Below are 56,625 nucleotides of genomic sequence, written 5' to 3' on the forward strand. Positions count from 1 at the left end.
GCCATATTCGTTTCCTCCTTGTTTTTTGTTTTATGAGAGTGGGGTTTTCCCACTTTTGAATTAAATGCCTGTCGGGCCTGGACAGCCGCCCTCCGCACTTACTTACAACATTTCGAATACGCCGGCGGCTCCCATGCCTCCGCCGATGCACATTGTGACGACGCCGAACTGTTCGTTGCGGCGCTTGAGCTCGTTCATGAGCTTGAGCGTCAGGATGGCTCCTGTCGCGCCGAGCGGGTGGCCGAGAGCGATGGCCCCGCCGTTGACGTTGACGATCTCTTCATTCAGGCCAAGGTGGCGCATGACCTGAAGCGACTGCGAAGCAAATGCCTCGTTGAGCTCCCAAAGGTTGATGTCTTCAATGGACAGTCCCGCGAGTTTCAGCGCTTTCGGCACAGCTTCGATCGGTCCGATGCCCATCACTTCAGGCGGAACGCCGCCGACCGCAAACGACCGGAACTTGGCGATCGGTTTCAGCCCTTCCGCTTCCGCCTTTTCGCGGTCCATGATCAGAACCATTCCCGCTCCGTCCGATGTCTGGGAAGCATTGCCCGCAGTGACCGATCCCTTCACATTGAACGCCGGGCGCAACTTGCCGAGGGTTTCCATGTTCGTGCCTTCCCTTACGCCTTCGTCCATATCGAAGATGAAGGTCTCTTCCTTCAGTTTGCCATCCGGCCCGACTGTGCGCCGGATCACTTCGACCGGCACGATTTCGTCCTTGAACTTGCCATCGCGGATTGCCGCGGCGGCGCGTTCGTGCGAACGGACCGCAAATGCATCCTGATCTTCCCGGCTCACACCGTATTTCATCGCGACCTGCTCGGCAGTATGGCCCATGCCCATATAGTACTCAGGCGCCGTTTCCGCCAGTGTCGCGTTCGGACGGATCGTATTGCCCATCATCGGAACCATGCTCATCGACTCTGTGCCTCCCGCGAGGATCGTATCCGCATGGCCGAGCATGATCTGGTGCGCCCCGTTGGCGATTGTTTGCAGGCCCGATGAACAGAAACGGTTCACGGTCACTGCAGGCACAGTGTCCGGAAGGCCAGCCAGCCCTCCAATCAGCCGGGCGACGTTCATGCCCTGTTCCGCTTCCGGCATCGCGCATCCGACGATAAAATCATCGATCGGCCCGTCATAGCCTCCTGCGCGCCTGAGGGTTTCCTTTACCGCAACCGCCCCGAAGTCATCCGGGCGGACCGTAGCGAGGGATCCTTTCTTTGCTTTTCCGACCGGCGTCCTGGCACCGGCCACAATCACTGCTTCACGCATGGTTCATCCTCCTCTGTCTGTCCTCCGCTCAGTTGCGGAGCGGCTTGCCTTTTACGAGCATGTGCTGCATCCGCTGCTGGGATTTTGGTTCCGCGACCAGCTGCAGGAACGCCTCCCTCTCCAGGTTGAGCATGTATTGTTCATCGACTTCCGTACCATACGGCACTTTTCCGCCTGACAGGACGAAAGCGAGTTTCTTTGCAATCTTGAGATCATGGTCGCTGATATAGCCGGACAGATGCATCCCTTCAGCACCGACCATCATCGCGGCATAGCCCGGCTCCCCGGCTACCGGAATCGTGCGCTTTGCAGGAGGCGTGTAGCCCGCTTCATGAAGTGCAAGCGCTGCCTGTTTCGCGTCATAAATCTGATGGTCGCGGTTGGCGCTGACGCCATCCGACTTGCCGAGGAAATTGTTCTCCCGCGCCTCCTGTCCGGATGTCGAAACTTTCGCCATCGCAATCGTCTCGAAAACTTTCGCCGCGATATCGACGTAGTCTGCCTTGACTCCGTTCGGCATTCCTTCGAGATGTTTTCGGTAGAGGCTGATGTTTCCTCCCCCGCCCGGGATCAGGCCGACTCCAGTTTCCACCAGCCCGATATACGTTTCCATAGTTGCCTGGATGTGCGCAGCAGGAAGCGTGATTTCCGCACCGCCGCCAAGTGACATGCCATGTGGTGCGACAACAACCGGCTTTTTCGAATAGCGGACCTTCATCATGGCGTCCTGGAAGGACTTGATCATGAAGTCCAGCTCGAAGATGTTGTCGTCCTGTGCTTCCATGAGGATCATGCCGAGATTCGCCCCGACCGAGAAGTTTTTGCCCTGGTTGGCGATGACAAGCCCCTTGTATTGATCGCTGCTTTCCACTTCATTCAAGGAATCGAGAAGCATCTTGATGACGTCCGGACCGAGTGAGTTCGCCTGGGAGGTAAACTCCAGCAGAGCGATGCCATCACCGAGGTCGATCAGGCTTGCGCCAGTGTTCTTCTTGATAACCCCGTGCTTCGCTTTCCACTTTTTCAGATCAATCTCTTTTTCGTTCATCTGGACCGGTGTATAGCCTTCACCGTCAAAGTACTTGATCGTGTCATCTTCCGTTTTATAGAAGGAACTGTTGCCGGAATCCAACAGCTTCTGTACAAACGCCGGAATGTTCCGGCCTTCTTCCTTCATTTGTTTGACGGATTTTTCTACTCCGATCGCATCCCACAGTTCAAACGGGCCCTGCCTCCAGCCGAAGCCCCACTTCATGGCATTATCGATCGATGTGATATCATCCGCGATCTCCCCGACTTTCTCCGCCGAATAGATGAGTGTCGGAGCCAGGATGTTCCAGAGCAGTTCCCCTGCCCGGTCATTCGCGTAGACCAGTGTCTTCAGCCTGCCATCGCCCTTCTGCTGCTTCGCCGCTTCGATGGAAGGCGCTTTCAATTTCTTCTGCGGCGAGTACTCAAGTGTAGCAGGGTCGATTTCACTGATTTCTTTGCCTTCCTTCAAATAGAAGCCCTGTTTTGATTTTGCGCCGAGCCAGCCGTTTTCCACCATCTTCACGAGGAAATCCGGCGTGCGGAACACTTCCTGCTCCTCGCCTTCCGTCTGGTCGAACACGTTTTTCGCGACATGGACAAATGTATCCAGCCCGACCACGTCGAGCGTACGGAACGTTGCAGATTTCGGACGGCCGATCAGTGTGCCCGTGACAGAGTCCACTTCCCCGACCGAGTATCCACGCTCCGTCATTTCACGGAGAGTCACGAGAAGTCCGTAAGTCCCGATCCTGTTGCCGATGAAGTTTGGTGTATCCTTCGCAATGACGACGCCCTTGCCTAGCCGGTTTTCTCCGAAGCGGACCATGAAGTCCAGTACTTCCTGCGAGGTCCCCTTCGTCGGGATGACTTCCAGCAGCTTCAGATATCGTGGCGGGTTAAAGAAGTGAGTACCGAGGAAATGCTTGCGGAATCCTTCCGAGCGCCCTTCGGCCATTGCCTCGATGCTGATGCCGGAAGTGTTCGAAGAGACGATGGCATGCTCAGATCGAACCCCTTCGATCTTTTCGTAAAGCGCTTTCTTTATCTCCAGATTTTCAACGACAACTTCGATGATCCAGTCTGCATCCTTCAGCTTTTCCAGATCGTCCTCAAGGTTCCCTGTTGAAATGAGCGAAAGACTTTCTTTGGATGCGAGCGGCGCCGGTTTCTGCTTTTTCATGTTTTTGATGGCCTGGTCCGTCAGCCGGTTGCGGACTCTTTTGTCTTCAAGCGTAAGGCCTTTTGCTTCTTCCTCGGCTGTCAGTTTGTTTGGCACGATATCCAGCAGCAGGACGGGAATGCCAATGTTTGCAAGATGGGCCGCTATGCCGGAGCCCATCACTCCTGAGCCGATGACGGCTGCTTTGTTGATTTGGTGAGCCACGTGATTGCCTCCTCCTAGTTTGAATGAATGCTCATTCATTTCATTGCCAAAAAAATAGGCAAGTGCTTTATCCATAGTTTAGAATATTTCATCACAATGCGCAACATACCAATTGAAAAAAATGAATTTCTGCTCATTATTTGCTTGTTGGAGGGCATCCTATGTTTAAATCATGTAAAGAGGAGGATCAGCCATGGGCATCTTCTCCAAACCCGCAATCAAAAACGCGAATGAATCGGCTCCCGGCCCCGAGCTGTTCAAATCGGATACTGTAACAGCCAGAAATATTGAAGACCTTTCAAAAATTATGGAAGTCAACAAATTATGCGCCAAAATGTACGGGGCAGCCGCCGCATCAACCAAGCTTCCTGACCTGAAAAAAGAATTCGGCAGTATCCAGAAGGACCATGTCAAACAGGCCAGTGACATTCTTGAATTTCTGAAGAAAGAGAGGGAGCAGGCAGAATGACGGACAACCCAGGCGAGGGAAAAGACAAAACTGAAGAGACATCAAAACCCCAAGACGAAAGCCAGCAGGACAAAAAACAGCAAGACAAAAATGATGGATCCCTAAACGACCGTGAAATGGCGATTCTTTTGCTTAGTATGGAAGAATCGCTGTGCCGATCTTATCAGGACGCGGATAATCATGCGTTCAGCACCAAGCTGGCATCCCTGCTCGCCAGTTTTAACCAGAGTTCAGACAAGAATCGCCGCAACCTCCGGGATCTGGTCACCAGGCATGGCTGGCTCTCTCCCCAACCAGCAAAACGGGAGGACTTTGATAAAGCAATCCAGAAATCCGGGGAGGCGCCGCCTCCTGTTGTCTGAAACATGATGCTATCCCTGACCAGCCGGAAAAGTGTACACTAGCCGTATGGGAGGGATAGAGATGAAAAAAATCACGACAGCAGAACAGTTCAACGAAGTCATCACAAACCCGGAACAGTCTCTGATCAAATTTGATGCAAGCTGGTGCCCGGACTGCCGGCGGATGGACATGTTTATCGGGCCGATCGAAGAAAAGTACAGCCAGTTCACCTGGTACGAGGTAGACCGCGACGCGCTTCCGGAAATCGCGGACAAATATGAAGTGATGGGTATCCCAAGCCTTCTCGTATTCAAGGATGGAGAGAAAAAGGCCCATCTTCACAGCGCAAGCGCCAAAACACCCGACCAGGTGACCACGTTCCTCGACAGCTACCATGCATGACCCCTAAGGAAGGCAATGAGCCTTCCTTTTTTGTATGCACGCTGTTGAGGTATAATCGGTGCAAATCATTTCCGGCGGAGGGATGGACATGGCACTGATCGAATCGTTCAGGGGAAAGTCGCAATACGATCCGGATATAGATCCGGCGCAACGGAACTCTGCATGCGGACCGGTGACGGCGTACACGATGATCGGCCATCTGCTGGGAGCCTGCCCAATCTCTGTTTCTGAACTGTACCGCTCCTTCGGCGGTACCCGCCTTGGCCTGTCCGCAGGACGATTTATCAAGGGTGCCTCAAAAATGCTTGGAGGCGGCTGGATCGTCAGCCGGTGTTCGCTTGAGGAACTCAAAGAAGAAATCAAGGCCGGACGTCCGGTTGCGGCGAAATTCGATAAATGGTTTTCTTTCCGGTGGTTCGGCAACTATGAATTCGCCTACCATTGGGTTCCTATCGTCGGGTATACCGAGGAAGGCGGAGACACGGTCCTGATTGTCCATGATAACGGAGGCCGCGGGCGCCCCAGCCGAATCCGCCGTGTATCTTATGCCCGGAACCGGCCGATCCTGACGTTTGTCCGGATGACACCCGTCCAATAAGTTCAGAAAGGCCGCCGCAGAAACCTGCGGCGGCCTTTTCAACGTGTTCGCTGTCACCTTCGTTAATCGAACGGCCACTCTTCCTGTACTCCGGATTCCGGAAACAGGTTCAGAAGCCGCTTGGCTGCGGTTGTATAGCCTTCTTTTTCAAGTGCATGAACCGTTTCCGGACCGTAATTCCGTACATTCAGCTCATCGAGATCGGCATCAAACACTACATGGCAGTCGATTTCTGCAAGCCCTCGCGAAAGATGCAGCATATCCTGCTGTTCGGTTATTTTCTTCCGGACTGCCGGTTTCAGGTCGTCCAGGTGCTGCAGGACGCCTTCCACCGATCCATGTTCAAGTATCAGCGCTGTCGCGGTTTTTGGCCCGATGCCCTTCACCCCGGGGTATCCGTCACTGGAATCTCCCATGAACGCCTTCAGATCCACGAACTGCCCGGGCTCGAATCCATACTCCTCACGGAAGCGCCCGTCTGAATAGATATCGAACACCGTGTGCCCTTTTTTCATAAAGGCGATCTGCACGCCCGGTGCGAGCAGCTGCAGCAGATCCCGGTCGCCGGTGATGACCATGATATCCGCCTCATCCTTCCAGCGCGTGATCAGTGAGCCGATCAGGTCATCCGCCTCCACGCCGTTCATGCCGAAACTTTTCCAGCCAAGCAGATAGGCGGACTCCCTTCCCATGTTAAATTGCGGCTTCATCTCTTCGGGAGGTTCCGGGCGGTTCGCCTTATAACCCTCGTACAAATCATTCCGGAACGTATAGGCCCCCATGTCCCAACATACGGCGATGTGGGTCGGGTTGAACATCGACTGCGCAGCCAGTGCATGGCCGAGAAACCCCTGAACCGCATTGGTCGGGATCCCTTCCGCATTCCTCATGAATCTCCCGTGCACCGATGTCGCAAAAAACGCCCTGAACAGCACGGCCATCCCGTCAATAAGCAATAGCCGCGGCCGCCCAGTCTCCTTGCCGCTTCCCGTACCGATTTTCTCCATCGTATTCATCCGATCACCTTTTCCTCATTGCGTTCCTTACATCATACCGCAAGAACCGGTCCCTGTGTCGGAAGTCGGGACCCGGCCCCCGGCTTCCTCCATCAGCCATTGCTCCAACTTGGCAATGTCCCTGCTGAAAACCCGGTCTTCCGTAAGTGGAGGGATGATTTCGGACAGGGCGTCCCACTTCCGGCGCAGCGCAGGGGCCATCTCCTCCGCCCCACGGATGCCGCATGCCTGGAAAGCGCAAAAGGCTTCTACGGCAAGCACCCGCCGCACGTTACCGACAATGCGCGCTGCATGCCTGGCAGCAATCGTGCCCATACTCACATGGTCTTCCTGATTGGCTGAGGACGGGATGGAATCTACGGAAGCCGGATGGGCCAGCGTCTTATTTTCGGATACGATACTGGCCGCCGCATACTGAAGGATCATTGCACCCGACTGGAGCCCCGGCTCCGGACTGAGGAACGGCGGCAGTCCTCCATTAAGCTGAGGATTGACGAGGCGCTCAGTCCGTCGCTCAGAGATATTCGCAAGCTCCGACATGCCGATCTTCAGAAAATCCATTGCAAATGCAATCGGCTGACCGTGAAAATTCCCTCCTGAGACAACAGTGTCCCCGCCGTCAAAAATCAGCGGATTGTCCGTTGCCGCATTGAGTTCGACCTCGAGCTTTTCCCTTACATAACCCAGAACCTGCCAGGTTGCACCGTGCACCTGGGGGATGCAGCGGATTGAATACGCATCCTGTACCCGCAGTTCTCCCTGCCGCGTCGTGAGCCGGCTGCCTTTCAGCCAGTATCTCATCCGTTCCGCGACCGCTGCCTGTTCCGGATATCCCCTTGCCTCATGGATTGCCGGATGGAATGCATCCGTAATTCCCCTGAGCGCTTCGATGGTCATCCCCGCAATCCATTCCGACTGAAGCGCAAGCTGTTCGGCTTCAAGAAAAGCAAGTGCGCCGCAGGCCGTCATTGCCTGTGTCCCGTTGATCAAAGCAAGGCCCTCTTTTGCCTGCAGCCGGACAGGACGGATGCCTTTGCTTTCCCACACCCGGGCAGCCGGTACGGGTTTCCCGTCCTGAAAGACTTCCCCCTCTCCTATGAGCACAAGCGCCAGATGCGCGAGCGGTGCCAGGTCGCCTGATGCACCGAGCGAGCCCTGGCTCGGAATGACGGCGTCTACCCCGTGATTTACCATGTCCCGCAGCCGCTCGAGCACAACCGGACGGATGCCCGAGTGTCCTTTCAGGAGCGCATTCAGCCGTAGAACAGCCATCGCCCGGGATACCTCCTCAGAAAACGGCTTACCCAGACCGCATGCATGGGAACGAATGAGATGAAGCTGAAGTGTTTCCGTGTCATCGGCGTAAATCTTTACATCGCTGAATTTGCCGAATCCCGTGTTGATGCCGTAGACCGTCCGCCCTTCTGATATGATCCGTTCCACCGCCTGACGGCTTTTCTTTACGTTCTGAAGCGCCTCCGGACAGAGAGTCACCTGTTCACTGCCGGTAACAATCCGTTTCAGTTCACCGAGGGTCAGCCCGCTTCCGGTCAGTGTAATCATCGCTTCCACCCCTTCTACCTTTATCTTAGCGAAAAAAGAAAGCGTTTTCACAAAACAGCAGGCTTTTCCTGCCCAATTAATAAGACATCCATTTACCTGACAAAAGGAAACAATCGTTTTAACACACTGATTTAGGGTATTGGAAAACGATGCACTAACAAGAAAAAGGGCACACTCCCATAAACGTTTTTTATTCTTTTGGTTTCCGTCTCTTAACCATGGTGCAAGCTAATGGGACAGGAGCGACATGCAGCCATTTCCTTGACAGGCCCCGGAAAAATGCGGTAAGGTCTGTCACTGTGTGTCCTTTTCGTAAAACGATTCATATAGGAGGGATAAGATGAAAAAAGTATCCAGCGTCTTTTGGATTGCAGTAACACTTGTAATCCTCGCAGTCGGATATGGATCCCTTGCTCCGGAGAGTTTCGAGCGGGTCACCAGCTCCATGACTGCTTTCATTACATCATCATTCGGATGGTACTATCTGCTGATCGTCACCATCATCGTACTTTTCTGTCTTGCCATGATTGTCAGCCCGCTTGGCAAGATGCGGCTGGGCAAGCCGGAAGACCGCCCGGAATTTTCCACTATCAGCTGGTTTGCCATGCTGTTTTCCGCCGGCATGGGAATCGGACTTGTTTTCTGGGGAGCCGCAGAGCCGCTGTCCCACTACGCCATTGATCCCGCAACAGAAGAACCGGGAACCCGTGAAGCGTTTATTGAATCGATGCGCTACACTTTCTTCCATTGGGGAATCCATGCATGGGCGGTCTATGGTGTGGTCGCATTGGCCCTGGCCTACTTCCAGTTCCGTCGAGGTTATCCCGGACTGATTTCTTCCACATTGCGTCCAATTTTCGGTGAAGAACGTATGAACGGGCCGCTTGGCAAGCTGATTGATGTTCTGGCTGTATTCGCGACTGTTTTCGGTGTGGCCACGACACTCGGCTTTGGGGCTATCCAGATCAACGGCGGGCTGTCCTATCTGTGGGACATTCCGATCAGCCTTGGTGTCCAGACGATCATCATCATCATCGTCACGATCCTGTTCTCCATTTCTGCCTGGTCGGGACTCAGCAAAGGCATCAAAATCCTGTCCAATACAAACTTGGTTTTGGCAGTGATTCTCCTGGGCCTGGTTCTTGCTGTGGGTCCGACACTGCTCATTCTGAATATGTTTACCGATTCGATCGGTTCGTATCTCCAGAACCTGCCTCGAATGAGCTTCCGTTCCGCACCGCTTAATTCGGATGCGCGGGAATGGATTGATGGATGGACCATTTTCTATTGGGCATGGTGGATATCCTGGTCGCCGTTTGTCGGCATCTTTATCGCCCGGGTTTCACGGGGCCGGACAATCAGGGAATTCCTTACAGGCGTCTTGCTCCTTCCTACAATCGTAAGCTTCTTCTGGTTCTCAGTGTTTGGCGTAACGGCAGCTGATGTCCAGAATTCCGGTACGGACCTTACAGGCCTTCTGACGGAAGAAACCCTCTTCGGGGTCTTTGAACAGTTGCCGATGTTCTGGATTCTGTCCATTGTCGCCATTTTGTTGGTTTCCATCTTCTTTATCACATCTGCCGACTCGGCCACATTCGTGCTGGGGATGCAGACGACCTATGGTTCACTGACCCCTTCCAATGCGGTCAAGCTGACATGGGGGGTTCTGCAGGCAACCATCGCGGTCATCCTGCTTTATGCCAACGGGCTGACGGCTCTCCAGAACTCACTGATAATCGCTGCCTTGCCGTTCTCCGTCATCATGATGCTGATGATGGTGTCACTGATTAAGGCGATGTCGAGCGATCACCAAAAGTTAACCAAATCAGACGAATGGAAAAAACGACGACCTTAACATAGAAAACAGGGCCATCCCGTAATGAGGGGTGGCCCTGTTTCTGTATGAAGAGCCCGGTTTCCGATGCGGGCATGTGCATAGGATACGAAAGATTGCCGGAAGGAGTGGAATCATGGTTAACAGACCCGGAGGAGGAGACATGTGGGAGTCTCCGATGGATTGGCTGCCGTGGGATGATGGAGGACGCGGCGGACCGGGATTCCCGGGAATTCCTGGGTTCCCGGGGATACCTGGGTTCCCGGGACAGCCTGGAAGACCGGGAAGACCTGGACAACCAGGCAGGCCGGGGCGACCCGGACCGCCCGGACAGCCTCCTATCGCGCCGTACGCAGTTGACCCCGGTGCGATCCGCAGATGTCTAAACCGCGTGACGGATGTACGGCTCACCAACGGACAGCGTTTCTGGTTCTTTCCGACCTTTGTCGGACGACGATCGGTTGCCGGTTACCGATGGAGATCGAGACAGCGGAGATGGGAATATTTCGGAATTGACCTGAACGAAATCCGTTCATTCTCCTGCAGCCGCTGACCGTCTCTATGCATGACAAAGCCCCCTCAGAAATGAGGGGGCTTTGATCGTTCGTATGGGTAGCCACCATTGATATGTATGGTGGAGACGGCGGGATTTGAACCCGCGTCCAGAGACTCCAACACTCCGGCTTCTACGCGTGTAGCTGATCAATTAAGTTTCGCGCGGCATTCTGCCGGTCAGCAGGCGTCCTGCGCGCTATCCTGTAAATCTCTTACGTCGTCCTCAGGCGGCGGACAGACGTCGTAGCCCACTGATAAGTGAGTCCCGCGATGCCACATGGGCGATGGAACCGAAGGACCGTTTCAGCAGCTTACGCTGCGAAAGCGAGGTTGTTGTTAGTTTTGCCAGTTGTTGTTAAATGTCGTTGATACGGAGCCGACCCTCCGACGCGCAACCGGAGCTCAGACCATCCCTGTCGAATCCAAAACGTCCCCGTATGGGAAGAATGGAGATCCTGATCAGGATCACTGAAGCTCATTACACTGGCAATCTGTGACCTCATTATAGGATATATCGCGCCGTCTTGCAAGCGAAGGGCATTCAGTACTGCTTCTCCGCTCGCAGGCGATGCGCATTCAATATTGCTGCTTTGCCTTGAATGCCCGCTCCATCTCGCGCTTGTGTTCTTTTTTCTTCAGGTCTTCCCGCTTATCATACTTTTTCTTACCTTTCGCGACCCCGATCAGGACTTTGGCATAGCCATTCTTGACGTACATTTTAAGCGGGATGATCGAGAACCCCTCTTCCTTTGTCTTACCCAGCAGCTGATTGATCTGCTTTTTATGAAGCAGCAGTTTCCGTGCTCGCAGCGGATCGTGGTTGAATCGGTTTCCCTGTTCATAGGGGCTTACGTGCATGTTGGAAATCCACGCCTCATTATTCCTGATGCGGATAAAGGCATCGCGCAGCTGGACCTTGCCGTTCCGGATGGACTTGATTTCCGTACCCTGCAGGACAATTCCCGCTTCAATCGTTTCTTCAATAAAGTAATCGTGCCCGGCTTTCTTGTTTTGTGCGAGGACACGCTGGTCGTTTCCCTTCGCCATGGTGTTTCCCCCTCTATAACGGACAACGGGACGGCAAGATGCCGTCCGGTGTCATGGTTTATTGATTCGGTTCAAGTTATTTCTTCGGGTTGCCGCCTCGCGGAGAATTTCCGCGTCCGCCGCCACGGGAACGGTTGCCGCCGGAACTTCCTTGTCCGGAAGGTCTGCCGGAACCGCCGCCACGGTTACCGCCACCGCCGCTGCGTCCGCCGCCGCTCCTTCCGCCTCCGCGGTTGCCCCCGGAGCTTCGCCCGCCGCTGCCGCCGCGGTTGCCTTCTCCACGGCCTTTGTCGCCGCCTCTTGTATCACCCTTTGTCCGGATGACCTTCGGGCTGTCTTTGCGTGTCCGGCGAACCGGCGCATTGGTGCTGTCCATATCCGCCAGCTCAAAGTCGATCGCCGACTCTTCGGGCTTGACGGAAATGACACGGACTTTCACTTTGTCGCCGATCCGGAACTGCTTGGCCGTATGCTCCCCGACCATCATCAGATTGCGATCATCGAACCAGTAATAGTCATCGGTCATGTAAGAGACATGGACAAGCCCCTCAATAGTGTTTTCCAGTTCCACAAACAGGCCAAAGTTCGTGACCGACGAAATGATGCCTTCAAACTCTTCGCCGACTTTGTCTACCATGAACTGTGCCTTCTTGAGCGCTTCCGTATCCCGCTCCGCATCGACAGCACGGCGCTCCATGTCGGACGAGTGCTCCGCGATTTCAGGAACTTCGCCTTTCCACTTCGCGACCGTAGCCGGCGAAGTGTCCGCCTCGATGAGATATGTGCGGATCAGCCGGTGGACGAGAAGGTCAGGATACCGCCGAATTGGCGATGTGAAGTGCGTGTAGAACTCGCTGGAGAGGCCGAAGTGGCCGAGGCTCAGCTCGGAATACCTCGCCTGCTGCATTGAACGGAGGAGCATTGTCGAGACGACCGGCTCTTCCGGCTCTCCTGAGATAGATTCGAGAATTTCCTGGAGTGCCCTCGGGTGCACTTTGTTGGCTGTCCCGCGCACAAGCAGGCCGAAGTTCGTGATGAACTCGAAGAACCGCTCCAGTTTCTCGGATTTCGGATCTTCGTGAATCCTATAGATGAACGGAACCCGGAGCCAGTGGAAATGCTCGGCGACCGTTTCGTTCGCGACAAGCATGAACTCTTCGATCAGTTTTTCCGCTACCGTACGCTCGCGTACGACAACGTCCGTCGGCCAGCCTTCTTCATCAACAATGATCTTGGATTCCTTGAAGTCGAAGTCAATCGCCCCGCGGTCGAAACGGCGCTGTCGGAGGATGGCTGCAAGTTCCGCCATATGCTCGAACATCGGAACAAGCGGCTCATAGCGTGAACGGAGCTCCTCGTCTTTTTCTTCGACGATTTTATACACATCGGTATATGTCATCCGCTCAACAGTACGGATGACGCTCTGGAAAATCTCATGTGAAACGACTTTCCCTTTGCTGTCGATGATCATCTCGCAGCTGAGTGTGAGCCGGTCAACATGGGGGTTCAGTGAGCAGATACCGTTAGATAGTCGGTGAGGAATCATCGGGATAACCCGGTCCGTCAGGTAGACACTCGTCCCCCGCTCACGGGCTTCGTCATCGATAGCGGAACCTTCTGTCACATAATAGCTGACATCCGCAATATGCACGCCAAGCTTATAAGTGCCGTCGTCGTTCTTTGTAACCGTGACGGCATCGTCAAGGTCCTTGGCTTCTGCGCCATCGATCGTGACAATCTGTTCGCCCCGGAGATCCCGGCGCTTAAACAGGTCCTGCTCACGGATTTCGTCAGGAACCCGGTTTGCGTGCTCGATGACTTCATCAGGGAACTCGATCTCGATACCATACTTATAGATGATCGAGAGGATATCGACACCCGGGTCGTTTTTGTGTCCGAGCACCTGAACGATGATTCCCTCGGCCGACTTGCGCTCACTCGGCCATTCGGTGATTTCGACAACGACTTTGTGCCCGTCGACCGCGCCAAGCGTGTTTTCCTTGGATACGAATACGTCCATCGGCAGTTTCTTGTCGTCTGCAATGACAAAACCGAAGCCTTTGTGCGCCTGGAATGTCCCGACGACTTTCGTGTTTTTGCGCTCTGCAATACGGATGACGGAACCTTCCTGACGGTCGCCTCCTGTTTCTTTCAGGATTTTGATCAGGACCGTGTCGCCGTTCATCGCTGTATTTGTCTCATTCGGCGGGATGAAAATATCATCCATTCCCTCTTCTTCAGGCACGACGAACCCGAATCCTTTGGCATGGCCGATGAAGCGGCCGCGGATGATGTCCATACGCTCAGGCACACCGTAGCGGTCAGAACGGGAACGGATCACGTCACCCTTTTCCTCAAGTTCGACAAGTACTTTAACCAGTTCCTTGAATTCCCCTGCATCCGTCAGTTCCAGTTCCTCCTGGATCTCCTGTACGGTCAGCGGTTTGTAGCTGTCTTCGCGCATGAACGAGAGAAGCCGGTCACGCAGTTCTTTTAAATAATCTTCCACAATATCCCTCCTGCAATAGCCTGTCTTTCTCCGGCGGTTATTCGCTCCAATCCAGTGATTCCAGGAATGTGAGGATATCCCGGTGGAGCTGTTCCTTTTCCGGTCCGAGCGTGATGACGTGCCCTGATTCCGGGTACTTCTTCAAGTCTTTCACCGGGGATCCGACGGACTCATAGATGATGTCAGCAGACGCCGGATCAATGACCCTGTCCTGTTCCGCCTGGACGACGAAGACAGGTGCATACACCTCTTCGACATGATCCCGGACGTCGTGGACAAAATCCCTCAGTGCGGGCAGCGATGCCATTCCCTGTTCACGGATCTGTTCCACTTCCTCTTCGATCCGGTCCGGCTCTTTCCCTTCATACTTCTTGAATTCCGCCGCATATTGGAGTACGCCCTCGAACATAATATCTGTTGTTTTCATAATCATGGGCGCGCACATGGTCACAAGCCCTTTTACGGGATAGTTATACCCTAATTTGAGCGTGAACACACCTCCGAGCGATAATCCGACCACCGCGATTTCGTCGTAGCCTTCTTCTTTCAGGCGCGCATACGCGGCTTCGACATCGGCCCACCAGTCGGACGGCCCGGTTTTCAGCAACTCTTCCGGCTCAACGCCGTGCCCCGAGTAATGCGGCGCCATGCAGGTGTAGTCGTGCTTTTCGAGGAAACGCCCGAGCATGCGGACATCCGCCGAGCTTCCCCGGAAACCATGGAGGAGCAGCACCGCCCGCGGTCCGTGCCTGAAGAAGAACGGCTTCGGAGGGGTCAGTTTCACTTTTTTCATGAGCATTTCGCCTCCTATGTAAAAACGCCCAACCGCGCATGCGGCCGGGCGGGTGGTTTAGATTCAGAACTTCGTGACAGCAATGGCAAGCACGAAGAAAAGTACCGACAGAACGATTGTCACGCGATGAAAGACGAGATCGAGACCTCGTGCCTTCTGCTTACCGAACAATTGCTCCGCTCCACCGGAGATGGCTCCGGAAAGACCTGCACTTTTCCCGGATTGCAACAGGACGACGACAATCAGCGCGATCGACACGATCAGCAGCAGCGTCATGAGCAGTGTATGCATTTTTCCACCTCCTGAAACGTTCTCAACAATATCCATTCTATCAAAGCGGGACTGCCGCCACAACTATCTCGGAAAAACTTTCTGATAGATTGCTGATTGCGCACCAGAATCCGGACCGCCATGTGGCAAGTTCGCGGGCCATGTGGCAAGTCCGTGCGCCATGTGGCAAGTTCGCGCGCCATGTGGCAAGTTCGCAGCCCATGCGGCAAGTTCGCAGCCCATGCGGCAAGTCCGTGCGCCATGTGGCAAGTTCGCAGGCCATGTGGCAAGTCGGCGTCCCATGCGGCATGTGGCAAGTTCGCAGGCCATGTGGCAAGTCTGCGTCCCATGCGGCAAGTTCGCGCGCCATGTGGCAAGTTCGCAGGCCATGCGACAAGTTCGCAGGCCATGTGGCAAGTTCATGCGCCATGTGGCAAGTTCGCAGGCCATGTGGCAAGTTCATGCGCCATGTGGCAAGTTCGCAGCCCATGCGGCAAGTTCGCAGGCCATGTGGCAAGTTCGCAGGCCATGTGGCAAGTTCGCAGGCCATGTGGCAAGTCTGCGTCCCATGCGGCAAGTTCGCGCGCCATGTGGCAAGTTCGTGCACCTTGTTGCATGTCGTCAGTCTTTATTGCAACCAGCCACTCCGATTTCCAACATCGTCAAAAAGGACCGGCACTTGTGCCGGTCCTCACTATTACTTCTTCAGGTTATAGAATGTCTTGATGCCCGGGTACTGGGCAGTTGCTGCCAGCTGGTCCTCGATACGGAGAAGCTGGTTGTACTTCGCGACGCGGTCCGTGCGGGACGGTGCACCGGTCTTGATCTGACCGGCATTGACCGCGACGGCGATGTCCGCAATGGTGACATCTTCCGACTCGCCGGAGCGGTGGGAGATAACGGCCGTGTAGCCTGCGCGCTTCGCCATTTCAATCGCATCGAATGTCTCGGTGAGCGTACCGATCTGGTTCACCTTGACGAGGATTGAGTTGCCGACGCCTTCTTCAATGCCGCGTGCAAGTTTTTTCGTGTTCGTCACGAACAGGTCGTCGCCGACAAGCTGGACGTTGCCGCCGATTCGCTCGGTCAGCAAACGGTGGCCTTCCCAGTCGTTTTCATCCAGGCCGTCCTCAATCGAGATGATCGGGTACTTGTTGCACAGTTCCTCATACCATGAAACCATCTCTTCAGATGTGCGGGTGATTCCTTCGCCGGACAGGTTGTACTTTCCGGATTCCTTGTCGTAGAACTCTGAAGAAGCCACGTCCATCGCGAGGACGAGATCCTCACCCGGCTTGTAGCCCGCCTTCTCGATCGCTTCCATGATTGTCGAGAGAGCTTCTTCGTTGGAGCCGAGGTTCGGCGCAAAGCCGCCTTCGTCGCCGACCGCCGTGTTAAGGCCCTTTTCCTTTAGGACCGCCTTCAGGGAGTGGAAGACTTCCGTACCCATGCGGAGTGCCTGGCGGAACGATTCCGCGCCGACCGGCATGACCATGAACTCCTGAATATCGACGTTATTGTCGGCATGCTCGCCGCCGTTGAGGATGTTCATCATCGGAACCGGCAGCTGCTTTGCATTGACGCCACCGAGGTACTGGTAAAGCGGAAGGTCGAGGTAGTCTGCAGCTGCGTGTGCGACTGCAATGGATACACCCAGAATCGCATTGGCGCCGAGCTTGCCCTTGTTTTCCGTTCCGTCCAGTTCGATGAGTGCCTGGTCGATCGATACCTGGTCAAGTACGGAATACATTCCCGACAGTTCATCTGCAATCACACCGTTGACGTTGTCTACGGCCTTCAGGACGCCCTTGCCGAGGTAACGGGACTTGTCGCCGTCCCGGAGTTCAACCGCTTCGTATTCACCGGTCGATGCGCCGGATGGAACGATGGCGCGCCCGTATGCACCGCTGTCTGTGAAGACTTCTACTTCAACTGTCGGATTCCCGCGGGAATCAAGTACTTCACGTGCTTGGATCTGGCTGATGATTGGCATTGCTGGACACTCCCTCTGTTTAGAATAATGGTTTGCCTGTCATATCTGCCGGCTGTTCAATGCCAAGCAGTTTCAGCATCGTCGGTGCAAGGTCGGCAAGAATGCCTTCCTGCAAAACGAGCCCTTCCTTTGTCACGATGACCGGAACCGGATTTGTTGTGTGCGCGGTCATCGGCCTGCCATCGGTCGTGACCACTTCATCCGCATTCCCATGGTCTGCGGTGATGATGGCCGCCCCGCCTTTGGCGAGCAGAGCATCGACGACCCGTCCCAGACATTCATCAACGGCTTCAACCGCCTTGATCGTCGGCTCCAGCATACCGCTGTGCCCGACCATGTCCGGGTTCGCGAAGTTCAGGATGATGGCATCCGTCTCGTCATTTTCGATCACACCCACCAGTGCATCCGCAACTTCATAGGCGCTCATCTCCGGTTTCAGGTCGTATGTCGCGACTTTCGGTGAATTGATGAGGATTCTTTCCTCACCGGGAAAGACCTCTTCCCTGCCGCCGCTCATGAAGAATGTAACGTGCGGATATTTTTCAGTCTCAGCGATGCGCAGCTGGCGGAGTCCGGCGTCCGAAATCACTTCTCCGACCGTCTTCCGCAGGTTGACGTTCGGATAGACGACACGGGCGTGACCCGTAAAGTCTTCGCTGTACTGTGTAAACGTGACATAAGTCAGATCAGACGGACGGCGATAGGTTGTGCCGAAGCCGCTGAAATCATCCGATACAAACGCAGAAGTCAGCTGAATGGCCCGGTCCGGGCGGAAGTTGAAGAAGACGATCGAGTCATTGTCATTGATCGTGGCGACCGGCTCTCCTTCTTCTCCACAGACGACGAACGGGATGACAAATTCATCAGTTTCACCGCGCGCGTAGGCAGCTTCGATGCCTTCCTCGGCCGATCGGACAGTTGCGCCCGTCCCATCTGTAATCGCGTCGTAAGCCAGCTTGACCCGGTCCCATCTCCGGTCACGGTCCATCGCATAGTAGCGGCCGCTGACCGTTGCGATACGCCCGACACCCGCCTCATCAAGATGCCGCTCCGTCTCCCTGATATAGCCTAGGGCCGTTGTCGGGCCGACATCACGGCCGTCAAGGAAGAGATGCAGATAAACACGCTCCAATTCCTGCGCTTTCGCAAGGTCGATCAGCGCGTGCAGGTGTCCGATATGGCTGTGAACACCCCCGTCGGACAAGAGGCCCATAATATGAAGCGACCGTCCTGGTTCCTTGGCGTTTCGAAAAGCGGAAAGAAGGGCTTCGTTTTCAAAAAAGTCCCCTTCCCGGATTGACTTGTTGATCCGTGTCAGGCTCTGATAGACGATCCGTCCTGCACCGATGTTCAGATGGCCGACTTCAGAGTTGCCCATCTGGCCTTCCGGCAGCCCGACCGCCTCTCCACTCGCCGTGAGGCTCGTAGTCGGGTACTGCGAACGGTATCGGTCAAAGTTCGGCTTGTCCGCCTGGGCCACCGCATTGCCGGCCATTTCTTCCCGCTGGCCGAAGCCATCCAGGATGATCAGTGCGACAGGCCGATTACTCATGACCAGCCGCCTCCGCAAGCGCAATGAACGATTCCGGCTCCAGACTCGCGCCACCGACAAGCGCCCCGTCAATATCCGGCTGAGTGAGAAGCTCAGCAATGTTATCCGGCTTCACACTGCCGCCATATTGAATCCGGACCTGATCTGCAGTTTCTTGTCCGTAGAGTTCCGCAATCGTACTGCGGATTTCCGCACATGCCTCATTTGCCATTTCGGATGTTGCAGTCTTTCCGGTTCCGATCGCCCAGATCGGTTCATAGGCAATAACTGCACCGGCCGCGTTTTCCGCTTCGATGCCTTCAAACGCCATCTTGACCTGTCCGGATACCTTTTGCGCGGTCTTCCCGCTTTCCCGTTCTTCGAGAGACTCGCCGACACAGATGATCGGGATTAGTCCATGGATGAAGGCAGCTTTTGTTTTCCGGTTAACCGTCTCATCAGTCTCGTTAAAGTACTCTCGGCGCTCGGAGTGGCCGATGATGACGTACCTGACGCCCAGGTCTGTCAGCATCACCGGACTGATTTCTCCGGTGTAGGCCCCTTTTTCCTCTTCATGCATCGTCTGTGCACCGACTGCGGGCGTCCCTTCGCCGGCCAGTGCGGCTAGGCTTGCCAGGAATGGCGCCGGTGCGCAGACCACGGTGTCCGCCTTTCCCGACTCCGGGATCCTGCCCTTGACCGAGTCAAAGAACGATTCCGCTTCACCGAGTGTCTTGTGCATTTTCCAGTTACCTGCAATGATCGGTTTTCGCATTTGCGTTCCCTCCAATTTTTTCGCCGATTACTTGTCGTCGAGAGCTGATACTCCCGGCAGCTCTTTTCCTTCCATGAACTCAAGGGAAGCGCCGCCGCCTGTCGAGATATGATCCATCCGGTCTGCCAATTCGAATTTCTCGACGGCGGCCGCTGAATCACCGCCGCCGATGATCGTGTAGCCTTCTGTCTCGGCAACCGCCTGAGCCACTTTCTTGGTCCCTTCCGCAAAGGCATCCATCTCGAACACGCCCATCGGTCCGTTCCAGAGGATGGTCTTCGACTGGCCGATTACGTCCGCGTAGGCGGCCGCTGTCTCAGGGCCGATATCCAGCCCCATCCAGCCTTCAGGAATCGAATCTGTCTTGACGATCCTGGTCTCCGCATCGGCCTTGAATTCGGAAGCAGCCACAGCGTCCGTCGGGATGTGGAGCTTCACGCCCTTTTCTTCTGCCTTCCGTATAAATGACTTTGCCAGATCGATCTTGTCTTCCTCGACAAGCGAGTTTCCGACATCATGGCCCTGGGCCTTAGTAAAGGTGTAGGAAAGACCGCCGCCCAGAAGCAGGTGATCAACTTTATCAAGGAGGTGATCGATGACACCGATTTTATCCTTGACCTTCGCTCCGCCGATGATGGCGGTGAACGGCCGCTCCGGGTCAGCCAACGCCTTGCCGAGCACGTCCAATTCCTTCTCCATCAGAAGGCCTGAGGCCGCAGGAAGATGTTCCGCGATGCCGGCAGTGGATGCATGCGCACGGTGAGCGGCTCCAAAAGCGTCATTCACGTAAAGGTCCGCAAGCTGGGCAAATTGCTTGGCCAGCTCCGGGTCATTCTTTTCTTCCCCCGCATGGAAGCGGACGTTCTCGAGCAGGATGACATCGCCTTCCTGCATGGACGCCACTGCGTCCTTCACGGCGTCTCCCGTTGATTCCGGAAGAGACCGGACGTCCTTGCCGAGCAGCTCGGACAGGCGCTTGCCTACCGGTGCTAAGCGCATGTCTTCATTGACCTGGCCTTTAGGACGGCCGAGGTGGCTCGCAAGAATGACTTTCGCGCCTGCATCAGCCAGTTTCTCTATTGTTGGCAGCGCCGCGCGGATGCGTGTGTCGTCTGTGATATGACCGCCGTCAAGCGGCACGTTGAAGTCGACGCGGACAAACACACGCTTGCCGGCGACATCGAGATCATTAATGGATTTTTTTCGGATCATGAAAACCCCTCCATATTCTCCGTATGTAAAAAGGAACGGGGCGTCCGTTCCTGGCCCCATTCCATTATAGTGGTTTCTTTATGGGAAGGCTATCAGATTCCTGCCTTCGACATGTGGACCATCAGGTCGATACAACGGGCGGAATAGCCGCTTTCGTTATCGTACCAGCTGATGACTTTAACCATATCGTCGCCGATTGCCATCGTCGACAGTGCATCGACAGTGGACGAAGCCGGCACACCGTTGTAGTCCTTGGAAACAAGCGGCAGGTCTGATACGAACAGGAGGCCCTTCAGGTCGCCTTCCGCCGCTTCCTTCATCGCCGCGTTGACTTCTTCCGGAGTCGCCGGCTTTTCCAGCTGCGCCGTGAAGTCGACGAGGGAGACGTTCGGTGTCGGCACGCGCACAGCCATGCCGTCCAGCTTGCCTTTCAGTTCAGGAAGCACTTTTGTAACCGCAGTCGCAGCTCCTGTAGTCGTCGGGATCATCGACTCCGCAGCAGCACGCGCACGGCGGTAGTCGCTGTGAGGAAGGTCAAGGATACGCTGGTCGTTCGTGTAGGAGTGGACAGTTGTCATGAGTCCTTTTTTTACGCCGAACTTTTCATTGAGGACTTTGACGACCGGTGCCAGACAGTTTGTCGTGCATGATGCATTCGAAACAATATCGTCCTTTTCCGGATCAAAGTCGCTTTCGTTGATGCCCATGACAAGCGTCTTGATGTCACCCTTGCCCGGTGCCGAAAGAAGTACGCGCTTGGCCCCCGCCTCAAGGTGCTTGCCGGCCGATTCGCGGTCGCGGAAGACACCGGTCGATTCGAGGACTACGTCGATTCCGAGGTCGCCCCAAGGAAGAGCCGCAGGATCTTTTTCCGCAAAGACGCGAATTTTCTTGCCTGCTACGATCAGGTGCTCATCGTCACTGCTGACTTCCCCTTCAAAAATGCCATGCACGGAATCATACTTCAGAAGATGTGCGAGCATCGCCGCATCTGTCAGGTCGTTGATCGCCACGATGTCGAGTTCCGGGTTGTCCCAAGCCTGGCGGAAGACCACTCGTCCGATCCGCCCAAATCCGTTGATTGCCACTTTCAATGCCATATCTGAATCCCTCCGGTTTTTATCAGTAATTTTCCAAACGTTACTTTGTTTCTCCGCCCGAAAGGCGGAGCATTTCCATGGCAGCCGTTTCGTCTGTCACGAGGACTGTCCTGCCGGGTGCCTGCTTCATATAGGCGAGAATCGGCCCCGCCTTTTCCATCCCGCCCGCCACGGCAAGCGGATGTGGAATACGGTCGATCTGGCTTCGGCTGAGCCCGATTGTGCGGAGGCGATGGATCACCGAGCCGTCACGGTCCAGGTAGTATCCGAACGCTTCCGCAGCCGCTCCCTCTTTCTCCAGCTTTTTAAGGATTTCTTCATCAGCCCCACGGCGGTGTGCCAGTTCAAGGGCGTCACCGATGCCGTGGACGATACAGTCCGTCTGATCATACAGAGCCATCGCTTCCACCACCGACGGCTCTTCCATAAGCGGGCCGATCGATGATTCAGCGAGCGTCTCCGGGAGATGGAGCGGTGTCCAGCTTCCCCCCGTGGCAGCCGCAAGCATAGCCGCGATCATATTGGCCTGCGACTTCACGTCACCGCTTGTGCCGCCGCGGGCTGCGATAAATCTGATTCCTCCCGGGAGTCCCGCGATTGCCGCTTCATCGGCAATTGCCGCGACGGTGCTTCCTCCGGTTACTGCCACGACCGATCCTTCATTGAGTACTCCGGCCATATGGGCACATGCCGCTCTCGCCATCCGCCGCTTGACCAAGTCATCGTCATCCCCGCCGGGGACAACCACCACTTTCTGTATACCCAATTCCAGGCCTAATTCAGTCCCTAATTCTTCAAGTCCTGTCCACTGGCTGACAACCGGCTGCAATGTGTCAAGAACGGATTCCCCTTCAGCTGTGACTTTCATGCCCGAAGTTTCCGCCGTAATCAGCCCTTGCTGCCGCAAAAGGTCGCAAACTGCACGGACTTCACGCTCACTGAGGTTTTTCCGGCCAACGAGCGAACGCCTGCCGACAGGGCCTTCTTGCCGTATAGCATTCAGGATGCTGTACCGCACAGACAGCAAGTCAGGAAGTTCAGGGAGAATACTGAGCAAAGACTGTGTCCCCGCATCCATGGACATCCTCCTCACTTCGGGACTTTATATGTCCCGGTGATTTAAATTATGTCCCACTACGTACTTATTGTATTCCACGAAATGCAGAGTTGCAAACTTTTTAACCAAAAAAAGAAGCGCTACAGGAGCGCTTCCATTACATCACCGTAGCCGATGTTTCCATAGAGCAGCACTTGGCCGTCCTTCTCCAGTACCGGAATCATCAGCATGTATTTTTCGTGCAGCTGGTCATCCTGCTTGATATCGACCACTTCGACATCAAGCGGGAAATCCTCCGCCGCAAGTTTCAGATTAAGCAAAGCTTCGTCGCATAGCGGGCAATCGTTGCCGACATACAATGTAACGTTCATGTGTATTCCTACTTCCTTTCAGATTACCAGCCCCGGCCGGCTCCTCCGCCGCCACCGGAGCCTCCACCACCTCCGGTGAAGCCGCCGCCACCGCCGAAGCCGCCTCCTCCGAAGCCACCTCCGCCGCCAAAGGAGCCCGGACCAAAGATGATTGTTCCGCCCCTGCGGCGCCTGCCGCCAGGTCCCCGGCCTCCGCCACCTCCGCGTCCTCCGCCGCCGAAGAACATGTTGACTAGCACGAAGATAATGATGATCGCGACAATCGGGTTGATTCCGCCGCCTCCATTGCTGTTGCCGGAGCCGGCATAAGGCTGAGGCTGCTCGACAGTGCCTTCCCAGTTGAATTCAGCAGCCACCTCGTTGTGAAGAACACGGTACACGTTCATGATGGCCGTAGCAGGTTGCTCGTTTGCAAGATAAGGGACACCATATTCATCAAGTATCCTTCCCACTTTACCGTCCGGGAGAGCCCCTTCGAGTCCATAACCGACTGATACTTCAAATGCCCGTTTTTCAGACGAGTTCTTGACCGTCGATACAAGCAGCAGAACACCATTATCCTCGCCCGCCGCGCCGAGCTGGTACTCCCTCAGCGCCTCGAGTGCATACATCTCCGGTATCTCCACCGCAAACGGTACAGTCAGAACTGCAATCTGTGCGCCTGTTCCCTGATCAAGAGACGAAGCCATTGAAACAATCTGAGATTTTTGATCGGCTGTCAGGATGCCTGCATGGTCCTGGACATAAATGTTATCTCCAATCGGTTCCGGTACGTCCGGCTCCGCCGCCAGAGCGGGCGTCCCGGCAAAGAGAAGCAGGACGAACAGAAGAGTCCTGCTGATCCGCTTCATCAGTTACCGTACTCCCCGAAATCGACTTTCGGCGCTTCCTGTGCGGCTTCCGACGCTTCGAAGTACTCTTTCTGATCAAATCCGAAAATGCCGGCGACCAGATTGCCCGGGAATCTCCGGACATTCCGGTTATATTCAGTAGCCGCTTCATTGTAATCCATCCGCGCGACCGCAAGCCGGTTTTCTGTCCCTGCAAGCTCATCCATGAGTTGGCGGAAGTTCTCGTTCGCCTTCAGGTCCGGATAATTCTCGGCGATGACCAGCAGTCGGCTCAGTGCGCCGGTCAGTTCTTCGTTGGCATTGGCCTGTTCTTCAGGAGATCCCGCCCCTGCGAGACGAGAGCGCGCATCGGCGATGTCCGTGAAGACTTCTTCTTCATGCGCTGCGTAGCCCTTCGCGGTCTCCACGAGGTTTGGAATCAGATCCATCCGGCGCTGCAGCTGGTTTTCAATCTGGCTATATGCCTGGTTGACGTCTTCCTCCAGATTCACGAATCCATTGTATTTTGGCACAAGCATAACGGCCAGTACGACCAGGATCCCTACAATGATCAGGATCGGACCCATCATCTTTCTCATCAGTTTAATCCCCTCTCTTACCTGCGATATCTACCCCTACCTTACCCATTCGCATTTCTCCTTGAAACAATGGCCTATTCATTATTCTCTACGTACAAAAGAAGGAAAAGATTCAGGGAATGTGGAATCAAGCAGGGAGTAAAAGACAACCGCACGTTTCAGGGAACAATAAAAAAACGCACCACCTATAAAGGTGATGCGTCTGTCAGCGCCCTCGGCAGGAATCGAACCCACATCTTAAGAACCGGAATCTTACGTGCTATCCGTTGCACCACGAGGGCAGAACATTCATAGTCTCCTTACCGGACGACAGTTTTCATTATACAAGTATGATGTCCGGGATGCAAGCCCCTTTTTCTTTTTAGACGGAGCGTCTCATTTGACCTTCATTGACCAAATAGCTTATGATATTTTCAAGGGCTGGAGGGTATAGTGTTCCAGTGCAGGTATTTACTCATCCACTCAAAGGAGGACGAACAGATGAATCTCATCCCTACAGTAATCGAACAGACGAACCGCGGTGAGCGGGCGTACGACATTTACTCGCGGCTTCTGAAAGACCGCATCATCATGCTCGGTTCGGGCATTGACGATAACGTATCAAATTCCATTGTCGCGCAGCTCCTCTTCCTCGAGGCTGAAGATCCGGACAAGGACATCTCGATCTACATCAACAGCCCGGGAGGCAGCATCACAGCCGGCATGGCGATTTTCGATACGATGCAGTTCATCAAGCCGGACGTGCAGACGATTTGCATCGGCATGGCGGCATCAATGGGCGCATTCCTCCTCGCGGCCGGAACAAAGGGCAAGCGTTATGCACTTCCTAACGCAGAAGTCATGATCCACCAGCCGCTCGGCGGCGCACAGGGCCAGGCGACGGAAATCGAGATTGCGGCAAAACGCATCCTCTTCCTCCGCGAAAAGCTTAATACAATCCTTGCAGAACGTACCGGCCAGCCACTTGAAGTACTTGAGCGCGATACAGAGCGCGACAACTTCATGACTGCTGAGCGCGCGAAGGAATACGGACTCATCGACCATATCATTGAACGGAACGAGCTTCCTAACAAAAAAGAAGAAAAGTAAGAAGTCAAAAGACCCGGCAGCCTGCCGGGTCTTTTCTTGTTGTCTTCAGTTGTAACGGCTGCCTATCAGCCGGCCGCTTCATCTTCAATGATTGCAGAAAGCGCAGTGACCGCGTCTTCCTCATCATGTCCATCCGCACTCAGCGTCACTTCCACCCCTTTGGCGATTGCAAGGCTCATGATTCCCATGATGCTTTTTGCGTTCACCTTGCGCGTCCCCTTCTCGAGGTAGATGTCCGAGGAGAAACGGTTCGCTTCCTGGACGAAAAGCGCCGCCTGCCTGGCCTGCAGGCCGGATTTCAGTTTCACCTCTAATGTCCGTTCGGTCATGGCCGACTTCCTCCTTTGTAACCGGTTGCTTGTCTATTCCTTTATCGTATCGGAGAAGACCGAAAAGGACAAGAACAAACTCACTTCAATGATACGCCGCCTTTGCGGAGTTTTTCTGCGATCTCATCAATTTTGCGCAGGCGGTGGTTGACACCCGACTTGCTGATCGCCGCGCCCGAAACCATCTCGCCAAGCTCTTTCAGCGTGACGTCCTGGTACTCGACACGGAGACGCGCGATTTCCTGCAGCCGCTCCGGCAAGCCTTCGATTCCGATCATCTTATCGATAAACTGGATATTCTCCACCTGGCGCATCGCAGCACCGATCGTTTTGTTCAGGTTGGCCGTCTCGCAATTGACGAGGCGGTTGACGCTGTTCCGCATGTCCCGCACGATCCGGACATCCTCGAACTTGAGGAGCGCCGAGTGCGCGCCCGCGAGACTGAGGAAGTCGGAAATTTTCTCTGCTTCTTTAAGGTAGGCGATAAACCCTTTTTTGCGCTCGATCGACTTTGCGTTCAGATAATATGCGTTCATCAGCTCCACCAGCGCCTCGCTGTGCTCCTGATAAAGCGAGAAAATCTCCAGGTGATAAGACGAAGTCTCCGGATTATTGACCGATCCTCCCGCCAGGAACGCGCCTCGCAAATACGACCTTCTGCAGCAGTCATCCTTGATGATCTCTGCTGACACGCCCTCTGCAAAACTGATTCCCTCACCGGTGATCTTCAGATCCTCGAGCATGGTCTTTGCGCCCTCCCGGATCCTGCATATATAGACATTGTTCTTTTTAAGCCGCATTTTCTTACGGACGAGCAGCTCCACTTTGTACGGGTAGAGCCGCCGCATATTCGTGTACATCCTGCGGGCAATCGCTGCGTTCTCCGTCTGGACGTCCAGGCTCATCTGCCGGTTTGAAAACGACAAAACCCCGTTCATCTTGATGAAGGCCGACAACTCCGCGCGGGTGCAGCACTCGTCCATTTCCACCTGCGTCAGTTCTTTTTTCGTTTCCGATGCGAATGACACCGGCTTCCTCTCCTTTCACGGATTGCCGTCCTGATCAGACAGCTGCGCCGTCCGGGCTGTCCAGGTAGCTGCAGATCAGCTCTGCCACCTTGCCCGCGTCGTGGCGGACATGTCCGCCCACGATGGTCGCAATATCTGCCAGGATGACATCATCCGCCAGTTCCTCGAGGCTCTCCACATCACCCGGCACCGGGACGGACTGCCGCTGGCGATAATCCTCCACCACGGCCTCTAGCCCCGTGCCATCATTGACGACGACACCGTCGAGGAACCTGCCGCCAAGATGGTCGTACATCACGCGGACATGGTCCGACGCGCTGAACGACGATGTCTCGCCCGGCTGGGTCATGATGTTGCATATGTAGAGCCTGCGTGCTTTCGATTTAAGTACGGCGTCCCCGATTCCGGGAACGAGCAGGTTCGGCAAAATGCTTGTATACAGACTGCCCGGCCCGATGACGATCATATCGGCCTTGCGTATTGCGCGCACTGTGTCATCAAGCGGCTCGACCTCGTCCGGCATCAAAAACACCCGCCGGATCCGATGGCCATAGACTGGAATCTTGGACTCACCGTTGATGATCGAGCCGTCCTCGAGTTCCGCTCCGAGCGTGATGATCTGGTTCGCGGCCGGCAGCACGCGTCCCTTGATGTTCAGGAATCGGCTCATTTCAGCCACTGCATTCGAGAAATCTCCCGTAATGTTCGTCATGGCGGCAAGCATGAGATTTCCGAGCGAATGGCCCCCGAGCCCTTCTGAAGAGGAAAAGCGGTACTGGAACATTTCAAGTACAAGCGGCTCAACGTCGGAAAGTGCCGCCATGACGTTACGGACGTCACCCGGCGGCGGAATCATATAATCTTTGCGGATCTTTCCCGAGCTGCCTCCGTCATCCGCGACGGTCACAATGGCAGTCAGATCGACATCATATTGTTTCAGACCTCGCAGAATCGTGGACAGGCCGGTTCCCCCGCCGATTGCCACAATGCGCTTCTTCCCCTTTTTAGCGGGCATGGGATCAGCCCTTTCTGTGTTTGATATCCCGATGGGTCACCGACGTCTTGTACTCCCCGCTCAGCTTCTCCGCGAAGTACTCCGCAAGTGACACGGAGCGGTGCTGGCCGCCCGTGCAGCCGAACGCGATGACAAGCTGCGCCTTGCCCTCTTCCTTGTATCTCGGGATGAGGAAGCGGAAGAGATCTTCCAGCTTCAGGATCAATTCTTTTGTATCGTTCTGTTTCATGACATATTCATAGACTTCCCGCTGGAGGCCGGTAAGCGGCTTCAGTTCCTCAATATAGTACGGGTTCGGCAGGAAGCGCACATCGAGCGCGATATCTGCATCAATCGGGATACCATGCTTGTAGCCGAACGACATGACATTGACCGTGAACGTGCCCTTTTCTGTTTCCGAGAAGCTTTCTACAATCTTCTCCCTGAGCTCGCGCGGCCGCAGATAGGACGTATTGAACAGGTAGCGAGCCCTTCCTTTTAATTCGGAAAGCATCTCCCGCTCTTTTCGTATCCCGTCGCTCACGAGCCCGCCGTGGGACAGAGGATGCTTGCGGCGCGTTTCCTTATAGCGCTTGACGAGCGTACTGTCATCGGCATCGAGGAAGAGCACCTGCAGGTCAAAGCCTTCAGCAGCCTCGATCTGATCCAGTGTACCGGTAAGGGAATCGAAGTACTCCCTGCCCCTCATGTCCATGACGGCAGCCACACGCCTTTGCTTCCGGTCGGAATCCGCCAAAAGCTTCAGGAATGTGAGAAGCAGCTCCGGCGGCAGATTGTCGATGCAGTAGTATCCCAGGTCCTCAAAACTCTGTACGGCGACCGTCTTGCCGGCACCGGACATTCCGGTGATGACGACAAGCTCCATGCTGTCGGTTTTTTCTTGGGTTTTCTCCATCATGGATCCGTCCTTTCTGCCGACTGCTGCAGTTCCGCCCCGAGCAGTCTGAACTCTTCCGTATAGGTGAATGTGCCGTACTGGGTGCCTGGGCTTCCGGCTGCAAATTTCAGATTCATCCGGTCGCCTTCGGCCATCGGCAAGGTATCCAGTTCGCCGACGCCATGCCAGTCAAGCTTTCCTTCACGGTTCTCCTCAAAAGGTACTCCTTCGAGGCCGCGCGCAGCAAATGTATACAGCATCCACTCATCAAGGGTCCGGGTATTTTCCTCATCCCGGATGACCATCGTATAAATTCCTTTCAAATGCGGTTCGACCGGAATCGCCCCGGTCTCTTCCGTGAATTCCCGGATAGCGGCCGAATAGACGGACTCTCCCGACTCCATCTTCCCACCCGGCGCGACATACCAGCCGCGGCGCGGTTTCTTCAATAACAGGACCTTTTCGTCCTGGATGACCAACAGATTGGCAATCCGCTGCATCGGTCTCCCCACCTTCCGGAAAACATTCTACCCTTTATTATACTATGCTTATGAAAGGCGATACAAAAGGAATGCAAAAAAGGACGGCATCCGGGCGTGCCGGTGCCGTCAAAATGTATTGCTATCATAAAGGGGGGTCAATTTACACTTTAAACTATACACCCTTTTTATTGCAGCGCTGTTACAGCGCGGTTAAGAAAGTGTTAAATCAGGCTTTTGAACCGATTTTTTCCTTTAATTCCTCGACATACTTCTGTGCAGCTTCCGCTGCGATGCTGCCGTCGCCTGTCGCCGTGACGACCTGGCGAAGTGTTTTCTCACGCACATCCCCTGCCGCAAAGATGCCGGGAACGGAAGTCTTCATATGTTCGTCGGTCGGGATATAGCCGTTCCCGTCGGTAATACCGAGCGATTTGAACGGTGCAGTAAGCGGCACCATGCCGATGTAGATGAACACACCATCCGCCTCGAATTCACGTTCGCTGCCGTCTTTTGTCGAGACGAGTGTGACACTTCCGACCTTGCCGTCACGGTCGTTGATCGACTTGACGGTGTGGCTCCAGATAAAGTCGATTTTCGGGTTCGCGAAAGCACGGTCCTGAAGGATTTTCTGTGCACGGAGCTCGTCGCGGCGGTGGACAATGGTCACCTTGTCCGCAAAGCGGGTCAGGTAAGCACCCTCTTCAACCGCGGAGTCTCCGCCGCCGACCACGACGAGGTTCTTTTGTTTAAAGAACGCACCGTCGCAGACCGCGCAGTAACTTACGCCGCGGCCGCCGAGCTCGGATTCTCCCGGAATGCCCATCTTCTTGTATTCCGCTCCTGTGCCGATGATGATCGAGCGGGCTTTGTATTCCTTGCCGCCAGCGACGATCGTCTTGTATTCTTCACCGTCACGGACTTCGGACACATCGCCGTATGCATACTCGGCGCCGAACTTTTTCGCATGTTCGAACATTTTATTGGAGAGGTCCGGACCGAGGATGCTGTCGAATCCCGGATAGTTTTCGATGTCTTCCGTGTTGGCCATCTGGCCGCCAGGGATGCCTCGCTCGAGCATGAGCGTGGACATGTTGGCACGGCTTGTATAGACCGCCGCCGTCATGCCGGCAGGACCGGCTCCGATGATGATGACATCATAAATTTTATCTTCAGCCATGAAAAGTTCCTCCTTAAATGTGAACACCTGTCTGCCTTCATGCTATTCGATTTGCGGCGCAGGCTCAACATTTCTGCCTAACTGCGCGGGAACGGCAGGAAGCGGAACAGTTCGTTGACATACTTTGTCAATGTCTTCACAGAGATGCCGTATGACTCGGCGATCTCCTTTTTGGTCGTGCCTGACTGCAGCGAAGAGCGGTACATATATTCAGCTGATGCGGCAATTGCGGGCGGATTTCGGAAGGCGTAGCTTTCCTCGATGGCCCGGCTGCACATGAGGAACCACATCTCGAGGATGGGCATATCCTCCTCGCCAAGCGGCTCGTACCTGCTGTACAGCAGATCGGTTGCCTCGAATACACGGTTATAGAGAAGCTCTCCTCGGTCCCTTCCCGGGAGCCGGTGACCAAGACCGTTCGCAAGGAACAGCTTTTCCGTCGTTGACATCTTTTCTACGTCCGGCCATTCCGGATGGGTGAGGATGTCTTCCCGGCACATCGACTTGCCCGTCAGGAACAGGCCGAGCAGCCGGAGTCCTTCTTCACCGCTGTTCAGTTTACCGATGACGAACTTCGGGTCGTTTTCCGGCGTATCGGGAATCCGTGCCCGCAACCAGGGCTCTTTCCCTTCCTTGGAAGGATCCATGGACACAAGCACAGTCCACGCATCGCGCGAGACTTTCTCTTCGCCGATCATGGCGGCGGCATGCGCCAGCCAGAAATAAAAGCCGGGATCGCCCTCGAACCCGATGCGCTGAAGGCCCCGGAGCCAGTTGAACGCTTCTGCGTGGCGGCCGACCAGTGCGAGCGTAGCGCCGAGTTTGTAACGGTGGTCGACGAGCATCGGGCGGATTTTAAGCAGGATGGAGACTACCCGTTCGAGCGCCTGCGCGTCCTGCTTGTAAAAATGAAACACTGCGAAATTACAGAGTGCGTGGAGATTTCCATTGTCCCCCTTAAGCACCTGGTTCAAAAGCGCTTCCGCCTGCTCCGTGTCTCCGATATAGAAGTAGGCCAGCGCCAGGTTGTTGTAGGCGGCCCAAAAGTCGGGGTGCTCCTCGATCGCCGATTCCAGCAGGCTGACGGCTTCCCGGAATTCCCCGGACTCCATCAGCCGGCGGCCGCGGTCAAGGATGTAGTCTAGCCGCCCATCACCTTCGGCATCATCGGGAAGCCCGTACAGTTCATGCTCGGAAAACTCGATGATATCCATCGCCTCGTCACGGTAAAGCCCTTCAGGGGCAAGCTTGAGGTAACGCTGAGCGTAACGGATCGAATCCCGCAGATAGCCGAGGTTGACATGCACCTCGGACAGATAAAACAGCGTATCCGGGTCCTCGGGGCCGGAGTCATGGGCAGCCATCAGCAAATCACGGGCATGCTCAAAACGGCCCATGTCAATCTCCAGGATGGCGTATTGCAGGAGGATATCAGCATCCTCCGGACTCAGGTCCGCCGCCCTGCTGAGAAACTTGTGGGCCTTCTCCACCTCGTCGCGCTTCAGCGCCCCGAGCGCCTTCTTGTAATAGAATTCGCCGTTCGGAATGAAGTTGATGACTTTTTTATGGTTTCCCTGTTGAGAGTGATTGTTCAAAAATAATTCCTCCGGATATGGAAGCGGCATCGCCGCGTAATGTCACAAAATGTTCAAAGGTTATCAGCTACCTATTATATCACACAGTCGGCCTGCCGGTCGCCGGTAATGGATGGGCATGATTCTAGCGAAGGCTCGTACCGCTGCTGTGTCGGGATCAGAAAGTGAAACGTTGACATACTGGGGTGAGATGTTGCTATACCTGAGTGAACGTTAACATACCGGCGTGAAACGTTAACATACCGGCGTGAGACGTTGACTCCTCCCCACGAAATGGCGAACCCCCCGTCAGCTTTGACGGGGGGTTCTCTGCCGTTCTTTCAGTTGTTCCGCAGTGTAGATGATACGGACCGGGTTTCCGCCGGCGAGGCTGCCGGGCGGGATATCGCGGTTGACGAGCGAAGCGGCGGAGACAGTGGCGCCGTCCCCGATCTCCACACCCGGGAGGATCGTCGTATTCGCGCCGACCATTACATTGTCGCCGATGACGACGTCGCCGAGCCGGTATTCATCGGTCAGGTATTCGTGTGCAAGGATCGTCGTGTTGAAACCGATGATCGAATTTTGGCCGATGCGGATTCGTTCCGGAAACATCGTGTCCGGGACAACCATCAGCGCAAGCGCCGTCTTTTCCCCGATCTCCATGCCGAGGAACGTCCTGTAAAGCCACCGTTTCACAGACAGTGACGGCGTGTACCGCCCGATCTGGATGACGGAGAAATTCTTGGCGACCTTGAAGAAAGAAACAGTGCGGTACATATGCCAGAGCGGGTTCGTTCCTTTAACCGGTGCCGGATGGCGGTCGGTCCGTCTCATCCGGCATCAACCGTCCGGTCCGTGATCTCCAGCAGGTCCTCGATGGCGTCCAACATATAGTCGGGCTTCAGCGACTCCATGAAGTCTTTGCCCTTTGCACTCCATGCGACGCCCGCTGTGAGCGTGCCGGCATTTCGGCCGCCGTCGATGTCATGCGAATTGTCGCCGACCATTAGGGTCGTTGACGGATCGGCACCCAGTGCATCCATCGCTTTTTGGAGCGGCTCCGGATGCGGCTTGGCATGAGTGACATCGTCCAATCCGATCACGATGTCGAAGATGCCGTCCGCATCCATGAGGCCGAGGCCCCTGTGGATCGTTTTGTTGCGCTTTGTAGACACGATCGCCATCTTGAGGCCGCGTTCCTTCAGCTTCTTGAGCACCTCAGAGACACCCGGGAACTCTGCCGTGAGCTTGTCGTGGTTTTCCAGGTTCCAGTTTACGTATTCCTCCATCAGCTGCTCGACATTTTCAGGCGCCAGCGCCTCGAACGTCTCACGCAGCGGCGGGCCCATGAAAGGGAGACAGTCCTCACGGGTATACCGTCCGGGAAAATGCTTTCCGAGAACCGCCATGAACGTTTCGATGATCAGGTCGTTCGTATCAAACAATGTTCCGTCAAAGTCGAACAGAATCGTTTCGATTTTATTGGCCATGCAGCACGACACCCTTCTCTTTGGTTTGTTCCGCCCTCTTCCAGAACCACGCCACCGCCATGGTCAGCACGAACGCCGTAACGACACGGATCAGCAGAAGCGGCCAGATCGGGATGCCGAGCGGCACGAAAATCAGCGTATCTTCGATGACTGCGTGACAGCTGACGAGGAAAATGAGCACGAGAGTCGCATCCTTTTTGCTGACACCGTCTTCTTCTACCGCCTGAATCATCACTCCTGCCCCCATTGCAAGTCCTGCGACCAGCCCTGTGGCAAGCGTCATGCCGGCATTTGGCTGGACGCCGATCAGCTTTGTGAGCGGCCCCAACTTGGAGGACAGCTTCTGCATCCAGCCGCCGTCCTTCAGGAACTGGATGGCGACCATGAGCGGAATGACGATCACCGCGAGCTGCAGGACGCCGAATCCGGCCTTTTCAAAACCGAGCAGGACAATGCCTCCCCAGGTTTCCGGCGCCGCTTCGGGTGCAGGCGCCATACCATACTGCGCGATTTCCGCTCCGCCCTTCCAGAACAGGTTGATCAAAATGGCGGAAATCGATGCCAGTCCCAAGCGGACGACAAGGATGATCCACAGTTTGACCCCGACCCGCATCGCGACGCCGGATTCGATAAACAGATTGTGTGAAAACGACAGCATGACGGCGAGGATAAATACTTCCTTGACCGTCAGTTCAAGTGACAGGATGCCGGCGATGCCGGCGTACAGATTCAGCGCGTTGCCGAGCACAAGCGGAATAGCCGCCTCGCCGCTCAGTCCGAACAGGCCCATCAGCGGCGCGACAAGATCAATGATCCACGGAAGGACAGGGGTATGCTGCAGGATGACGACAAGCAGCGTGATCGGGAAGATGATCTTGCCGAGCGTCCACGTAGTATTCAGCCCCGCCTGGATTCCTTTGCGTAAAGTAGACATGTTTCAGTTCGACTTCCTTTGCTAATCGTTAAGGCCCGCTACCGGGCCTTCTGCTGACTTATTCTTTATAGCGTGTACGGATGTTCATCGCGAACCGGCGGATGAGGAAGACCAGGATCGCCCCGAAGAACCCGATCATCGAGACGATCTGCGCCGCTTTCAGGCCGGAAGCCATCAGGCTGTCTGTCCTCATGCCCTCGATGAAGAACCGCCCGAATGAATACCAGGCAACATAAAACAGGAAAATGACGCCGCTCAGCGGATTGATCCGCCGGAGCACGAACAGGATGAGAAGCAGCCCGACCAGGTTCCACGCAGACTCGTAGAGGAATGTAGGATGGTAGGTCACGCCTTCGATCGTCATCTGGTTCACGAGCCAATCCGGAAGCGCAGAATAACCCCACCAGTCATCGGCGACCGGTCCGCCATGCGCTTCCTGATTCACGAAGTTGCCCCAACGGCCGAGAATCTGGCCGATGAGCAGTCCAGGCGCCGTGACGTCCGCGACTTTCCAGAACGACACGCCCCGCTTTCTCGTGTAGATGATTGCTGTGATCACTGCCGCGATCAGTGCCCCGTGTATGGCGAGTCCGCCTTCCCATATCCGGAAGATCCTACCCGGGTCATCCCGGTAGTACTCCCATTGGAAGATGACATAGTAGAGCCTGGCACCGATGATTGAGATCGGCACCGCCCAGATAAGGAAATCGGTCATGAAGTCAGGGTGGAGACCCCGCTTCACCGCTTCCCGCTGGACGACGAGGAACCCCAGCACAATCCCCGTCGCTATGAGGATTCCGTACCACCGGACGTCAATCGGTCCGAGAGAAAAGGCGATCGGATCGATCGCCGCGAGAGAAAATTGCATTCATTGATCCCTTCTTCCATGCTCACCGGAAATGCCGGCTTAGTAGGACGGGTCCTGTTCCCGCCCGATCATATCGTTCAGCCGCTCCGAAAACTGTTCAGCGGCATTCATGCCCATTTGCTTCATACGGTGGTTCATCGCCGCGACTTCAACGATCGACGACATGTTCCTTCCCGGGCGCACCGGAACAGTAAGCCTTGTCAGCTCGGTATCGAGAATTTTCAGCTTCTCCTCCTCAAGCCCGAGCCGGTCATACGTACGCTCCGGATCCCAGAGCTCCAGATCGATGATCAATGTAATCCGCTTAAAGTCACGGATGGCACTTGCCCCGAAAAGCATCTGCACATCGATGATGCCGAGCCCGCGGATCTCAAGCAGGTGGCGAAGCAGCTCCGGCGGATTGCCGACCAGTGTATCTTCTGCCACCTGGCGGATCTCCACCATGTCGTCTGCGACGAGCCGGTGCCCGCGCTTGACAAGGTCGAGCGCCACTTCGCTTTTGCCGATGCCGCTCTTGCCGGTGATAAGAACGCCCAGCCCATAAATATCAAGCAGGACACCGTGTACCGCCGTCATCGGTGCAAGCCGGTTTTCGAGGAAGTCGCTCAGCTTGTTGGACAGTTTGGTCGTCGTCATCGGTGACGAGAGGACCGGCACCTGCTCCTCTTCAGCCGCAGCCACGAGCTCCGGCGGAATCCGCATGCTGTGACAGACGACAATCATCGGCGTGTCCGGAGAGCAAAGCTTCCGGGCGCGTTCCATCTTATCAAGGCGAGGCAGCATCGAGAAAAATGAAATTTCACTTTTCCCCAGAAGCTGAATACGGTTTGCCGGATAATATTCAAAGAAACCGGCCACTTCGAGTCCCGGGCGGGAGATGTCGCTGCTGGCGATATGCCGTCCGATCCCTTCCGCACCCGCTGATAGTTCAAGTCCGAAACGTTCCATCACGTCTTTTACCGTCACGTGATCCATCGGCATTGCCCCCTTCGCTGCCGAATGTCGGCCATGCCATATATTCTAACAAAGATTCGGTTAATGAACATCGCTTTTATCTGGAATGCCCCGTGCAAGCGTATACATCTGGCCCGTTGTCTCTATGTAACAGTCGGAGGTGGAGTGAATTGAAGAAAATCATGCTGGATGCCGGCCATGGACCGGCGACACCGGGAAAGCGGACGCCCGACGGATCGATGCTGGAGTTTGCATTCAATGCTTCGGTATCCGCGTATGCCGAAAAGCTCCTGAGAGCGGAAGGGATCACGGTAATGACGGCTCACGAAGCAGGACGGGATGTTCCGCTTGCGGAACGCGTCCGCAAGGCGAACGCCTGGGGTGCGGATGCCTATGTCTCGATCCATGCCAATGCGTTCGGCACGGGCTGGAATGAGGCGAATGGCATCGAAACGTTTATCTATCCACGTGCACAGCGCCAGTCGGAGCTGCTCGCCGGGCATATACAGGCGGCGCTCGTCTCTGCCACCGGCCGCAGAAACCGAGGGGTGAAGCGCGCCGACTTTGCCGTCGTGCGCAACACCCGCATGCCCGCAGTCCTGCTCGAGTGCGGATTCATGACGAATCGTCAGGAGGCGGCCCTTTTGAAAAACGACAGGTACAGAAGGCAATGCGCACGCGCCATCGCATTCGCCGTGGTGAATTGGTACTACGGCAAGGGACAGTAAAGCGGTTGGGGAGTTGTGCCGGTTCGTCACGTTCAGGGGGCGATTCGTCACTTTCACGGGAGGATTCGTCACTTTCAAGGAGGCTTTCTTCACTTTCGACGACCGATTCGTCACTTTCGCAAATTAAACGCCCAAATGCAAAAAAGGACGGAAGGCCACTTGAGCCTTCCGTCCTTTTGATGTTCTTTAGTTTCCGATGTAGCCTACGATAATGGTGCCTGTCTTGGCTTCTCCCTTGATGCGGAGCGGAGGAAGGTCCGGGTTGCCGCCTTCTTTGCGGAACCGGATGGATTTTTGGAGCAGCTGCTCCTGCTCCTTCGTACGGGTGACGTCATGCATGCGAATATCCATGCGTCCGAAGTTTGAGGAGACTTCTCCTTCAATGCCGGCTTCCTGCGGTACATACACTTCGACGCTTCCGGACATGGCGGTCGCTTCCACCTTGCGGGACTCGGCGTCGCGTGTCGTGACGATGACGTGTCCGTTCACCGACTGGGCCTCGATGTCCTTCAGCATGCCGTCGATGTCGATCCGACCGTTGAGCGTTTCCGCTTCGACCTGCTCGCCATGAATATCCTTCAGGCGGATGGCGCCATTCGCGGTCTCGAACTCAGCCTCATCAAAGTGAAGATTGTCCGCCTCGATCTTGCCGTTGGCCGTGCGCACGCGCACCTGTGCCGCGGTCAGGCCGGTACCGGATGCAAAGGTGCCGTTGAACATGCGAACCGCGAGCTTTTTATACTGCTTTTCCGGCACATGGAGAACGACGTTCACCTGGGTCATTTTCTGGTCGTTCGTGATGCGGAGTCGGTTGCCGTCCGTGATGAAGAGGAAGCGCTCTTCGAATTCCCGCTTCGCTTCAGCCTCGTCCTCGGCACGATGCACCTTCACCTCGCACTCGGCGCGGAATTCTTCCCCTTCGCCGAGGCGGATGTCAAAGCTGCCCATCGACAGGTCGACACTGATCTCTTCGATGCCTTCCGAGCTCTTCGTGAATGTCTCATGGAAGACGACCGGATCACCGAACGGCTTGTCGATATCGAATGTCTTTACGCGGTCGACCGCCGTCTGCATGAATTGCATGAACCGGTTACCGAATGTTGTGAAGTCACGTCGGACGTCTTCCAGGAAGTCATCCATCGATGCCTGTTTTCCGGAGCGGTGCTCTTCCCCTTCCGGCTGGGCGTCCTGGCTGAAATCTCCCTGCCAGTTGTCCGCTTCCTCACCGCCGCCGACTGCCTGCTGCGGATCCGCCGCCGGCTTGTCCGCCTGCCCGTCATTGATTTCCGGATGGCTTTCCTTCACGGCTTCGCGGTTGCTTTCGAACTTCTCCAAAAGACGCAATGCTTCGTCTGCGCTGATTGTCCCTTGTTCCAGCATGTCCAGAATACGGCTTTTCTCGTCTTTCATATGCGTTCCTCCTTCGAAAGCGGCAAGGCGCTTCCGTTGATAGTTATGTTACGTGCCGGGAACGGGAAAAGTTTCACTGAGATATCCGAAAAATCCGTCAGGCCCGTCTTTCCGCTTCCGCCAAAAGCTGATCGGTCCGCTTCCGGTCGCGCTCAAGGATCGGCTTCAGATAGTGACCCGTGTAAGATTCGCGCACTTCGGCCACTTCTTCCGGCGTCCCTGTAGCGATAATCTGGCCGCCGCGATCGCCGCCTTCCGGCCCGAGGTCGATGATGTGGTCGACTGTCTTGATGACGTCAAGGTTATGCTCGATGACAAGGACGGTGTTGCCGTTGTCGACGAGCCTGTGGAGCACTTCGAGCAGACGAGAAATGTCATGCGCATGAAGCCCGGTCGTCGGCTCATCAAGAATATAGAATGTCTTGCCGTTGGACCGTCGGTGCAGTTCGGATGCCAGCTTGACCCGCTGTGCCTCCCCACCCGAAAGCGTCGTCGCCGGCTGGCCAAGCTTTACATAGCCGAGACCGACATCGACGAGCGTCTGGAGTTTTCGGTGGATCTTCTGGATATTTTCGAAAAACACTGCTGCGTCGGATACGGTCATGTCGAGCACGTCGGAGATGTTTTTGCCTTTGTAACGGACTTCGAGGGTTTCCCGGTTGTAACGGCGTCCGTGACACACTTCGCACGGGACGTAGACATCCGGCAGGAAGTGCATCTCGATCTTGATGATGCCGTCCCCACGGCAAGCCTCACACCGTCCGCCCTTGACGTTGAAGCTGAAGCGCCCTTTCTGGAAGCCGCGGACCTTCGCATCGTTGGTCGAAGCGAACAGGTCGCGGATGTTGTCGAACACGCCAGTGTAGGTCGCCGGGTTCGAACGCGGGGTGCGCCCGATCGGCGACTGATCGATGTCGATGACTTTCTCGAGTTCTTCAAGTCCCGAAATGGCCGCATAAGCGCCCGGCTTAGCCTTGGCCCGGTTCAGCTTCTGGGCCAGTGTCTTATAGAGGATTTCATTGACGAGCGTCGATTTTCCGGAGCCTGAAACGCCCGTGACGGCAATAAACTGGCCAAGCGGGAAATCGGCGTCGATGGTCTTCAGGTTGTTTTCCGTTGCGCCCTCGATGCGGACAGTGCGGCCGTCCGGCTTGCGGCGCTCCGCAGGGACCGGGATGAACTTCCGGCCGCTCAGGTAAGCACCCGTGATGGAATCCGGATCATCCGCCACTTCCTGCGGCGTGCCCTGCGCGATAATCTCCCCGCCATGCAGACCGGCACCCGGCCCGATGTCAATCAGGTGGTCGGCGGCCATCATCGTATCCTCATCATGTTCGACGACGATGAGCGTATTGCCGAGATCGCGCATTTCCTTGAGCGTGCCGATCAGCTTGTCGTTGTCACGCTGGTGAAGCCCGATCGACGGCTCATCGAGGATGTACAGGACACCCGACAGCTTCGAGCCGATCTGGGTCGCCAGCCGGATCCGCTGTGCCTCGCCGCCGGACAACGTGCCCGCCGCGCGCGACATCGACAGGTAATCCAGACCGACGTTCACGAGGAAACCGAGCCGTGAATTAATCTCTTTCAGGATCAGATTCGCGATCGCCCGGTCGTTTTCCGACAGGTTGAGCCCGTGGAAAAAGTCCACGGCTTCGGTGATCGGGAAACGGGTCACCTGGGAGATGTTCAGGCCGGCAACCTTCACCGCAAGCGCTTCTTCCTTGAGCCGGTCTCCCCGGCAAACCGGACAAGGGCGCTCCGCCATATACTTCTCCATCTGCTCCCGGATCCAGTCGGAACTCGTTTCACGGTACCGGCGCTCGACGTTCTTGAGCACCCCTTCAAAGTAGATATGGTTGTCGCGTGTTTTTCCGAACTCATTCGTATAGCGGAAGTGGATGCGGTCGCTGGAGGAACCGTAAAGGACCTTGTCCAATTGGCTGTCCGGAAGCTCGCTGACCGGCACGTCCATGGAAATCCCGTAATGCTTGCAGACCGCCTTCAGAAGTTCCGGGTAATACTGGGAGCTTGTCGGCTCCCACGGGGCGATCGCGCCTTCCGCGAGTGTCAGGCTCTTGTCCGGAATGACAAGGTCCGGGTCGACTTCAAGCTTGGAGCCGAGGCCGTCACATTCCGGGCAGGCGCCGAACGGGCTGTTGAACGAGAACAGCCGCGGCTCCAGCTCTCCGATCGAGAATCCGCACACCGGGCAGGCATGGTGTTCGTTGTAGATCAGCTCTTCCCCGCCGATGACGTCGATGATCGCGCGTCCTCCGGCAAGCGACGACGCCGTCTCCAGGGAATCCGAGAGTCGCCCTTCCACATCATCTTTTACGACAATCCGGTCGATGACGACTTCGATGTCGTGCTTTTTGTTTTTGTTCAGGTCGATGTCATCGTCCAGGTCATACAGTTCCCCGTTGACCCGCACACGGACATAGCCCTGTTTCTTGATGTCTTCCAGAAGCTTTTTATGCGTTCCCTTGCGGCCGGAGACGACAGGCGCCAGAATCTGGAGGCGTGTGCGCTCCGGCAGTTCCATCACCCGGTCGACCATCTGCTCGACGGTCTGGGAGGAAATCTCGATGCCGTGGTTCGGGCAGATCGGCTTGCCGATCCTCGCATACAGAAGCCGGAGATAATCGGAGATTTCCGTGACCGTCCCGACGGTCGATCTCGGGTTCCGGCTCGTCGTCTTCTGGTCGATCGCGATCGCCGGCGACAGCCCTTCGATCGCGTCCACATCCGGCTTGTCCATCTGTCCGAGGAACATCCGGGCATAGGCGGACAGTGACTCCACATAGCGCCGCTGCCCCTCTGCATAGATCGTGTCGAAGGCAAGCGAGGATTTGCCCGAGCCGGACAGGCCGGTCACGACGACCAATTGGTCCCTCGGGATGGTGACATTAATGTCTTTCAGGTTATGCGCACGCGCGCCCTGGATGACGATTTCCTTGTTTTTCATGCGGATCTCACCCCTCTGCTTTCAGTTCGAGTATCGTATCGCGGAGCGTGGCAGCCCGTTCGAAGTCGAGCGCCTTTGCCGCTTCTTTCATTTCCTTTTCCAGGGAAGCGAGGAGCGTTGCTTTCTCGTCCTTTGTCAGCTTCTTCCCTTGTGTCGCCTTTTCCGCGTACGTTGCCGTCTCATCGGCTTCGTGCGTCGCACGGATCGATTCGCGGATCTGCTTATTGATCGTCGTCGGTGTGATGCCGTGCTTTTCGTTATAGGCGATCTGCTTCTCGCGTCTGCGCGCCGTTTCATCGATTGCGATTCGCATCGAGTCGGTCATATTGTCGGCATACATGATGACATGCCCGTTAGAGTTACGCGCAGCGCGTCCGATCGTCTGGATCAGCGAACGCGAGGAGCGAAGGAACCCTTCCTTGTCGGCGTCGAGAATCGCGACAAGCGACACTTCCGGGATGTCGAGCCCTTCCCGCAGGAGGTTGATCCCAACGAGCACGTCATAGGTTCCGAGCCGCAGCTCCCGGATGATTTCGATCCGTTCGAGCGTTTTGATCTCGGAGTGGAGGTAGTTGACCTTGATGCCGACTTCCTTCAGATAGTCGGTGAGGTCTTCGGACATTTTCTTTGTCAGCGTTGTAATGAGGACGCGCTCGTTTTTCCGTACGCGCTCCTGGATCTCGTCGATCAGGTCATCAATCTGCCCTTCGATCGGGCGGACTTCGATGACCGGGTCAAGCAACCCCGTCGGCCGGATAATCTGTTCGACCATCTCAGGGGTGTGCTCGAGCTCGTACGGGCCCGGCGTCGCCGATACATAGATCGCCTGGCGGAGCCGTGCCTCGAACTCCTCAAACTTAAGCGGACGGTTGTCAAGCGCCGACGGCAGGCGGAACCCGTGGTCAACAAGCACCTGCTTGCGCGCCTGGTCCCCGTTGTACATCCCGCGGATCTGCGGAAGTGTCACGTGGCTTTCGTCGATGACCATTAGGAAGTCGTCCGGGAAGTAGTCAAGCAGCGTGTACGGCGTCGCCCCCGCCGGTTTCAGGGTCAGGTGACGGGAATAGTTCTCGATCCCCGAGCAGAATCCCATCTCCTTCATCATTTCCAGGTCATAGCGCGTGCGCTGCTCGAGCCGCTGGGCCTCCAGCAGCTTGTCCTCCGAGCGCAGCGCCTTCAGCTGCTCTTCCAGCTCGGCCTCGATGTTCGCGATCGCCTTTTTCATCTTTTCTTCCCTCGTGACGAAGTGGGATGCCGGGAAGATCGCGACGTGGTCGCGGTCGCCGAGGATCTCCCCGGTGAGCGCATCGACCTCGCGGAGCCGGTCGATCTCATCGCCGAAAAACTCGATCCGGATGCACCGCTCATCGCGCGATGCCGGGAAGATCTCCACGACGTCGCCGCGCACGCGGAACGTCCCGCGGATGAAGTTCATGTCATTTCGGTTGTACTGGATGTCGACGAACCGGCGCAGCAGCTCGTTGCGGCTGATTTCCATGCCCACCCGGAGCGACACGAGCATCTCGCGGTATTCGTCCGGGTTACCGAGACCGTAGATGCACGACACGGACGCCACGATCAGGACGTCGTTCCGCTCAAACAGCGAAGACGTCGCCGAGTGGCGCAGCTTGTCGATCTCATCATTGATGCTCGCGTCTTTTTCGATATACGTATCCGTCGACGGCACATAGGCCTCGGGCTGATAGTAGTCGTAGTAACTGACAAAGTATTCGACGGCGTTGTTCGGGAAGAACTCCTTGAACTCGCTGTACAGCTGGCCGGCGAGCGTCTTATTGTGTGCGATGACGAGCGTCGGCTTGTTGATTTCCGTCAGTACGTTCGAGACGGTGAACGTTTTCCCCGTTCCCGTCGCCCCGAGGAGCGTCTGATGCCGCTTGCCTTCATTTACACCGGCGATCAGCCGGTCGATCGCCCTCGGCTGATCGCCCAAGGGCTCATACGGTGCCTGCAGTTCAAATTTCTGGACCATGTCCCGTCCCCTTCCGATTGCGTTCGTGGAACTCTCGATAATGTCACTATCGTATCATATTCCCCTATTCTTCTCGAGCAAAAAGCGAACAGGTGTTTTCAATCAATCTGATACCGGTTTTTTGAGAAAACGGAGCGGCCTTCCCCTCTCCCGGACGGCATGTCTGAACGCGTCCGGACACACAAAACCGCCCGCACACAGGGCTCAAATCCCCTTCAGTACGGACGGTTCAACAATATGATTTCGGCATGATGTCAGCAATCCTCCAGCGTTACGGTTTCACGGTTTCGTCGTCTTCCAGCTCATTCAGCTGTTCGGTGTGCAGATTGAAGGCCTCCACGTCTTTCTTGTCCAGTGCCTCGTCGATCAGATTGAGCAGGCGTTCCCTCGTCTGTTCACGGTGCACATGCTTCAGGAACAGGTCCATGTAGATATCGTTCAGCAGCTGCTCAGACGGACTCGCCTGACCCTTGCCGACCGCCTTCAGGAATTCCGCGTACGAATAGTAATGTTCCATTCCATTCACCACCTGGCGCTTTTTCCTATTATATATGCAAACGGGTGGCGGATGCAACGGTTATTTTTAAATTTTCGATATTCACAGTTAATTAGCAATAATAAGAAATAAGTCTTGCTTTATTTCCAGCGATTTCTATAATTAGATGTATACATAGTCAGGGGGTCATCTATTTTGGACATGAAACGGCTGGCATCTCCTTATTATATTTCGTTCGACACACTGGCTCTTGAGCCTAAAGTGATTGATGGCAAGGTCTGCACGGTCGTTACGGAGAAGAAAGAAAAGCTCCTGCTCGACAGCAGGCCGCTCAATACCCTCAAGCGGGCCTGTGAGATGTATGGGACCACGCTTCGGCAGGCCATTCAGATTTCCAGCAAGCTAATCGGAAATCATCATAAAGTCCCTGTGCTGATCGTCCAGGACATGGGGATGCCGTGCATCTTTCTCCCGACGCTTTCGCCGCAATCCGATAGCAATGTCTGGATCGGGCTGCACGGCATCGAAGATTACTGGGGAAACTCCAGTTCCTGCGAGGTGCTGCTGGAAAACGGCGACACCATCCGGGTGAACGTCTCGATCCAGACAATGAACCGTCAGTATGCCCTCGCCTGCCGGCTGGACAAGAAGTTTTCCCGGATGCAGTACTATCTGCGTCATCCCGGGCTCGACCGGGAATTCATCTAGATGGCGCGGTCACCCATCGCCAGGTAAACTCCAAGCAATTCCTCCGACCGGTTGCGCAATCTGACGTTCAGGTAGCGCCGGTGGTCCTCGTAGCCGCCATGGATGAATACATACTCCGTGAACATGTCGTCATGGTTCCCCTTGATCACCTTCATTGAGTGGCGGCGCATGTAAAGACGCGATTCCTTCAGGTCCTTCTGCACAAGCTTTTCCGCCTCCGCGATCATCGCAAGGTACGGGCGCTTGAGCTTGAACGGGCCTTTTTCGAATGCGAGCCGGTCGCGCTCCAGAATGATGAGGAGCATCGGCAGGTAGATCTGGTTTTCAAAGTGAGGCAGTGCCTCCGGCGGGATCAATGGCATACTGTCCCTCCCCTCCTTCTGAAGAAAAGAACATCTGTTCGTATTTTTATCTTACCCCATTGCTTCTTGTTTATGCAATGACCTTTTTCTGTCATGCAGTGGCGGAACGTGGCGCCTCATGGTAATGTTTTTGTAAACGGGGGATTTTTCACACAATGAGGGGGATTGAATATGGAAACCGTCCGCTATGAACAAAAAGGCCATATCGGCATCGTAACGCTTGACCGGCCGGCCGCGATGAACGCATTCAACTATGAACTGATTTCTGAACTGGGGCAGGTCGTCGAATCAATTCGCATCAACCCGGACATCCGTGTTGTGCTGTTCACGGCCGCCGGCGATCGTGCATTCAGCGTCGGCGCCGATCTGAAGGAACGCAAAACTCTGCCGGAACAGCATGTAAAACGGAATCTTTATAAAATCGGCGAAGTATTCACCGCCATCGAAAACCTGCCCCAGCCGACGATCGCCGTCATCGGCGGCTACGCGTTCGGCGGCGGAATGGAACTGGCGCTCGCCTGCGACTTCCGCGTCGCCTCGGAAACGGCGGTCATGGGCCTGACCGAGACGAGCCTCGCCATCATCCCGGGCGCCGGCGGCACACAGCGCCTGCCCCGCCTGATCGGCGAAGCGAAAGCACTCGAACTGATCCTCACCGCCAAGCGGATGAAGGCCGAAGAAGCCTACCGGTACGGCGTCGTCACGAAAGTCGTACCGCCGGAGCAGCTCCTGGACGCAGCCGGAGAACTCGCCGACCAGATGCTCGCCAACGGTCCGATCGGCCTCCAGCAGGCGAAATTCGCCATCAAGCACGGCATGAACGCCGACATCCAGACCGGGCTCGCCATCGAACGCAAGGCGTATGAAGTGACGATCCCGACGGAAGACCGGATCGAGGCACTGAACGCATTTGCGGAAAAGCGGAAGCCTGAGTTTAAAGGGAGATAATGTGGAAGCCGGAAAGTCCGTTACGGGACTTTCCGGCTTTGTTTGAGGCAACGCGTATGTGGCAATTCCGGGTGCCATGTGGCAACTCTGGATGCCATGTGGCAATTCCGGGTGCCATGTGGCAACTCTGGATGCCATGTGGCAATTCTGGTCCCCAAGTTGCAATTTGGGAGGCCCTATTGCAACTTGACCTTTCTTATTTCAATTCCGCATTCCTTATTTCAACTTCAGCCTCCTTATTTCAAACCGGGCTTCCTTATTGCAACCTCGGTCTCCATATTTCAACTACAGCACCCTTATTGCAACTCCGCCCTTCTTATTTCAAGTCGGCCACTGATTCTCCCCGGACCGCCCGTTGAAAATTCGGTATACTGAACCTATCCCTTGATCAAGGAGGCGTCTCCATGACACAAAACCAGGAAGAACTGCTCAACGTACTGAAAACCCGCTTCGAAGAAAACATGCACCGCCACGAAGGCATCGAATGGGCGGACGTCCAATCCCGGCTGGAAGCCGCTCCGGACAAGCTCCGCTCCCTCCAGGCCATGGAAGATACCGAAGGCGAGCCCGATGTGGTCGGGAAAGACACGGAAACCGGTGAATACCTCTTTTATGACTGCTCGCCGGAAAGCCCGAAAGGCCGCCGGAGCATCTGCTATGACCGGGAGGCACTCGAGAAGAGGAAAAAGAACAAGCCGGAGAATTCCGCGATGGATCTGGCCGCCGAGATGGGCATCGAGATGCTGACGGAGGAGGAGTACCGGCATCTGCAGGAGCTGGAGCAGGTCGACAAGAAGACATCGAGCTGGATCCAGACTCCGGAACGCATCCGCAAACTGGGCGGCGCCCTTTTCTGCGACCGCCGGTATGACACCGTCTTCCTCTATCACAGCGGTGCCGATTCGTACTACGCAGCCAGAGGGTTCCGCGGATCCCTCAGGGTCTGACAGCCAAATGCACCAAAATGTAAAGCCCCGGACACCCGTCCGGGGCTTCCTTCCATTTATTCAGTTCACTTTCGTCGCGCCTTCCCAGTACATTTCCCGCAGCTTGAACTTCTGGAGTTTCCCGGTTGCGGTTTTCGGGAGGGCATTGACGATTTCGACCGACTTCGGTGCCTTGAAGTGGGCCATGTTGTCGCGGCAGAACTGGATGATCTCCTGTTCGGTCGCCGCGCGGTCCTCATGCAGGACGACAATCGCCTTCGGCACTTCGCCCCACTTCTCGTCCGGCACGGCGATGACGGCCGCTTCCAGGACGGAGGCGTGCTTGTAGAGGACGCCTTCGATCTCGGTCGAGGAGATGTTCTCACCGCCCGAGATGATCATGTCCTTGGCGCGGTCGCGGATCTCAATGTAGCCGTCCGGGAATGTGACGGCAAGGTCACCGGTATGGAACCAGCCGTCTTTGATTGCTTCGGCGGTCTTTTCGGGATCCTTGTAGTAACCGTCCATGACGACGTTGCCCCGTGTGACGATCTCGCCAAGTTCCATTCCGTCCCAGGCGACTTCGGTGCCGTCTTCGCGGACCACTTTCGTTTCGCCGTTAAAGGCCAGCTCGATGCCCTGGCGCGCCTTGATCGCCGCCTGCTCGTCTGCGGACTTCCCGTCGAACTCCGCTTTCCACTCATTGTACAGGATGAACGGCGACGTCTCGGTGAGACCGTAGACGTGCATCATATTAAGACCGAGCAAATCCTGTGCGCGCTGGATCAGTGCTGCCGCCGGCGGGGAGCCTGCCGTCGCCATGCGCGGCTTTGTCGAGATCTTCACTTCCTGGGCCTTCGGTTCATTTACGAGCATATTGACGACTGTCGGAGCGCCGCACAGCAGGCTGATCTTCTTGTCTTCGAACAAGTCGAGAATAGTAGACGGCACGACCTTCCGCAAGCACACATGCGTCGCTCCTGCCGCGGTGATCGCCCAAACCCCGCCCCAGCCGTTCGCATGGAACATCGGGAGCGTATGGAGGTAGACGTCGTCATGCTTCACGCTCAGGTGGTACATGAAGTTCGCCGCGTTCAGGTAATTGCCGCGGTGCGTCAGCATGACGCCCTTTGGACGGGACGTTGTGCCGCTCGTATAGTTCAACGTGAGCAGCTGGTTCTCATCGATTTCCACCTCGGGCACCTTCGCATCTTCCGGCACGTCCCCGATGAATGACTCATAATCCTTGGCAGGCAGGCCGTGCTCCGCTCCGTCCACTTTCACGACGACAAACTTGTCGAAGCCCAGCTTGTCCTGGATTTCTGCGATCGGTGCCGTGAACTCCTCGTCGACGATGAGCATCTTGGAATCGCTGTGGTTCAGGATATACTCCATATCCGAAGGCGAAATCCGGTAATTGAGCGGCACCATGACCGCCCCGATCTGGCAGATGCCATAGAAGCATTCGAGCATATAGTGCGTGTTCGGCAGCATGACCGCGACATGGTCCCCCTCGCGGATGCCGGCATTGTGCAAGGCAATGGACAGCCGGTCCGCGCGCTCCGCGAACTCTCTATACGTAAATTCCTTATCTTCATCGATCACCGCAATCTTATCCGGATAATACTTGACCGCTCTTCTCTTCCAATCGATCGGCGTCAGCGAAGCAAACATGAAAACCTCTCCCTTCAGAAACATTCTATCTTGTCTGAATTATTTTAATAGATGGAATGATGTTTTACAAGAACAGTTGCCGCAGTCTGCATGCTGTTTGCATTTTCAAAGGAGTTTTGGTGCACTTTTGCATTTGAGGTTTTCCGGCGTTCACATTGAGGGAACACAGACAACTGAAGAACCCATTACAAACCAGGAGGTTGATCACATGCCACACGAACAGCATCAGGAACTTCTGAAAACACTCCATGAATGCATGGCTGCATGCAACCATTGTTTTGACGCATGCCTGAAGGAAGAAGACGTCAAAATGATGGCTGAATGCATCCGTCTGGACCGGGAATGTGCGGATATCTGCTCTTACCTGGAAGCGGCAATCACTCGCAACTCACCGTTTGTCTCGCAGCTCGCAAAAGTCTGCGCAGAAATCTGCGAGGCGTGCGCTAAAGAATGCCGGAAGCACGACCACGATCACTGCCAGAAATGCGCAGAGGCGTGCCAGAAGTGCGCAGAGGCATGCAGAAACGCCGCATAAGAAAAAGATGCAAAAAGCAGGAGGCCCCATCGCCTCCTGCTTTTTTATTCTCCTCTTGTATCCCACTTGTAACCGACTCCCCGGACCGTAAGGAGATGGCGGTCGATCGGGAATCCGGAACACCTGATTTTCTCGCGGAGGTTGCGGATATGGGAATCGACCGTCCTTCCCTCGGTTTCCGTATCCCATCCCCAAACATGCCCCAGCAGCGTTTCCCGATCAAACACGCGGCCCGGTTCCCTCATGAGCAAACCGAGAAGCTCAAACTCTTTCGGCGTCAGACGGATGTCCGTACCGTGAAATTTGAGCCTGAAGCGGTCGCGTTCCCAGACGAGACCCTCTGTTTCAAGGACATCCTGCCGTCCGGACCGGCGAAGAAGGGCGCGGACGCGGGCGACGAGTTCCTCTTCTTCAAATGGCTTGGCCATATAATCATCCGCTCCGGTTTCCAGCCCCTTCACGATATCCGCCGTTTCCCCCATGGCCGTCAGCATCAGAATCGGAAGGTCGGCGGTTCTGCGGCGGATTTCCCTGCATACCGCCCACCCGTCCATGTCCGGCATCATGATATCCAAAATCACAAGGTGCAGATCCGTCTGCTCCCCGATTTTAAGCGCCTCTTCACCCGACTCTGCTTTCAGGCAGTCAAAGCCGTGCGGTTCCAGGAACAATTGAAGAAGATCCAACATCATCGGCTCATCATCAACCAGAAGTATGCGTGCCATCGTCTCCCTCCTTCTCAAGCGATATGGTCATGACAGTCCCGCCGGCGGGCTTACGATGCGCCCGGATTTGTCCGCCGTGTGCCTCAATGATTTCCTTGACGATTGCAAGTCCCAATCCGGTACCGCCACTTTTTCTTGACCTGGACTTATCCACCCGGTAAAACTGTTCGAACACCGTCGAAAGTTCGTCTTCGGGAATTCCTTCCCCTTCATCTTCCACTTCCACCCTGACCGAGTCTTTTAAAGCTATCGCCCGCAGGCGCACCTGCTTTCCTGCCGGTGTATGCTTCAGGGCGTTATCCAACAGATTCAAGAGCACTTGCTGGAAGCGTGTCGGGTCCAGCCTCACGACCAAGCGGTCCGGAATGTCGCATGACAGCCCGACCCCCTTTTCTTCGAACGCGGGCCTCACCAGTGAAAGCACCGAATCCGCAAGTGTGGATAGCCTCACCGGGGACAATCTGACCGTGAAGTCATTCTGGTCCAGGCGGGCCAGCTCGAACAATTGGCCGACCAGCTTGCTTAAATGACGGGCTTCCTCCCGGATGATCGCACTGTATTTCCCGCGTGCCTCGTCACTGACACCCGGCTTCATGGCAAGGTCCGCATACCCCTGGATGTACGTCATCGGTGTACGAAGCTCATGTGCCACACTGGCCAGAAACGTGTTCCGTTCGTTTTTCAAGCGGTCCAAGTCTTTGGAAAGCTTCCCGATGGACCTTGCCAGATCGCCCAGTTCATCTTGGCGTCCGGTATCCAGGCCGGCAGGATGACCCCCCATCGCGAGTTGCTCCGTCACCCGCTTCATCCGGAGAAGCGGCCTTGTGATGAACCGTGTCAAAAACGGAATGACCAGCAAAGTGAGCAGAAGCGACAAAATCCCGACCGTCAGGAAACGCCCGCCAAGTTCTCCCAGCATCTCCCGGATGATCGAAGTGGGCGCGAACATATAGACATGTCCGTAATGCCTCTCCCCGATCGTGATTGGGCTGTCAGTGGCGATGTATTTATTTTCTCTCCAGTCTGATTCGATCACCCGGCCGGCGTGCGGAACGGACTCATCATCGGCAGCACGGATTGTCTTTGTCAAAGCGGGATCGGCCGGGCCGGACTGCCTGATGACTTCGCCTTCCGCATCCGTGATGACCACGATAAAATCCGATGCCGACTCCATGACCGTAACATGGCTCAAGGTGGTTTCGTCATAAGTGTCTTCCAGTACATCCCGATGGGTGTTTCCCCTTGCCAGCAACTGCCCCGATACTTCATCGACCCGCTCATCCACAAGAAACACATACAGGCCCACGTAGAGCAGCAGTTCCATGACCATCAGAATACCGAATAAGATCAGGCCCAGCCGGATCGACAGCTTACTGAACACAACACAACCTCCCTTCAGCCGGTTTCCATTCTATTCTATATCAGGTATATGGACTTTCTGTGCAGAAATCTCTCGACAAGTTTTCACCGGTTCTGCACAGAACCTGCATGAAAGATGGGTATCGTTGGAGGTGATCAAAAAGGAGGCCGAAACCTATGACCTTTTGGCAATGGAAACCGATTGCTGCCACATGTGCGTTTGCCCTCATTCTTGCAGGCTGCCAGTCAGGGACAGACACCGCGGAAGACGACACGCCAGCCATTCAGCAGACCGGTCCATCGTCTGAACAGGACTCCGGCGGAAGCCACGATTCCCATGCCATGCATGGCAGTTCTTCAGGGGAAGTTCCGGACGGTCTGACGGAAGCGGAAGATCCGGCATACCCGGTCGGCAGTAAGGTCATGATGAATGCCGACCACATGCCGGGCATGGACGGGGTAGAGGCGACGGTCAGCGGGGCGTATTCAACCACCGCGTACTCGGTGACCTACACGCCTGCTGATGGCGGCGAGCCGGTGGAAGATCATAAATGGGTTGTCCATGAAGAGTTGGAAGACCCGGGTGAAGCCACCCTTGAACCGGGAGAGGAAGTCACGATCACCGCTGACCACATGCCGGGCATGGACGGCGCGACTGCGACCATCGACTCTGCCGAACAGACAACCGTCTATATGGTCGACTTTGTGCCAAAAAACAGCGAGGAAGTAGTAAAAAATCATAAATGGGTCACAGAGGAAGAACTGTCCGGGAAGTAACGGGGGCAGCCTTTTGGACAGTGTCCGGGATACGGCTCTGTTCCACGATGAAGACCCGTTCAAGGAGTGAAATCAAATCAAACAATCATTCATATACGGTGCAGCCGCGCTTTCCCTTTTCCTGGCTGCCTGCAGCAACGAAACCGGAACAGAACCTGAGAGCCACGAAGAGATGGTCTCGGAGACCGCGGAAACCGGGAATCAGACACGCCTGCCGAACGGAGATCTACAAGAAACTACGGCGTCTGCAGCAATGCTGCCGAGTTTCCTTGATGACAAACCGGAGGACATGCGGGTGATTTATCAGGCTGCCGGTTCCGCCTCCGATCTTCTTGAATGGATCCCGTGCTACTGCGGATGCGGGGAAAGTGCAGGCCACAACAGCAACCTCAACTGCTTTGTATCCGAAGTTCAGGAAGACGGCGCCATCGTCTGGGACGATCACGGCACCCGCTGCCCGGTCTGCCTGGAAATTGCCGTGGAATCCATCAACATGGCACAAGAAGGCAAGTCCCTCAAAGAGATCCGCAACCATATTGACGAGAAATACAATGAAGGATTCGCAGAGCCAACCCCGACGCCGATGCCGGCTTGAGGGGAAAAGCCCGCAACCAAAAACTAGCAGTGGCTGTCCAAAAAGTCATGAACACGATAAAAACAGCAAACGGCACGGACTCTGGTCGCTTACCGCGGGCCGGCGCCGAGCCCTGCGTGAAGCAGGTCTCGACAGCCCGGCTTTTCCCGCAGGTGTCTCCCGGCGTCCGTGCCGTTTGCCATATCGGGAGCTGAATCCGACTTTTCAGACAGCCCAGCCCCTGCTTTTCTGTATAGCTGTTCTCAGTACACCTCCACCTGCCCCATCATTCCGTTGTCTTCATGTTCAAGAATATGGCAGTGGTACATATAGATCCCTTTCTCCGGGAACGTCACGAGCAGCCTGACCCGCTCCCCGGGCTCGATCAGCACGCTGTCTTTTAAGCCGCGTTCGTTCGGTGCCGGCTCTTTGCCGTCCCGGGAAAGAATTTTAAACTGTGTTCCATGGATGTGGAACGGATGGATCATGCCGCCCATCATATCCGGTTTGTTATAGACTTCCCACACTTCGGTGACACCTTTTTCCTGCCTCAAGTCGATCCGGTCCGGGTCGAACTTCTTGCCATTGATCGTAACCATCTCCATCATCCCGAACAATTCAATCTCCTTGGAGACCGGCAGCGCTTTTTCTTCCTCCGTCACAAACGGCTCGCCGGATTCCCAGGATGACGGCTTGGCTTCCACTGCTCCCGGATCAAATGCCAAATCCAACGGCAACAGGACCGTTCCGTCCCCGTCGACAATCGAGAGCGGTTCATCAACATCCATCTCTGAGAAATCGACGAGGATTTCCGCCCGCTCCGAAGCGGAAAGTGTGATTTCTTCCATCTCGACAGGTTCATCCAGCATCCCGCCGTCCGAGGCGATCTGCCTGAACTTGGCACCGTTGCTGAGGCGCAGCGTATAATTCCGGGCATTTGCCCCGTTCAAAATCCGGAACCGCATCTGCGGCTTTTCGACCGTCAGTTTCGGATGGAGTGTCCCGTTCACAAGTGAGACGTCACCGACAGTCCCGTCACGATTCATCAGTTCCTCATAGTCGAGCTGCTGTTCGTCATTGAACAACCGGTCCTGGAAGATCAGCGGGATGTCATCCACTCCGTACTCATCAGGAAGTCCGGACGCGGATCCATCTGCTTCCTCCACATAGAGCATCCCGGCAAGCCCTTTGAACACCTGTTTCGCGGTCAATTCGTGCGGATGCGGGTGATACCAGAGCGTGGCCGCCGGCTGGTCCGCCTTCAGGGTGACGATCTTGCTTTCACCCGGCTGGATCTCATCGCTCGGCCCACCATCGGCAGCGCCGGGAACTTCAAGTCCGTGCCAATGGAATGTGGTCGGTTCAGCCAGCTCATTCCTGACTTTGACCCGGACAGTCTCTCCCTCTTTCAGCCTCATTGTCGGCCCGAGCAAATCCCCGTTGTATCCGAAGGTTTGCGTGGACACCCCGTCAAAAAACGGTGTGGCGCCGGCTTGTGCGACCACCTCATAGTCGTAGTCTGCATTTTTCTCCCTTTTCAGCAGCGGAGGGATGGCCAGCTCCTGCGTCCCTTCGGAAGCCCGGAGCGGCGTGATGTTGTCATGGTCCATATGCCCTTCCATTCCCATCATGCCTTCCATTCCGCCATCATCCTGCTGGCCGTGGTGCATCCCTTGATGCCCCTCCTGCTGCATATGTCCGCGGTCAGCGGATGGCCCGTCCTGCTGATTGGCAAACGGGTTTGAACATCCCGCCAATCCGAGGAGCAATCCTGCACTCAACAAACAGACTTTCTTCATTTTTCCTCTCTCCTTATCCCTCTCAGACCCTGATGGTCAGATCGTCCAGTAGGTCACCGTGTCCAGCAGGCCGAACACCACCAAGAGCATTCCTGCGGTTTTCTGGACAATGGAGCCGATCTTCCTGCCTGTCTTTATCGCGCTCCCGCCAAGATGCAAAAACTCCATGATTCCCAAAACGATCAAAATCGGAAGCGATGTGGCCACCCCGAACACCGCCGGCAAAATCAGTCCGTAGGAAGTGCTGATGACCGTCGGGATGAGCGATAGGAAGAACAGCACAAACATTGTCGGGCAAAATGCAATGGAGAACATGGCGCCCATCATGAATGATCCGGTCCTTCCTTTTCTCAACGGCTGTGGAATCCTGGCCGTCAGCCGGTTCAGCCATTTCATTTTGAATACACCCAACATGACCAATCCGCCCAACACGATGATGGGTCCGATCGCTTTTCGGATGGCGGGAAAATACTCAATGACCTGATCCTGGAACGCCCTGCCGAACCCCCAGGCAAATACTCCAAGCAAGGTGAATGCGACAACCTTACCCAAAATAAAGGCGCCTACATCCATCCAGTCTGTCCGACTCCGGAGCGTCCGGCTGCCATAGAATGTGATGGCACTGATGTTGCCCGTGAGCTGGCACGGCGCAACGGCGCCAATGATTCCCAACAGCAGGGCAAATAAGAGCGGTTGGCTCGAATAGGTATAGGACAAGGTGTTGAATGGCCCGCTGATCCAGGCACTGATTTGTGAAAAAAGCCCGTACACGCACGCCCCTCCTTCCCCATGTCCTGTCATCATCGTACCGCTCGAATGTCAAGAAATGATGCACTTTCTTCTACGATTACGGGAACTCTCGGGCATGACAAAAAAGAGGAGCCGCCGGCTCCTCTTTTTCCTACCGTATGGTCCTCCTCCAAACATCAATCTTCCTTCTCTTCCAGATCTTCAATCAGCTTCTTCATCTCTGCGATCTCTTCCCTTTGGGCTTTGATGATGTCGTCGGCCAGCTTCCTTACACGCGGGTCTTTGATCGTCGCCCGCTCGCTCGTGAGGATCGCAATGGAATGGTGCGGAATCATTGCCCTCATCCAGGAAGTATCCTCGACCGTCGCCTGGCTCCTCACCAGCCAAAGAGACAAGCCCAACACCGCTGCACTGGCTGCCAGTATCGTGATGTTCCATTTGCGCTTGTCATACATCTTCCACATAAACAGCATCATGACGATCGCCATCACCGATCCCATGATCAGCGCCATATACGCCCGTGTCTCGCTGAAGAAAATATGATCGAGCTTAAAGGTATTTAAGTACATCAATCCATACATCAGAAGGGTCGACGTCGCGATCATGATTCCGAACCTGATATATTTGTTCATCTTGAACTCTCCTTTCCTGTGATCCTTAGTTATATGCTTTCCTTCCTTTACACCGTCAAACGCAAATTCCGAAAGTCCACCGAAACTGCACACATTTCCCGGTTTGCCGGGCTCTCACAACGATCCTGCGTTCAATCTCTTTGCAAATTCACACTCAAGAGGTACAGTTTTAGTGAGAAGAAAAGAGAGGGAATGCCATGAATGCCTACATCCTCCTGCTGGCCGCCATCATCAGCGAAGTGGCCGGCAGTTCGCTTCTGAAGGCGACTGACGGATTCCGGAAGCCCCTGCCGACGCTCGGCGTCATTGCAGGCTACGGCTTCGCCTTCTACGCTCTGTCGCTGACGCTTCTGACACTGCCCCTCGGCCTGACATACGCCGTATGGTCGGGACTCGGCACCGCCCTTACCGCCATGGTCGGCGTCATCGTGTATAAGGAAGGGTTCGACGGACGGAAACTCGCCGGACTCGCCATGATCATCGCGGGCGTCATTCTGCTGAATATCGGAGGTGCCGAATGAAAGGCTATCTCTATCTTACGATTTCAATCATCACGGAAGTTTTCGGCACCGCGATGCTGAAGCTGTCGGATGGGTTCACCGTCCTTCTGCCGTCACTCGGTGTCGCAGCCGGTTACGGGTTGTCTTTCTACTGCCTGTCTCTCTGCCTGAAGACCGTTCCGCTTAGTCTCGCCTACGCCATCTGGGCCGGACTGGGCACCGCCCTCACCGCACTGCTCGGGGTGCTTTTCTGGGATGAACTGTTCGGACCCCTTAAAATTGCCGGCCTGCTGCTCATCATCGGCGGCGTCATCCTTTTGAACTCGAACACCAAAGAAACCGCCGAAAAGCTGTAACCTACAGGTTCTTCAGCGGTTTTTGACA

Annotated in this window: 57 protein-coding genes, 1 tRNA gene and 1 other RNA gene (1 of these 59 running past the window's edge); 16 read left to right on the plus strand and 43 right to left on the minus strand. The window is 55.5% G+C overall.

The genetic code is table 11. The features are described 5' to 3' along the window. The 3 genes from AC6CHQ_RS09145 to AC6CHQ_RS09155 all read right to left on the minus strand — a co-directional run. Nucleotides 1-5, minus strand: the 5' end (the start) of a protein-coding gene (locus AC6CHQ_RS09145) for an acyl-CoA dehydrogenase FadE (protein ID WP_092055826.1). Its footprint begins 1,783 nt before the window's first position; 5 of the gene's 1,788 nt are visible here — the first part of the coding sequence; it begins with the start codon at nucleotides 3-5; its stop codon lies off the left edge, out of view. A 97-nt stretch (nucleotides 6-102) separates the two neighbouring features. Continuing rightward, nucleotides 103-1,278: an acetyl-CoA C-acetyltransferase gene (locus AC6CHQ_RS09150; RefSeq protein ID WP_092055824.1), complete on the minus strand. Its 1,176-nt coding sequence runs from the start codon at nucleotides 1,276-1,278 to the stop codon at nucleotides 103-105. Nucleotides 1,279-1,306: 28 nt separating this feature from the next. Continuing rightward, a complete protein-coding gene (locus tag AC6CHQ_RS09155) occupies nucleotides 1,307-3,694 on the minus strand; it encodes a 3-hydroxyacyl-CoA dehydrogenase/enoyl-CoA hydratase family protein (RefSeq protein WP_092055822.1) in 2,388 nt (795 codons plus the stop codon). 193 nt (nucleotides 3,695-3,887) lie between these two features. Between AC6CHQ_RS09155 and AC6CHQ_RS09160 the strand changes: the two genes are divergently transcribed. The 4 genes from AC6CHQ_RS09160 (at nucleotide 3,888) to AC6CHQ_RS09175 (ending at nucleotide 5,505) form a co-directional block, all read left to right on the plus strand. Beyond that, the gene (locus AC6CHQ_RS09160) at nucleotides 3,888-4,163 is read left to right on the plus strand and encodes a hypothetical protein (protein ID WP_092055819.1); all 276 of its coding nucleotides are present in this window, start codon (nucleotides 3,888-3,890) and stop codon (nucleotides 4,161-4,163) included. Beyond that, entirely contained in the window at nucleotides 4,160-4,525 is a 366-nt protein-coding gene (locus AC6CHQ_RS09165; RefSeq protein WP_251239408.1) for a hypothetical protein, read from the plus strand. The genes AC6CHQ_RS09160 and AC6CHQ_RS09165 overlap by 4 nt, the downstream gene beginning before the upstream one ends. A gap of 61 nt (nucleotides 4,526-4,586) precedes the next feature. Next, nucleotides 4,587-4,907, plus strand: a complete 321-nt coding sequence (locus AC6CHQ_RS09170) for a thioredoxin family protein (RefSeq protein WP_092055816.1) — start codon at nucleotides 4,587-4,589, stop codon at nucleotides 4,905-4,907. 88 nt (nucleotides 4,908-4,995) lie between these two features. Next, entirely contained in the window at nucleotides 4,996-5,505 is a 510-nt protein-coding gene (locus AC6CHQ_RS09175) for a C39 family peptidase (protein ID WP_092055814.1), read from the plus strand. A gap of 62 nt (nucleotides 5,506-5,567) precedes the next feature. Here AC6CHQ_RS09175 and AC6CHQ_RS09180 read toward each other — a convergent pair whose 3' ends face one another. Further along, nucleotides 5,568-6,521 (minus strand): 5'-3' exonuclease, encoded by a 954-nt coding sequence (locus AC6CHQ_RS09180; RefSeq protein WP_498081382.1) that lies wholly within the window; start codon nucleotides 6,519-6,521, stop codon nucleotides 5,568-5,570. Between the two features lie 27 nt (nucleotides 6,522-6,548). Further along, a complete protein-coding gene (gene hutH / locus AC6CHQ_RS09185; RefSeq protein ID WP_498081383.1) occupies nucleotides 6,549-8,084 on the minus strand; it encodes a histidine ammonia-lyase in 1,536 nt (511 codons plus the stop codon). Nucleotides 8,085-8,424: 340 nt separating this feature from the next. Here hutH and AC6CHQ_RS09190 point away from each other — a divergent pair, with 340 nt between their 5' ends. Both AC6CHQ_RS09190 and AC6CHQ_RS09195 read left to right on the plus strand, forming a co-directional pair. Then, the gene (locus AC6CHQ_RS09190) at nucleotides 8,425-9,939 is read left to right on the plus strand and encodes a glycine betaine uptake BCCT transporter (RefSeq protein WP_092055807.1); all 1,515 of its coding nucleotides are present in this window, start codon (nucleotides 8,425-8,427) and stop codon (nucleotides 9,937-9,939) included. 176 nt (nucleotides 9,940-10,115) lie between these two features. Continuing rightward, nucleotides 10,116-10,304: a hypothetical protein gene (locus AC6CHQ_RS09195; RefSeq protein ID WP_498081384.1), complete on the plus strand. Its 189-nt coding sequence runs from the start codon at nucleotides 10,116-10,118 to the stop codon at nucleotides 10,302-10,304. A 246-nt stretch (nucleotides 10,305-10,550) separates the two neighbouring features. Here AC6CHQ_RS09195 and ssrA read toward each other — a convergent pair. The 15 genes from ssrA to AC6CHQ_RS09270 all read right to left on the minus strand — a co-directional run bounded on the left by ssrA (nucleotide 10,551) and on the right by AC6CHQ_RS09270 (nucleotide 24,841). Continuing rightward, nucleotides 10,551-10,908, minus strand: a transfer-messenger RNA (tmRNA) gene (gene ssrA, locus AC6CHQ_RS09200). A 141-nt stretch (nucleotides 10,909-11,049) separates the two neighbouring features. Then, nucleotides 11,050-11,520, minus strand: a complete 471-nt coding sequence (gene smpB / locus AC6CHQ_RS09205) for an SsrA-binding protein SmpB (protein ID WP_092055802.1) — start codon at nucleotides 11,518-11,520, stop codon at nucleotides 11,050-11,052. Between the two features lie 76 nt (nucleotides 11,521-11,596). Next, nucleotides 11,597-14,029 (minus strand): ribonuclease R, encoded by a 2,433-nt coding sequence (rnr, locus tag AC6CHQ_RS09210; RefSeq protein ID WP_498081385.1) that lies wholly within the window; start codon nucleotides 14,027-14,029, stop codon nucleotides 11,597-11,599. A gap of 37 nt (nucleotides 14,030-14,066) precedes the next feature. Further along, nucleotides 14,067-14,822, minus strand: coding sequence for an alpha/beta hydrolase (locus AC6CHQ_RS09215; RefSeq protein WP_498081386.1), 756 nt, complete (start codon nucleotides 14,820-14,822; stop codon nucleotides 14,067-14,069). Between the two features lie 63 nt (nucleotides 14,823-14,885). Continuing rightward, entirely contained in the window at nucleotides 14,886-15,113 is a 228-nt protein-coding gene (gene secG, locus AC6CHQ_RS09220; protein WP_092055798.1) for a preprotein translocase subunit SecG, read from the minus strand. Between the two features lie 676 nt (nucleotides 15,114-15,789). Continuing rightward, entirely contained in the window at nucleotides 15,790-17,085 is a 1,296-nt protein-coding gene (eno, locus tag AC6CHQ_RS09225; RefSeq protein WP_498081387.1) for a phosphopyruvate hydratase, read from the minus strand. Nucleotides 17,086-17,104: 19 nt separating this feature from the next. Next, nucleotides 17,105-18,637, minus strand: a complete 1,533-nt coding sequence (gene gpmI, locus AC6CHQ_RS09230) for a 2,3-bisphosphoglycerate-independent phosphoglycerate mutase (protein WP_498081388.1) — start codon at nucleotides 18,635-18,637, stop codon at nucleotides 17,105-17,107. Beyond that, nucleotides 18,630-19,391 (minus strand): triose-phosphate isomerase, encoded by a 762-nt coding sequence (gene tpiA / locus AC6CHQ_RS09235; RefSeq protein ID WP_498081389.1) that lies wholly within the window; start codon nucleotides 19,389-19,391, stop codon nucleotides 18,630-18,632. Before tpiA ends, gpmI begins: the two co-directional genes overlap by 8 nt. Before the next feature lie 27 nt (nucleotides 19,392-19,418). Then, nucleotides 19,419-20,603, minus strand: a complete 1,185-nt coding sequence (locus AC6CHQ_RS09240; RefSeq protein WP_498081390.1) for a phosphoglycerate kinase — start codon at nucleotides 20,601-20,603, stop codon at nucleotides 19,419-19,421. A 92-nt stretch (nucleotides 20,604-20,695) separates the two neighbouring features. Further along, complete coding sequence (gap, locus tag AC6CHQ_RS09245; RefSeq protein ID WP_498081391.1) at nucleotides 20,696-21,703, minus strand: type I glyceraldehyde-3-phosphate dehydrogenase; 1,008 nt, start codon at nucleotides 21,701-21,703, stop codon at nucleotides 20,696-20,698. Nucleotides 21,704-21,743: 40 nt separating this feature from the next. Then, entirely contained in the window at nucleotides 21,744-22,781 is a 1,038-nt protein-coding gene (locus tag AC6CHQ_RS09250) for a sugar-binding transcriptional regulator (RefSeq protein ID WP_498081392.1), read from the minus strand. A gap of 119 nt (nucleotides 22,782-22,900) precedes the next feature. Next, nucleotides 22,901-23,131 carry a glutaredoxin family protein gene (locus tag AC6CHQ_RS09255; RefSeq protein WP_092055787.1) on the minus strand — a complete coding sequence of 77 codons (231 nt, stop codon included), beginning with the start codon at nucleotides 23,129-23,131 and terminating at the stop codon, nucleotides 22,901-22,903. 23 nt (nucleotides 23,132-23,154) lie between these two features. After that, nucleotides 23,155-23,982 (minus strand): TPM domain-containing protein, encoded by an 828-nt coding sequence (locus tag AC6CHQ_RS09260; RefSeq protein ID WP_498081393.1) that lies wholly within the window; start codon nucleotides 23,980-23,982, stop codon nucleotides 23,155-23,157. Next, nucleotides 23,982-24,560 (minus strand): LemA family protein, encoded by a 579-nt coding sequence (locus tag AC6CHQ_RS09265; protein WP_498081394.1) that lies wholly within the window; start codon nucleotides 24,558-24,560, stop codon nucleotides 23,982-23,984. The genes AC6CHQ_RS09260 and AC6CHQ_RS09265 overlap by 1 nt, the downstream gene beginning before the upstream one ends. Nucleotides 24,561-24,769: 209 nt before the next feature. Further along, nucleotides 24,770-24,841, minus strand: a tRNA-Arg gene (locus AC6CHQ_RS09270). Nucleotides 24,842-25,016: 175 nt separating this feature from the next. On the opposite strand from AC6CHQ_RS09270, the gene clpP reads away from it, so the two are divergent. Next, nucleotides 25,017-25,649 (plus strand): ATP-dependent Clp endopeptidase proteolytic subunit ClpP, encoded by a 633-nt coding sequence (clpP, locus tag AC6CHQ_RS09275; RefSeq protein ID WP_281242844.1) that lies wholly within the window; start codon nucleotides 25,017-25,019, stop codon nucleotides 25,647-25,649. 65 nt (nucleotides 25,650-25,714) lie between these two features. On the opposite strand, the gene AC6CHQ_RS09280 is transcribed toward clpP, so the two are convergent. The 12 genes from AC6CHQ_RS09280 to hprK form a co-directional block, all read right to left on the minus strand. After that, nucleotides 25,715-25,978 carry an HPr family phosphocarrier protein gene (locus tag AC6CHQ_RS09280; protein WP_251239430.1) on the minus strand — a complete coding sequence of 88 codons (264 nt, stop codon included), beginning with the start codon at nucleotides 25,976-25,978 and terminating at the stop codon, nucleotides 25,715-25,717. An 80-nt stretch (nucleotides 25,979-26,058) separates the two neighbouring features. Beyond that, the gene (gene whiA, locus AC6CHQ_RS09285) at nucleotides 26,059-27,006 is read right to left on the minus strand and encodes a DNA-binding protein WhiA (RefSeq protein WP_251239431.1); all 948 of its coding nucleotides are present in this window, start codon (nucleotides 27,004-27,006) and stop codon (nucleotides 26,059-26,061) included. 34 nt (nucleotides 27,007-27,040) lie between these two features. Then, complete coding sequence (gene mgfK / locus AC6CHQ_RS09290; protein ID WP_092055498.1) at nucleotides 27,041-28,021, minus strand: gluconeogenesis morphogenetic factor MgfK; 981 nt, start codon at nucleotides 28,019-28,021, stop codon at nucleotides 27,041-27,043. A 4-nt stretch (nucleotides 28,022-28,025) separates the two neighbouring features. Beyond that, complete coding sequence (gene rapZ / locus AC6CHQ_RS09295) at nucleotides 28,026-28,916, minus strand: RNase adapter RapZ (RefSeq protein WP_407640883.1); 891 nt, start codon at nucleotides 28,914-28,916, stop codon at nucleotides 28,026-28,028. After that, entirely contained in the window at nucleotides 28,916-29,398 is a 483-nt protein-coding gene (locus AC6CHQ_RS09300; RefSeq protein WP_498081395.1) for an NUDIX hydrolase, read from the minus strand. The genes rapZ and AC6CHQ_RS09300 overlap by 1 nt, the downstream gene beginning before the upstream one ends. A 208-nt stretch (nucleotides 29,399-29,606) precedes the next feature. Next, nucleotides 29,607-30,557 (minus strand): thioredoxin-disulfide reductase, encoded by a 951-nt coding sequence (gene trxB / locus AC6CHQ_RS09305; RefSeq protein ID WP_498081396.1) that lies wholly within the window; start codon nucleotides 30,555-30,557, stop codon nucleotides 29,607-29,609. 77 nt (nucleotides 30,558-30,634) lie between these two features. Then, a complete protein-coding gene (locus AC6CHQ_RS09310; RefSeq protein ID WP_251239433.1) occupies nucleotides 30,635-32,152 on the minus strand; it encodes a tetratricopeptide repeat protein in 1,518 nt (505 codons plus the stop codon). Between the two features lie 288 nt (nucleotides 32,153-32,440). After that, entirely contained in the window at nucleotides 32,441-32,968 is a 528-nt protein-coding gene (locus AC6CHQ_RS09315) for an acyltransferase (RefSeq protein ID WP_498081397.1), read from the minus strand. After that, entirely contained in the window at nucleotides 32,965-33,624 is a 660-nt protein-coding gene (gene ppaX / locus AC6CHQ_RS09320; protein ID WP_498081398.1) for a pyrophosphatase PpaX, read from the minus strand. The genes AC6CHQ_RS09315 and ppaX overlap by 4 nt, the downstream gene beginning before the upstream one ends. Continuing rightward, nucleotides 33,614-34,558 (minus strand): nucleoside recognition domain-containing protein, encoded by a 945-nt coding sequence (locus tag AC6CHQ_RS09325; protein ID WP_498081399.1) that lies wholly within the window; start codon nucleotides 34,556-34,558, stop codon nucleotides 33,614-33,616. Before AC6CHQ_RS09325 ends, ppaX begins: the two co-directional genes overlap by 11 nt. Before the next feature lie 58 nt (nucleotides 34,559-34,616). After that, nucleotides 34,617-35,426, minus strand: a complete 810-nt coding sequence (lgt, locus tag AC6CHQ_RS09330) for a prolipoprotein diacylglyceryl transferase (RefSeq protein WP_498081400.1) — start codon at nucleotides 35,424-35,426, stop codon at nucleotides 34,617-34,619. A gap of 39 nt (nucleotides 35,427-35,465) precedes the next feature. Continuing rightward, nucleotides 35,466-36,401, minus strand: a complete 936-nt coding sequence (hprK, locus tag AC6CHQ_RS09335) for an HPr(Ser) kinase/phosphatase (RefSeq protein WP_251239437.1) — start codon at nucleotides 36,399-36,401, stop codon at nucleotides 35,466-35,468. A gap of 149 nt (nucleotides 36,402-36,550) precedes the next feature. Between hprK and AC6CHQ_RS09340 the strand changes: the two genes are divergently transcribed. Next, nucleotides 36,551-37,108 (plus strand): N-acetylmuramoyl-L-alanine amidase family protein, encoded by a 558-nt coding sequence (locus tag AC6CHQ_RS09340; protein WP_251239438.1) that lies wholly within the window; start codon nucleotides 36,551-36,553, stop codon nucleotides 37,106-37,108. Between the two features lie 186 nt (nucleotides 37,109-37,294). On the opposite strand, the gene AC6CHQ_RS09345 is transcribed toward AC6CHQ_RS09340, so the two are convergent. The 4 genes from AC6CHQ_RS09345 to AC6CHQ_RS09360 form a co-directional block, all read right to left on the minus strand. Further along, nucleotides 37,295-38,518, minus strand: coding sequence for a DUF4097 family beta strand repeat-containing protein (locus AC6CHQ_RS09345; protein ID WP_498081401.1), 1,224 nt, complete (start codon nucleotides 38,516-38,518; stop codon nucleotides 37,295-37,297). 97 nt (nucleotides 38,519-38,615) lie between these two features. Further along, nucleotides 38,616-41,486, minus strand: a complete 2,871-nt coding sequence (gene uvrA / locus AC6CHQ_RS09350) for an excinuclease ABC subunit UvrA (RefSeq protein ID WP_498081402.1) — start codon at nucleotides 41,484-41,486, stop codon at nucleotides 38,616-38,618. Nucleotides 41,487-41,493: 7 nt separating this feature from the next. After that, a complete protein-coding gene (uvrB, locus tag AC6CHQ_RS09355; protein WP_092055530.1) occupies nucleotides 41,494-43,476 on the minus strand; it encodes an excinuclease ABC subunit UvrB in 1,983 nt (660 codons plus the stop codon). A gap of 271 nt (nucleotides 43,477-43,747) precedes the next feature. Beyond that, the gene (locus tag AC6CHQ_RS09360) at nucleotides 43,748-43,993 is read right to left on the minus strand and encodes an IDEAL domain-containing protein (RefSeq protein WP_424237871.1); all 246 of its coding nucleotides are present in this window, start codon (nucleotides 43,991-43,993) and stop codon (nucleotides 43,748-43,750) included. 180 nt (nucleotides 43,994-44,173) lie between these two features. Here AC6CHQ_RS09360 and AC6CHQ_RS09365 point away from each other — a divergent pair, with 180 nt between their 5' ends. Next, nucleotides 44,174-44,680, plus strand: coding sequence for a competence protein ComK (locus AC6CHQ_RS09365; RefSeq protein WP_424237912.1), 507 nt, complete (start codon nucleotides 44,174-44,176; stop codon nucleotides 44,678-44,680). Here AC6CHQ_RS09365 and AC6CHQ_RS09370 read toward each other — a convergent pair. After that, on the minus strand, nucleotides 44,677-45,042 hold the full coding sequence (locus AC6CHQ_RS09370; protein ID WP_251239442.1) for a YhjD family protein: 366 nt from the start codon (nucleotides 45,040-45,042) through the stop codon (nucleotides 44,677-44,679). The two genes, AC6CHQ_RS09365 and AC6CHQ_RS09370, sit on opposite strands and share 4 nt — an antisense overlap. Before the next feature lie 171 nt (nucleotides 45,043-45,213). Between AC6CHQ_RS09370 and AC6CHQ_RS09375 the strand changes: the two genes are divergently transcribed. Further along, a complete protein-coding gene (locus AC6CHQ_RS09375; protein WP_424237872.1) occupies nucleotides 45,214-45,990 on the plus strand; it encodes an enoyl-CoA hydratase-related protein in 777 nt (258 codons plus the stop codon). A gap of 404 nt (nucleotides 45,991-46,394) precedes the next feature. Beyond that, nucleotides 46,395-46,937, plus strand: a complete 543-nt coding sequence (locus AC6CHQ_RS09380; RefSeq protein WP_498081403.1) for a DUF4256 domain-containing protein — start codon at nucleotides 46,395-46,397, stop codon at nucleotides 46,935-46,937. A 60-nt stretch (nucleotides 46,938-46,997) separates the two neighbouring features. Here the strand turns inward: AC6CHQ_RS09380 and AC6CHQ_RS09385 are convergent, their stop codons facing one another. After that, nucleotides 46,998-48,590: a long-chain-fatty-acid--CoA ligase gene (locus AC6CHQ_RS09385; protein ID WP_498081404.1), complete on the minus strand. Its 1,593-nt coding sequence runs from the start codon at nucleotides 48,588-48,590 to the stop codon at nucleotides 46,998-47,000. Between the two features lie 208 nt (nucleotides 48,591-48,798). Between AC6CHQ_RS09385 and AC6CHQ_RS09390 the strand changes: the two genes are divergently transcribed. Continuing rightward, nucleotides 48,799-49,125, plus strand: coding sequence for a four-helix bundle copper-binding protein (locus AC6CHQ_RS09390; protein ID WP_498081405.1), 327 nt, complete (start codon nucleotides 48,799-48,801; stop codon nucleotides 49,123-49,125). A gap of 44 nt (nucleotides 49,126-49,169) precedes the next feature. Here AC6CHQ_RS09390 and AC6CHQ_RS09395 read toward each other — a convergent pair whose 3' ends face one another. After that, on the minus strand, nucleotides 49,170-49,850 hold the full coding sequence (locus AC6CHQ_RS09395; protein ID WP_498081406.1) for a response regulator transcription factor: 681 nt from the start codon (nucleotides 49,848-49,850) through the stop codon (nucleotides 49,170-49,172). Next, entirely contained in the window at nucleotides 49,828-51,231 is a 1,404-nt protein-coding gene (locus tag AC6CHQ_RS09400) for a sensor histidine kinase (RefSeq protein WP_498081407.1), read from the minus strand. Before AC6CHQ_RS09400 ends, AC6CHQ_RS09395 begins: the two co-directional genes overlap by 23 nt. A gap of 155 nt (nucleotides 51,232-51,386) precedes the next feature. Here AC6CHQ_RS09400 and AC6CHQ_RS09405 point away from each other — a divergent pair, with 155 nt between their 5' ends. Next, the gene (locus tag AC6CHQ_RS09405; protein ID WP_498081408.1) at nucleotides 51,387-51,986 is read left to right on the plus strand and encodes a YdhK family protein; all 600 of its coding nucleotides are present in this window, start codon (nucleotides 51,387-51,389) and stop codon (nucleotides 51,984-51,986) included. Between the two features lie 76 nt (nucleotides 51,987-52,062). After that, nucleotides 52,063-52,581 (plus strand): PCYCGC motif-containing (lipo)protein, encoded by a 519-nt coding sequence (locus AC6CHQ_RS09410; protein WP_498081432.1) that lies wholly within the window; start codon nucleotides 52,063-52,065, stop codon nucleotides 52,579-52,581. Nucleotides 52,582-52,823: 242 nt separating this feature from the next. Here the strand turns inward: AC6CHQ_RS09410 and AC6CHQ_RS09415 are convergent, their stop codons facing one another. The 3 genes from AC6CHQ_RS09415 to AC6CHQ_RS09425 form a co-directional block, all read right to left on the minus strand. Continuing rightward, nucleotides 52,824-54,359 carry a multicopper oxidase family protein gene (locus AC6CHQ_RS09415; RefSeq protein ID WP_498081409.1) on the minus strand — a complete coding sequence of 512 codons (1,536 nt, stop codon included), beginning with the start codon at nucleotides 54,357-54,359 and terminating at the stop codon, nucleotides 52,824-52,826. 36 nt (nucleotides 54,360-54,395) lie between these two features. After that, a complete protein-coding gene (locus tag AC6CHQ_RS09420; protein WP_498081410.1) occupies nucleotides 54,396-55,130 on the minus strand; it encodes an urease accessory protein UreH domain-containing protein in 735 nt (244 codons plus the stop codon). 155 nt (nucleotides 55,131-55,285) lie between these two features. Further along, complete coding sequence (locus AC6CHQ_RS09425; RefSeq protein ID WP_498081411.1) at nucleotides 55,286-55,741, minus strand: DUF305 domain-containing protein; 456 nt, start codon at nucleotides 55,739-55,741, stop codon at nucleotides 55,286-55,288. 197 nt (nucleotides 55,742-55,938) lie between these two features. On the opposite strand from AC6CHQ_RS09425, the gene AC6CHQ_RS09430 reads away from it, so the two are divergent. Then, complete coding sequence (locus AC6CHQ_RS09430) at nucleotides 55,939-56,262, plus strand: DMT family transporter (RefSeq protein ID WP_498081412.1); 324 nt, start codon at nucleotides 55,939-55,941, stop codon at nucleotides 56,260-56,262. Beyond that, on the plus strand, nucleotides 56,259-56,597 hold the full coding sequence (locus AC6CHQ_RS09435; protein ID WP_498081413.1) for a DMT family transporter: 339 nt from the start codon (nucleotides 56,259-56,261) through the stop codon (nucleotides 56,595-56,597). The genes AC6CHQ_RS09430 and AC6CHQ_RS09435 overlap by 4 nt, the downstream gene beginning before the upstream one ends. The last annotated feature ends 28 nt before the right edge of the window (nucleotides 56,598-56,625 follow it).

Source organism: Bhargavaea sp. GQ12, assembly GCF_059758705.1.

Coding starts and splice junctions, on each gene's coding strand:
- AC6CHQ_RS09150 (WP_092055824.1), bottom strand. CDS start 1,278: ATGCGTGAAGCAGTGATTGTGGCCGGTGCCAGGACGCCGGTCGGAAAA.
- AC6CHQ_RS09160 (WP_092055819.1), top strand. CDS start 3,888: ATGGGCATCTTCTCCAAACCCGCAATCAAAAACGCGAATGAATCGGCT.
- AC6CHQ_RS09165 (WP_251239408.1), top strand. CDS start 4,160: ATGACGGACAACCCAGGCGAGGGAAAAGACAAAACTGAAGAGACATCA.
- AC6CHQ_RS09170 (WP_092055816.1), top strand. CDS start 4,587: ATGAAAAAAATCACGACAGCAGAACAGTTCAACGAAGTCATCACAAAC.
- AC6CHQ_RS09175 (WP_092055814.1), top strand. CDS start 4,996: ATGGCACTGATCGAATCGTTCAGGGGAAAGTCGCAATACGATCCGGAT.
- AC6CHQ_RS09180 (WP_498081382.1), bottom strand. CDS start 6,521: ATGAATACGATGGAGAAAATCGGTACGGGAAGCGGCAAGGAGACTGGG.
- hutH (WP_498081383.1), bottom strand. CDS start 8,084: ATGATTACACTGACCGGAAGCGGGCTGACCCTCGGTGAACTGAAACGG.
- AC6CHQ_RS09190 (WP_092055807.1), top strand. CDS start 8,425: ATGAAAAAAGTATCCAGCGTCTTTTGGATTGCAGTAACACTTGTAATC.
- AC6CHQ_RS09195 (WP_498081384.1), top strand. CDS start 10,116: ATGATGGAGGACGCGGCGGACCGGGATTCCCGGGAATTCCTGGGTTCC.
- smpB (WP_092055802.1), bottom strand. CDS start 11,520: ATGGCGAAGGGAAACGACCAGCGTGTCCTCGCACAAAACAAGAAAGCC.
- AC6CHQ_RS09215 (WP_498081386.1), bottom strand. CDS start 14,822: ATGAAAAAAGTGAAACTGACCCCTCCGAAGCCGTTCTTCTTCAGGCAC.
- secG (WP_092055798.1), bottom strand. CDS start 15,113: ATGCATACACTGCTCATGACGCTGCTGCTGATCGTGTCGATCGCGCTG.
- eno (WP_498081387.1), bottom strand. CDS start 17,085: ATGCCAATCATCAGCCAGATCCAAGCACGTGAAGTACTTGATTCCCGC.
- gpmI (WP_498081388.1), bottom strand. CDS start 18,637: ATGAGTAATCGGCCTGTCGCACTGATCATCCTGGATGGCTTCGGCCAG.
- tpiA (WP_498081389.1), bottom strand. CDS start 19,391: ATGCGAAAACCGATCATTGCAGGTAACTGGAAAATGCACAAGACACTC.
- AC6CHQ_RS09240 (WP_498081390.1), bottom strand. CDS start 20,603: ATGATCCGAAAAAAATCCATTAATGATCTCGATGTCGCCGGCAAGCGT.
- gap (WP_498081391.1), bottom strand. CDS start 21,703: ATGGCATTGAAAGTGGCAATCAACGGATTTGGGCGGATCGGACGAGTG.
- AC6CHQ_RS09250 (WP_498081392.1), bottom strand. CDS start 22,781: ATGGATGCGGGGACACAGTCTTTGCTCAGTATTCTCCCTGAACTTCCT.
- AC6CHQ_RS09255 (WP_092055787.1), bottom strand. CDS start 23,131: ATGAACGTTACATTGTATGTCGGCAACGATTGCCCGCTATGCGACGAA.
- AC6CHQ_RS09260 (WP_498081393.1), bottom strand. CDS start 23,982: ATGAAGCGGATCAGCAGGACTCTTCTGTTCGTCCTGCTTCTCTTTGCC.
- AC6CHQ_RS09265 (WP_498081394.1), bottom strand. CDS start 24,560: ATGAGAAAGATGATGGGTCCGATCCTGATCATTGTAGGGATCCTGGTC.
- AC6CHQ_RS09280 (WP_251239430.1), bottom strand. CDS start 25,978: ATGACCGAACGGACATTAGAGGTGAAACTGAAATCCGGCCTGCAGGCC.
- mgfK (WP_092055498.1), bottom strand. CDS start 28,021: ATGCCCGCTAAAAAGGGGAAGAAGCGCATTGTGGCAATCGGCGGGGGA.
- rapZ (WP_407640883.1), bottom strand. CDS start 28,916: ATGGAGAAAACCCAAGAAAAAACCGACAGCATGGAGCTTGTCGTCATC.
- AC6CHQ_RS09300 (WP_498081395.1), bottom strand. CDS start 29,398: ATGCAGCGGATTGCCAATCTGTTGGTCATCCAGGACGAAAAGGTCCTG.
- trxB (WP_498081396.1), bottom strand. CDS start 30,557: ATGGCTGAAGATAAAATTTATGATGTCATCATCATCGGAGCCGGTCCT.
- AC6CHQ_RS09315 (WP_498081397.1), bottom strand. CDS start 32,968: ATGAGACGGACCGACCGCCATCCGGCACCGGTTAAAGGAACGAACCCG.
- ppaX (WP_498081398.1), bottom strand. CDS start 33,624: ATGGCCAATAAAATCGAAACGATTCTGTTCGACTTTGACGGAACATTG.
- AC6CHQ_RS09325 (WP_498081399.1), bottom strand. CDS start 34,558: ATGTCTACTTTACGCAAAGGAATCCAGGCGGGGCTGAATACTACGTGG.
- lgt (WP_498081400.1), bottom strand. CDS start 35,426: ATGCAATTTTCTCTCGCGGCGATCGATCCGATCGCCTTTTCTCTCGGA.
- hprK (WP_251239437.1), bottom strand. CDS start 36,401: ATGGATCACGTGACGGTAAAAGACGTGATGGAACGTTTCGGACTTGAA.
- AC6CHQ_RS09345 (WP_498081401.1), bottom strand. CDS start 38,518: ATGAAAGACGAGAAAAGCCGTATTCTGGACATGCTGGAACAAGGGACA.
- uvrA (WP_498081402.1), bottom strand. CDS start 41,486: ATGAAAAACAAGGAAATCGTCATCCAGGGCGCGCGTGCGCATAACCTG.
- uvrB (WP_092055530.1), bottom strand. CDS start 43,476: ATGGTCCAGAAATTTGAACTGCAGGCACCGTATGAGCCCTTGGGCGAT.
- AC6CHQ_RS09360 (WP_424237871.1), bottom strand. CDS start 43,993: ATGGAACATTACTATTCGTACGCGGAATTCCTGAAGGCGGTCGGCAAG.
- AC6CHQ_RS09365 (WP_424237912.1), top strand. CDS start 44,174: ATGAAACGGCTGGCATCTCCTTATTATATTTCGTTCGACACACTGGCT.
- AC6CHQ_RS09370 (WP_251239442.1), bottom strand. CDS start 45,042: ATGCCATTGATCCCGCCGGAGGCACTGCCTCACTTTGAAAACCAGATC.
- AC6CHQ_RS09375 (WP_424237872.1), top strand. CDS start 45,214: ATGGAAACCGTCCGCTATGAACAAAAAGGCCATATCGGCATCGTAACG.
- AC6CHQ_RS09380 (WP_498081403.1), top strand. CDS start 46,395: ATGACACAAAACCAGGAAGAACTGCTCAACGTACTGAAAACCCGCTTC.
- AC6CHQ_RS09385 (WP_498081404.1), bottom strand. CDS start 48,590: ATGTTTGCTTCGCTGACGCCGATCGATTGGAAGAGAAGAGCGGTCAAG.
- AC6CHQ_RS09390 (WP_498081405.1), top strand. CDS start 48,799: ATGCCACACGAACAGCATCAGGAACTTCTGAAAACACTCCATGAATGC.
- AC6CHQ_RS09395 (WP_498081406.1), bottom strand. CDS start 49,850: ATGGCACGCATACTTCTGGTTGATGATGAGCCGATGATGTTGGATCTT.
- AC6CHQ_RS09405 (WP_498081408.1), top strand. CDS start 51,387: ATGACCTTTTGGCAATGGAAACCGATTGCTGCCACATGTGCGTTTGCC.
- AC6CHQ_RS09415 (WP_498081409.1), bottom strand. CDS start 54,359: ATGAAGAAAGTCTGTTTGTTGAGTGCAGGATTGCTCCTCGGATTGGCG.
- AC6CHQ_RS09425 (WP_498081411.1), bottom strand. CDS start 55,741: ATGAACAAATATATCAGGTTCGGAATCATGATCGCGACGTCGACCCTT.
- AC6CHQ_RS09430 (WP_498081412.1), top strand. CDS start 55,939: ATGAATGCCTACATCCTCCTGCTGGCCGCCATCATCAGCGAAGTGGCC.
- AC6CHQ_RS09435 (WP_498081413.1), top strand. CDS start 56,259: ATGAAAGGCTATCTCTATCTTACGATTTCAATCATCACGGAAGTTTTC.